55 protein-coding genes (2 of these 55 running past the window's edge) are annotated in these 55,876 nt (G+C 61.4%); 34 read left to right on the top strand and 21 right to left on the bottom strand.

Going from position 1 to position 55,876, the window contains the following annotated elements; all coding sequences use genetic code 11:
- Together glcE and glcF are read left to right on the top strand one after the other, a co-directional pair.
- Positions 1-1,062, top strand: partial view of a glycolate oxidase subunit GlcE gene (gene glcE, locus BUA36_RS13890; protein ID WP_072785411.1) — the 3' portion only. 12 nt of this gene lie to the left of the window's left edge; only the last 1,062 of its 1,074 coding nucleotides appear in the window; the start codon falls outside the window, past its left edge; its stop codon occupies positions 1,060-1,062.
- Positions 1,063-1,065: 3 nt separating this feature from the next.
- The gene (glcF, locus tag BUA36_RS13885; RefSeq protein WP_072785410.1) at positions 1,066-2,298 is read left to right on the top strand and encodes a glycolate oxidase subunit GlcF; all 1,233 of its coding nucleotides are present in this window, start codon (positions 1,066-1,068) and stop codon (positions 2,296-2,298) included.
- On the opposite strand, the gene BUA36_RS13880 is transcribed toward glcF, so the two are convergent.
- The 4 genes from BUA36_RS13880 to BUA36_RS13865 all read right to left on the bottom strand — a co-directional run bounded on the left by BUA36_RS13880 (position 2,290) and on the right by BUA36_RS13865 (position 7,719).
- On the bottom strand, positions 2,290-4,788 hold the full coding sequence (locus BUA36_RS13880) for a putative bifunctional diguanylate cyclase/phosphodiesterase (RefSeq protein ID WP_229255702.1): 2,499 nt from the start codon (positions 4,786-4,788) through the stop codon (positions 2,290-2,292). The genes glcF and BUA36_RS13880 overlap by 9 nt on opposite strands.
- Before the next feature lie 146 nt (positions 4,789-4,934).
- Positions 4,935-5,420 carry a glutathione peroxidase gene (locus BUA36_RS13875; RefSeq protein WP_072785408.1) on the bottom strand — a complete coding sequence of 162 codons (486 nt, stop codon included), beginning with the start codon at positions 5,418-5,420 and terminating at the stop codon, positions 4,935-4,937.
- The gene (locus BUA36_RS13870; RefSeq protein ID WP_072785406.1) at positions 5,420-6,556 is read right to left on the bottom strand and encodes a PilT/PilU family type 4a pilus ATPase; all 1,137 of its coding nucleotides are present in this window, start codon (positions 6,554-6,556) and stop codon (positions 5,420-5,422) included. The genes BUA36_RS13875 and BUA36_RS13870 overlap by 1 nt, the downstream gene beginning before the upstream one ends.
- A gap of 119 nt (positions 6,557-6,675) precedes the next feature.
- Positions 6,676-7,719, bottom strand: coding sequence for a type IV pilus twitching motility protein PilT (locus BUA36_RS13865; protein WP_072785404.1), 1,044 nt, complete (start codon positions 7,717-7,719; stop codon positions 6,676-6,678).
- A 71-nt stretch (positions 7,720-7,790) separates the two neighbouring features.
- On the opposite strand from BUA36_RS13865, the gene BUA36_RS13860 reads away from it, so the two are divergent.
- On the top strand, positions 7,791-8,495 hold the full coding sequence (locus BUA36_RS13860) for a YggS family pyridoxal phosphate-dependent enzyme (protein ID WP_072785402.1): 705 nt from the start codon (positions 7,791-7,793) through the stop codon (positions 8,493-8,495).
- Positions 8,496-8,498: 3 nt separating this feature from the next.
- Positions 8,499-9,323: a pyrroline-5-carboxylate reductase gene (gene proC, locus BUA36_RS13855; RefSeq protein ID WP_072785400.1), complete on the top strand. Its 825-nt coding sequence runs from the start codon at positions 8,499-8,501 to the stop codon at positions 9,321-9,323.
- A 33-nt stretch (positions 9,324-9,356) separates the two neighbouring features.
- Here the strand turns inward: proC and BUA36_RS13850 are convergent, their stop codons facing one another.
- From BUA36_RS13850 to BUA36_RS13830, 5 genes are all read right to left on the bottom strand, one after another.
- Positions 9,357-10,493, bottom strand: a complete 1,137-nt coding sequence (locus BUA36_RS13850; protein ID WP_072785398.1) for an SO2930 family diheme c-type cytochrome — start codon at positions 10,491-10,493, stop codon at positions 9,357-9,359.
- Positions 10,490-11,752, bottom strand: a complete 1,263-nt coding sequence (locus tag BUA36_RS13845; protein WP_072785396.1) for a parallel beta-helix domain-containing protein — start codon at positions 11,750-11,752, stop codon at positions 10,490-10,492. The genes BUA36_RS13850 and BUA36_RS13845 overlap by 4 nt, the downstream gene beginning before the upstream one ends.
- 117 nt (positions 11,753-11,869) lie before the next feature.
- Complete coding sequence (locus tag BUA36_RS13840) at positions 11,870-12,214, bottom strand: ElaB/YgaM/YqjD family protein (RefSeq protein WP_072785394.1); 345 nt, start codon at positions 12,212-12,214, stop codon at positions 11,870-11,872.
- An 86-nt stretch (positions 12,215-12,300) separates the two neighbouring features.
- A complete protein-coding gene (ubiA, locus tag BUA36_RS13835; RefSeq protein WP_072785392.1) occupies positions 12,301-13,155 on the bottom strand; it encodes a 4-hydroxybenzoate octaprenyltransferase in 855 nt (284 codons plus the stop codon).
- Positions 13,156-13,210: 55 nt separating this feature from the next.
- On the bottom strand, positions 13,211-14,146 hold the full coding sequence (locus tag BUA36_RS13830; protein ID WP_072785390.1) for a hydrogen peroxide-inducible genes activator: 936 nt from the start codon (positions 14,144-14,146) through the stop codon (positions 13,211-13,213).
- A 111-nt stretch (positions 14,147-14,257) separates the two neighbouring features.
- Here BUA36_RS13830 and BUA36_RS13825 point away from each other — a divergent pair, with 111 nt between their 5' ends.
- From BUA36_RS13825 to BUA36_RS13805, 5 genes are read left to right on the top strand one after another with little or no spacing between them, the layout of a single operon-like run.
- Entirely contained in the window at positions 14,258-15,439 is a 1,182-nt protein-coding gene (locus BUA36_RS13825; protein WP_072785388.1) for a PilT/PilU family type 4a pilus ATPase, read from the top strand.
- Positions 15,440-15,450: 11 nt separating this feature from the next.
- Complete coding sequence (gene rfaE2, locus BUA36_RS13820) at positions 15,451-15,930, top strand: D-glycero-beta-D-manno-heptose 1-phosphate adenylyltransferase (protein WP_072785386.1); 480 nt, start codon at positions 15,451-15,453, stop codon at positions 15,928-15,930.
- Positions 15,927-16,214 (top strand): hypothetical protein, encoded by a 288-nt coding sequence (locus BUA36_RS13815; protein ID WP_072785384.1) that lies wholly within the window; start codon positions 15,927-15,929, stop codon positions 16,212-16,214. The genes rfaE2 and BUA36_RS13815 overlap by 4 nt, the downstream gene beginning before the upstream one ends.
- 19 nt (positions 16,215-16,233) lie before the next feature.
- The gene (locus BUA36_RS13810; protein ID WP_072785381.1) at positions 16,234-16,971 is read left to right on the top strand and encodes an AraC family transcriptional regulator; all 738 of its coding nucleotides are present in this window, start codon (positions 16,234-16,236) and stop codon (positions 16,969-16,971) included.
- Between the two features lie 59 nt (positions 16,972-17,030).
- Positions 17,031-18,038 carry a DMT family transporter gene (locus BUA36_RS13805; protein WP_072785379.1) on the top strand — a complete coding sequence of 336 codons (1,008 nt, stop codon included), beginning with the start codon at positions 17,031-17,033 and terminating at the stop codon, positions 18,036-18,038.
- Between the two features lie 16 nt (positions 18,039-18,054).
- Here the strand turns inward: BUA36_RS13805 and trmL are convergent, their stop codons facing one another.
- Positions 18,055-18,525, bottom strand: a complete 471-nt coding sequence (trmL, locus tag BUA36_RS13800; protein ID WP_072785376.1) for a tRNA (uridine(34)/cytosine(34)/5-carboxymethylaminomethyluridine(34)-2'-O)-methyltransferase TrmL — start codon at positions 18,523-18,525, stop codon at positions 18,055-18,057.
- Between the two features lie 26 nt (positions 18,526-18,551).
- Positions 18,552-19,334, bottom strand: a complete 783-nt coding sequence (locus BUA36_RS13795; RefSeq protein WP_072785374.1) for a ComF family protein — start codon at positions 19,332-19,334, stop codon at positions 18,552-18,554.
- 96 nt (positions 19,335-19,430) lie between these two features.
- On the opposite strand from BUA36_RS13795, the gene BUA36_RS13790 reads away from it, so the two are divergent.
- From BUA36_RS13790 to BUA36_RS13765, 6 genes are all read left to right on the top strand, one after another.
- Positions 19,431-20,354 (top strand): methyltransferase domain-containing protein, encoded by a 924-nt coding sequence (locus tag BUA36_RS13790; RefSeq protein WP_072785509.1) that lies wholly within the window; start codon positions 19,431-19,433, stop codon positions 20,352-20,354.
- A 341-nt stretch (positions 20,355-20,695) separates the two neighbouring features.
- A complete protein-coding gene (coxB, locus tag BUA36_RS13785) occupies positions 20,696-21,919 on the top strand; it encodes a cytochrome c oxidase subunit II (RefSeq protein ID WP_072785372.1) in 1,224 nt (407 codons plus the stop codon).
- A gap of 16 nt (positions 21,920-21,935) precedes the next feature.
- Entirely contained in the window at positions 21,936-23,531 is a 1,596-nt protein-coding gene (gene ctaD, locus BUA36_RS13780; RefSeq protein ID WP_072785370.1) for a cytochrome c oxidase subunit I, read from the top strand.
- 111 nt (positions 23,532-23,642) lie between these two features.
- Complete coding sequence (locus BUA36_RS13775; RefSeq protein ID WP_072785368.1) at positions 23,643-24,185, top strand: cytochrome c oxidase assembly protein; 543 nt, start codon at positions 23,643-23,645, stop codon at positions 24,183-24,185.
- Positions 24,185-24,379, top strand: coding sequence for a DUF2970 domain-containing protein (locus tag BUA36_RS13770; RefSeq protein ID WP_072785366.1), 195 nt, complete (start codon positions 24,185-24,187; stop codon positions 24,377-24,379). The genes BUA36_RS13775 and BUA36_RS13770 overlap by 1 nt, the downstream gene beginning before the upstream one ends.
- Positions 24,380-24,400: 21 nt before the next feature.
- Positions 24,401-25,270 carry a cytochrome c oxidase subunit 3 gene (locus BUA36_RS13765; RefSeq protein WP_072785364.1) on the top strand — a complete coding sequence of 290 codons (870 nt, stop codon included), beginning with the start codon at positions 24,401-24,403 and terminating at the stop codon, positions 25,268-25,270.
- Positions 25,271-25,392: 122 nt separating this feature from the next.
- On the opposite strand, the gene BUA36_RS13760 is transcribed toward BUA36_RS13765, so the two are convergent.
- Positions 25,393-25,599: a twin transmembrane helix small protein gene (locus BUA36_RS13760; protein ID WP_072785362.1), complete on the bottom strand. Its 207-nt coding sequence runs from the start codon at positions 25,597-25,599 to the stop codon at positions 25,393-25,395.
- Between the two features lie 32 nt (positions 25,600-25,631).
- On the opposite strand from BUA36_RS13760, the gene BUA36_RS13755 reads away from it, so the two are divergent.
- The 8 genes from BUA36_RS13755 (at position 25,632) to BUA36_RS13720 (ending at position 32,241) form a co-directional block, all read left to right on the top strand.
- Positions 25,632-26,369, top strand: a complete 738-nt coding sequence (locus BUA36_RS13755) for an SURF1 family protein (RefSeq protein ID WP_072785360.1) — start codon at positions 25,632-25,634, stop codon at positions 26,367-26,369.
- Positions 26,347-26,961 (top strand): SCO family protein, encoded by a 615-nt coding sequence (locus BUA36_RS13750; RefSeq protein ID WP_072785358.1) that lies wholly within the window; start codon positions 26,347-26,349, stop codon positions 26,959-26,961. Before BUA36_RS13755 ends, BUA36_RS13750 begins: the two co-directional genes overlap by 23 nt.
- A gap of 16 nt (positions 26,962-26,977) precedes the next feature.
- Positions 26,978-28,132 (top strand): COX15/CtaA family protein, encoded by a 1,155-nt coding sequence (locus tag BUA36_RS13745; RefSeq protein ID WP_072785356.1) that lies wholly within the window; start codon positions 26,978-26,980, stop codon positions 28,130-28,132.
- 13 nt (positions 28,133-28,145) lie between these two features.
- Entirely contained in the window at positions 28,146-29,042 is an 897-nt protein-coding gene (gene cyoE, locus BUA36_RS13740; RefSeq protein ID WP_072785354.1) for a heme o synthase, read from the top strand.
- Between the two features lie 73 nt (positions 29,043-29,115).
- Positions 29,116-29,793: a hypothetical protein gene (locus BUA36_RS13735; RefSeq protein WP_139260551.1), complete on the top strand. Its 678-nt coding sequence runs from the start codon at positions 29,116-29,118 to the stop codon at positions 29,791-29,793.
- 358 nt (positions 29,794-30,151) lie between these two features.
- Positions 30,152-30,607 carry an FKBP-type peptidyl-prolyl cis-trans isomerase gene (locus BUA36_RS13730; RefSeq protein WP_084560150.1) on the top strand — a complete coding sequence of 152 codons (456 nt, stop codon included), beginning with the start codon at positions 30,152-30,154 and terminating at the stop codon, positions 30,605-30,607.
- A gap of 3 nt (positions 30,608-30,610) precedes the next feature.
- Positions 30,611-31,192: an SCO family protein gene (locus BUA36_RS13725; RefSeq protein ID WP_072785350.1), complete on the top strand. Its 582-nt coding sequence runs from the start codon at positions 30,611-30,613 to the stop codon at positions 31,190-31,192.
- A gap of 11 nt (positions 31,193-31,203) precedes the next feature.
- Positions 31,204-32,241, top strand: a complete 1,038-nt coding sequence (locus tag BUA36_RS13720; RefSeq protein ID WP_072785504.1) for an AI-2E family transporter — start codon at positions 31,204-31,206, stop codon at positions 32,239-32,241.
- On the opposite strand, the gene BUA36_RS13715 is transcribed toward BUA36_RS13720, so the two are convergent.
- From BUA36_RS13715 to nhaR, 3 genes are all read right to left on the bottom strand, one after another.
- Positions 32,238-33,032: a substrate-binding periplasmic protein gene (locus BUA36_RS13715; protein ID WP_072785347.1), complete on the bottom strand. Its 795-nt coding sequence runs from the start codon at positions 33,030-33,032 to the stop codon at positions 32,238-32,240. The genes BUA36_RS13720 and BUA36_RS13715 overlap by 4 nt on opposite strands.
- Positions 33,033-33,061: 29 nt before the next feature.
- Positions 33,062-34,399 carry a hemolysin family protein gene (locus BUA36_RS13710; RefSeq protein WP_072785345.1) on the bottom strand — a complete coding sequence of 446 codons (1,338 nt, stop codon included), beginning with the start codon at positions 34,397-34,399 and terminating at the stop codon, positions 33,062-33,064.
- 102 nt (positions 34,400-34,501) lie between these two features.
- On the bottom strand, positions 34,502-35,404 hold the full coding sequence (gene nhaR, locus BUA36_RS13705; protein WP_072785343.1) for a transcriptional activator NhaR: 903 nt from the start codon (positions 35,402-35,404) through the stop codon (positions 34,502-34,504).
- Between the two features lie 102 nt (positions 35,405-35,506).
- Here nhaR and BUA36_RS13700 point away from each other — a divergent pair, with 102 nt between their 5' ends.
- From BUA36_RS13700 to BUA36_RS13685, 4 genes are all read left to right on the top strand, one after another.
- The gene (locus BUA36_RS13700; protein ID WP_072785341.1) at positions 35,507-36,562 is read left to right on the top strand and encodes a DUF475 domain-containing protein; all 1,056 of its coding nucleotides are present in this window, start codon (positions 35,507-35,509) and stop codon (positions 36,560-36,562) included.
- A gap of 85 nt (positions 36,563-36,647) precedes the next feature.
- Positions 36,648-37,223, top strand: a complete 576-nt coding sequence (locus BUA36_RS13695; RefSeq protein WP_072785339.1) for a TerD family protein — start codon at positions 36,648-36,650, stop codon at positions 37,221-37,223.
- 24 nt (positions 37,224-37,247) lie between these two features.
- A complete protein-coding gene (locus BUA36_RS13690; RefSeq protein WP_072785337.1) occupies positions 37,248-37,946 on the top strand; it encodes a TIGR00266 family protein in 699 nt (232 codons plus the stop codon).
- A gap of 9 nt (positions 37,947-37,955) precedes the next feature.
- On the top strand, positions 37,956-38,537 hold the full coding sequence (locus BUA36_RS13685; RefSeq protein ID WP_072785335.1) for a TerD family protein: 582 nt from the start codon (positions 37,956-37,958) through the stop codon (positions 38,535-38,537).
- Positions 38,538-38,775: 238 nt separating this feature from the next.
- On the opposite strand, the gene BUA36_RS13680 is transcribed toward BUA36_RS13685, so the two are convergent.
- Positions 38,776-40,065 carry a porin gene (locus tag BUA36_RS13680; RefSeq protein ID WP_229215684.1) on the bottom strand — a complete coding sequence of 430 codons (1,290 nt, stop codon included), beginning with the start codon at positions 40,063-40,065 and terminating at the stop codon, positions 38,776-38,778.
- Between the two features lie 241 nt (positions 40,066-40,306).
- Here BUA36_RS13680 and BUA36_RS13675 point away from each other — a divergent pair, with 241 nt between their 5' ends.
- The 7 genes from BUA36_RS13675 to BUA36_RS13645 all read left to right on the top strand — a co-directional run bounded on the left by BUA36_RS13675 (position 40,307) and on the right by BUA36_RS13645 (position 48,581).
- Entirely contained in the window at positions 40,307-41,725 is a 1,419-nt protein-coding gene (locus BUA36_RS13675) for an MFS transporter (protein WP_072785331.1), read from the top strand.
- A 17-nt stretch (positions 41,726-41,742) separates the two neighbouring features.
- Positions 41,743-42,561, top strand: a complete 819-nt coding sequence (locus BUA36_RS13670) for an HDOD domain-containing protein (protein ID WP_072785329.1) — start codon at positions 41,743-41,745, stop codon at positions 42,559-42,561.
- A gap of 130 nt (positions 42,562-42,691) precedes the next feature.
- Positions 42,692-43,450: a FadR/GntR family transcriptional regulator gene (locus BUA36_RS13665; RefSeq protein WP_072785327.1), complete on the top strand. Its 759-nt coding sequence runs from the start codon at positions 42,692-42,694 to the stop codon at positions 43,448-43,450.
- Between the two features lie 141 nt (positions 43,451-43,591).
- Positions 43,592-44,503, top strand: coding sequence for a 5-dehydro-4-deoxyglucarate dehydratase (kdgD, locus tag BUA36_RS13660; protein ID WP_072785324.1), 912 nt, complete (start codon positions 43,592-43,594; stop codon positions 44,501-44,503).
- 71 nt (positions 44,504-44,574) lie between these two features.
- Positions 44,575-46,152: an aldehyde dehydrogenase (NADP(+)) gene (locus BUA36_RS13655; protein ID WP_072785322.1), complete on the top strand. Its 1,578-nt coding sequence runs from the start codon at positions 44,575-44,577 to the stop codon at positions 46,150-46,152.
- Complete coding sequence (locus BUA36_RS13650) at positions 46,140-47,018, top strand: SMP-30/gluconolactonase/LRE family protein (RefSeq protein ID WP_072785319.1); 879 nt, start codon at positions 46,140-46,142, stop codon at positions 47,016-47,018. The genes BUA36_RS13655 and BUA36_RS13650 overlap by 13 nt, the downstream gene beginning before the upstream one ends.
- A 96-nt stretch (positions 47,019-47,114) precedes the next feature.
- On the top strand, positions 47,115-48,581 hold the full coding sequence (locus BUA36_RS13645) for a glycoside hydrolase family 43 protein (RefSeq protein WP_229255701.1): 1,467 nt from the start codon (positions 47,115-47,117) through the stop codon (positions 48,579-48,581).
- Here BUA36_RS13645 and BUA36_RS13640 read toward each other — a convergent pair.
- From BUA36_RS13640 to BUA36_RS13620, 5 genes are all read right to left on the bottom strand, one after another.
- Positions 48,571-49,017 carry a hypothetical protein gene (locus BUA36_RS13640; RefSeq protein WP_072785317.1) on the bottom strand — a complete coding sequence of 149 codons (447 nt, stop codon included), beginning with the start codon at positions 49,015-49,017 and terminating at the stop codon, positions 48,571-48,573. The two genes, BUA36_RS13645 and BUA36_RS13640, sit on opposite strands and share 11 nt — an antisense overlap.
- 76 nt (positions 49,018-49,093) lie before the next feature.
- Positions 49,094-50,932 (bottom strand): glycoside hydrolase family 28 protein, encoded by a 1,839-nt coding sequence (locus tag BUA36_RS13635; protein ID WP_139260549.1) that lies wholly within the window; start codon positions 50,930-50,932, stop codon positions 49,094-49,096.
- A gap of 10 nt (positions 50,933-50,942) precedes the next feature.
- Positions 50,943-53,558 carry a pectinesterase family protein gene (locus tag BUA36_RS13630; RefSeq protein ID WP_072785313.1) on the bottom strand — a complete coding sequence of 872 codons (2,616 nt, stop codon included), beginning with the start codon at positions 53,556-53,558 and terminating at the stop codon, positions 50,943-50,945.
- Entirely contained in the window at positions 53,555-54,331 is a 777-nt protein-coding gene (locus tag BUA36_RS13625) for a rhamnogalacturonan acetylesterase (protein WP_072785311.1), read from the bottom strand. The genes BUA36_RS13630 and BUA36_RS13625 overlap by 4 nt, the downstream gene beginning before the upstream one ends.
- Positions 54,332-54,424: 93 nt before the next feature.
- On the bottom strand, positions 54,425-55,876 hold the 3' portion of the coding sequence (locus tag BUA36_RS13620) for a TonB-dependent receptor plug domain-containing protein (RefSeq protein ID WP_072785309.1). Its footprint extends 1,272 nt past the window's final position; the window shows 1,452 of its 2,724 coding nt (coding positions 1,273-2,724); its start codon lies beyond the right edge, outside the window; it ends in the stop codon at positions 54,425-54,427.

Below are 55,876 nucleotides of genomic sequence, written 5' to 3'. Positions count from 1 at the left end.
GACGATTTCGCCGCCCGCATACGCAACGCCAGCGCGCCCTTGCGCATCCGGGGCGGCGGCACCAAGGACTGGTATGGCCAGGCGCTGCACGGCGAGATACTTGACACGCGCGGCTACAGCGGCGTGGTGTCTTACGAGCCGACGGAACTGGTCATCACCGCGCGCTGCGGCACACCGCTGGCGGAGATTGAAGCGCTGCTGGCGCAGCACAACCAGATGCTGGCATTTGAACCGCCGCGCCATGAAGGCTCAACGATAGGCGGCGTGGTGGCCAGCGCGCTTTCCGGCCCGCGCCGTGCCAGTGCTGGCGCGGTGCGCGACTTCGTACTCGGCGCGGTGCTGATGGATGGCCGTGGCGAAGTGCTGCGCTTTGGCGGCCAGGTGATGAAGAATGTGGCCGGCTACGACGTATCGCGCTTGCTGGCTGGTTCGCTGGGTACGCTGGGACTGATACTGGAAGTGTCGCTGAAGGTGCTGCCGATGCCGCTGCGCGAGGCCAGCCTGCGCTTCGAGATGAGCGAAATCGACGCATTGAGGCGCTTGAATGAATGGGCCGGCCAGCCATTGCCGATATCGGCCAGCTGCTGGCATCAGGACGTGCTGTCGCTGCGGCTGTCTGGCGCCGATGCAGCGGTGGAAGCGGCGCAGCGCAAGCTGGGCGGGCAGGCGCTGGATGGTGCGGATGCCTTCTGGTCGTCGTTGCGCGACCAGACGCACCCGTACTTCAAGGCCGCCAGCTTGTGGCGCATGTCCGTGCCCTCGCACGCCAGCGCCATCATCCTGCGCGGCGAACAGTTGATTGAATGGGGCGGGGCGCAGCGCTGGCTGGCGATCGATGCCAATGAAGCCATAGGCAGCGATGCAGGCGGCTGTGTCGAGGAGCGCGCGGGCATAATACGCCGCAGCGTCGCTGCAGCCGGTGGGCACGCCACGCTGTTCCGCTGCGCTGACAAACGCGTGGGTGTATTTCATCCGCTGGCGCCGGCCGTGGCGAAAATCCATGAACGCCTGAAGCAGTCGTTTGACCCTGCTGGTATCTTCAACCCTGGCCGCATGTACTGAATTATGCAAACCAATCTTGCCGATTTCATCAAGCACACGCGCGAGGGCGAAGAAGCCGATGCCATCTTGCGCGCTTGCGTGCACTGCGGTTTTTGCACGGCCACCTGCCCGACCTACCAGCTGCTGGGCGATGAACTGGATGGGCCGCGCGGCCGGATTTACCTGATCAAGCAGGTGCTGGAAGGCGCCCCTGTCACTGCGAGTACGCAGACGCACCTGGACCGCTGCCTCACCTGCCGCAACTGCGAAACCACCTGCCCGTCGGGCGTGAAATATGGCCGCCTGGTCGATATCGGCCGTCAGGTGGTGGAGCAGCGCGTGCAGCGTCCGCTGGGCGAACGTATCAAACGCAAGGTGCTGATCGAAGGGCTGACGCGCAAGCCGGTGTTCAGTGCCGCGCTGCGGGCCGGCCAGATCTTCCGTCCCCTTTTATCACCCGCGTTGCAGGACAAGATCCCGCAGCGCCAGAACGCCGGCGTGTGGCCGGCGCGCGAGCATGCGCGCAAGATGCTGGTGCTGGATGGCTGCGCGCAGCCTGCCATGGCGCCCAACATCAACGCCGCCACCGCGCGCGTGCTGGATGCGCTGGACGTGCAGTTGATGGTCGCCCCCAGGGCCGGATGCTGCGGCGCGCTGCGGCACCATATGAATGAGCAGGAAGCCGCGCTGGATGACATGCGCCGCAATATCGATGCCTGGTGGCCGTATGTCGATACCGTCGAAGCCATTGTCATGACGGCGTCCGGCTGCGGCGTCACGGTCAAGGAATATGGGCATCTGCTGGCGCACGATCCAGCCTACGCGGAAAAAGCCGCGCGCATTTCAGCGCTGACGCGCGATCTCAGTGAAGTGATGCCGCAGTTTGAAGAAGCGCTGACGCGTCGTGTCCGCAGCAGTGTCCGCAGCAGTTCAGCGGGGCGCGTGGCCTACCATCCGCCGTGCACGCTGCAGCACGGCCAACAGATCCGGGGCAAAGTGGAGAGTGTGCTGCGTGCGGCCGGTGTGGATGTGGTACTGTGCGCCGACAGCCATCTGTGCTGCGGCTCGGCGGGCAGCTACTCGCTGCTGCAACCGGAGCTGTCGCTGCAACTGCGTGACCGCAAGCTGGCCAGCCTGGCGGAGACGGGCGCGCAGACCATTGTTTCCGCCAATGTCGGTTGCACGGCGCATCTGCAATCCGGCACTGAAACGCCGGTGATGCACTGGATAGAGCTGATCGACCGCGCCTTAAATTAAGGCCATCTGCGAGGTGCCGCCGGCGGCGCTGTTGTCGTGCAGGCTCATAATCGGTGGCAGGCTGGCGGCAGCTTGCCATACAGTGGCGGTGTCGAAGCTGGCCACCCATGCCAGTACATCGTCTGCCGGCATCGGACGTGCGATGCCGTAGCCCTGCACCAGATCGCAACCGAGGCGCATCAGCATGGCGCCGTGTTCGATGGTTTCCACGCCTTCCGCAATCACGCCCAGACCAAACGAACGCGCCAGGCCAATCACAGCGCTGACCAGATGCAGGTCATCGCGGTCCACCAGCATATTGCGCACGAAGCTCTGGTCGATCTTCAGCACATCGGCGGGCAAGCGCTTGAGGTAGGACATGGACGAGTAGCCGGTGCCAAAATCATCCAGCGCAAAGCTGATGCCCAGCGCCTGGCAATCCAGCATGATGCTACGCACGTGGCTGATGTCGCTGAGCGCCGACGATTCCAGTATCTCCAGCTCCAGCATATGCGGCGGCACGTCCGGGAATTCGGCCAGGATGCCTTTCAGGCGCTCGACAAAATCATGGCGCTGGAAATGGCGGGCGGCGATATTCACGCTGATCACCCAGTCCGCATCGAACGCGCGCCACGACTCCAGCTGGCGCAGGGCTTCGCGCAGCACCCATTCGCCGATGTCCACAATCACATCGCTGTGCTCGACGATGGGCAGGAAGTCGCCAGGCGAGATGGTGCCGCGCAGCGGATGCTCCCAGCGCAGCAGCGCCTCCATGCCGATGATGCGGCCTTTGCGCATGTCCAGCTTGGGCTGGTAGTACAGCGCCAGTTCATTGGCGCGCACTGCCGCGCGTACCTCGGTGCGGCGGTTGTGGTGCGTGCGTACCTGTTCATCCAGGTCGGCGTCAAAGAAGTGATGGCGGTTGCGGCCGGTGATCTTGGCCTGGTACAGCGCCTGGTCGGCGTGACGCAGCAGGCTGTCGGCGCTGATGTCGTTGCCCGTGTAGACCGCAATGCCGACGCTGGCCGACATGCTGACCGCTTCGCCGTCGCAGATATAATCGCGCGCCAGCGCCGCCATCAGTTTGCCCATGGCGTATTCGATGGCGGCGCGGTCGTTCAGTTCCGGCAGCAGCAGCACGAATTCATCGCCGCCCAGCCGCGCGACATAATGGCGCTGGCCGGCGAAATCGTGCAGGCGGCTGGCGGCCTGCTTGAGGATCTCATCACCCACGGCCTGGCCCAGCGACTGGTTCACGTGCTGGAAGTGGTCGAGGTCAAACAGGCAGACTGCAAGCAGATGGCCATGTTCCCGCGCGCGCTCCACCTCCTGCTCGAAACGCTGGGCCAGCGCGGTGCGGTTGGGCAGGCCGGTGAGGATGTCGTGATTGCTCTGCCAGGAAATCTGCTGCATCAGCTGGCGGCGCTCGGTGACGTCGCGGAACACCAGCACCGAGCCTTGCACCTCGCCTTGCGGCGTGCGGATGGCGTTGGCCGTGTACTCCACGGTGCTGGTCTGGCCCATGCGGTTACGCAGGCTCTGGTTGCCGACCTTGACCATCTCACCGCCCGCATAAATCGCCTTCATCGACTTGAGCAGCGAATGCTGGCCGAAGTTATTCGCCAGGATAAACACCTGGTGCAGCTGCATGCCGCGTGCGCGCGCTTCGGACCATCCCGTCAGCTGTTGCGCTACTTCGTTGATGGTTTCGATGCCGCCGGTGAGATCAGTCGTGATGACGGCATCGCCGATCGATGCCAGCGTGACTTCGATGCGGTCTTTTTCCACCTGTAGCTGCTGCTGCGCCAGCAGGGTGCGCGTGAGCTGTGCGCTCAGATCGTTCTGGCTTTGCTGCAGCTTGTGCACCAGCGCCTGCACGCGCTGCGCCATGTTGTTGAAGGTACTGGCCAGCATGCGTGCTTCCAGCGTGCCGCTGATTGGCAGGCGGACATCGTGGTCGCCGCTCTGGAAGCGGTTGGTGGCGTCGGCCAGGCGGCGCAGCATGCGCTTGTTGGCGAAGATGATGAGGCCCAGCAGCGTGTAGATGACGGTGACGTTGACCACTGAAATAATGGCTTGCTGGTAGATGGTGCGCCAGACCTGCATCAGCGGCAGTGTCGGCTCAAAGCTCAGCGCCAGCGTGGCGTTACCGAGATGGATGGTGCGGTTGAACGGCGTGATGGTGCTGAAACGGGTGAACCAGCCGGGATAGTCCGGCACGGCGGGCACACTGCGCAGCGCCTCCAGGTGACCGCCGGCGAAATCGAGCCGTGCGGCGGACAGGTCGGGATTCAGCAGCAGCGCGGTGGACAGCGTGGTATCCAGGCTGCCGCGATCAGGCGTGGCCAGCGCGGGCGCCAGGGTCTTGCGCAAATGCGCCACCAGCTCGCCGGCGTCTTTTTGATAGCGGGCGTTGGCATAGCCGGTTTCGGACGCCAGCATGAGGTGGTAGCGCACACCGACCACCACCGCAATAATCGCGAAAATCGGCACGAACAGCCGGGAGTACATTCCCATCCGCAGCCACGGCGACAGTATTTTTCCCAACAAGGACATAGGCAACTGATTTGATAGGAAAGGACCAAATCGCATTATTACTTAAAAGTTAACCTGTGGCACGCTTTTTGGTAAACGTTTTTCACTTTTGTTGCCTTAAGTCACTCCGCGAGCAGCTTTTCGATGTCGGCGATGAGTTCTTCCGGCTTGGTGGCGGGCGCGTAGCGGTTGTAGACCGTACCGTCCTTGCGGATCAGGAATTTGGTGAAGTTCCACTTGATGCCTTCCGTGCCCAGGATGCCGGGCGCGTCCTTCTTCAGCTTCTGGAACAGCGGATGGGCGTGATCGCCGTTGACGTCCACCTTGGCAAACATGGGGAAGGAAACGCCATAGTTCTTCTCGCAGAAGGCGCCGATTTCCTCGGCCGAGCCGGGTTCCTGCTTGCCGAACTGGTTGCACGGGAAGCCCAGCACTTCCACGCCCCTGTCCCGGAACTGCTGGTAAACCGCCTCCAGGCCCTTGTACTGGGGCGTGAAGCCACAGGCGCTGGCGGTGTTGACGATCAGCAGGACCTTGCCCTGGTACTGGCTCAGATTGACTGGCGTGCCCGACAGGCTGTCGGCGGTGAGATCGAAAATAGTGGTCATCAGAGTATGCTTAAATGTTCGGTGCCGGCGGACAGGTCGCGGTTCTTGGCGGCCTTGCTCTCCAGCTTGATGGTGAGGCGCAGGTCGTTGACAGAGTCGGCGTTGCGCAGCGCGTCCTCGTAGGTGATGAGGTCGGCCTCATACAAATCGAATAGCGACTGGTCGAAAGTCTGCATGCCCAGTTCGCGCGATTTCTTCATGAGCTCCTTGATCTCGTGGACTTCGCCCTTGAAGATGAGGTCCGAAATCAGCGGCGAGTTGAGCATGATTTCAATTGCCACGGCGCGGCCTTTGCTCTCCTTGCGCGGGATCAGGCGCTGCGAAATCATGCCTTTCAGGTTCAGCGACAAATCCATGAGCAGCTGCTGGCGGCGCTCTTCCGGGAAGAAATTGATGATGCGGTCCAGTGCCTGATTGGCGCTGTTGGCGTGCAGCGTGGCCAGGCACAGGTGGCCGGTTTCAGCGAAGGCGATAGCGTGGTCCATGGTCTGGCGGTCGCGGATCTCGCCAATCTGGATCACATCGGGCGCCTGGCGCAGCGTGTTCTTGAGCGCGACTTCCCAGTCATCGGTATCCACGCCCACTTCGCGCTGGGTGATGATGCAGTTCTTGTGCGGGTGGACGAACTCGACCGGATCTTCAATCGTGATGATGTGGCCGTAGCTATTTTCATTGCGGTAGCCGACCATGGCCGCCAGCGTGGTCGACTTGCCGGACCCGGTCGCGCCCACCATGATGACCAGACCGCGCTTGGCCATGACGACTTCCCTGAGTACCTCGGGCAGGCCGAGCTCCTCCAGCTTGGGGATATCGCTGTTAATCACGCGCAGCACCATGCCGACCGAACCCATCTGCACAAACGCGGACACGCGGAAGCGGCCGATGTCAGCCGGGCTGATGGCGAAATTGGCCTCCTTGGTCAGCTCAAAGCCGGCGGCCTGCTTGTCGTTCATGATGGAACGGGCGAGATCGATGGTGTGGGCGGGCGACAGCACCTGCGCGGACACCGGCGTCATCTTGCCATCGATCTTGACGGCGGGCGGGAAGCCAGCCGTGATGAACAAATCCGATCCCTTCTTCGCCTGCATCAGACGCAGCAGATCGAACATGAATTTAGAGGCCTGATCGCGTTCCATAATCGTTCCTTCAAAAGAGCCTAAGTTCGGGGTCAGTGCCGACATTCGGACACGGGCTCAGCCGCGCGCGGCTGAGCCCGTGTCCGAATGTCGGCACTGACCCCGAACTGCTGACCGTGTTAGCCGGGGAAGTTTTCCGGGGTTTTGGCGGCGCTGCGGGCGGCGGCGGCGCTGATGATGTTGCGGCGGACCAGGTCGGTCAGGTTCTGGTCCAGTGTCTGCATGCCGACGCCGCTGCCGGTCTGGATCGCGGAGTACATCTGGGCGACCTTGGCTTCGCGGATCAGGTTGCGGATTGCCGGTGTGGCCACCATGATTTCGTGCGCGGCCACGCGGCCGTTGCCGTCCTTGGTTTTGAGCAGGGTTTGCGAAATCACGGCTTGCAGCGATTCGGACAGCATGGCGCGCACCATTTCTTTTTCGTCTGCCGGGAATACGTCGACGATACGGTCGATGGTCTTGGCGGCCGAGGAGGTGTGCAAGGTGCCAAACACCAGGTGGCCGGTCTCCGCCGCCGACAGGGCCAGGCGGATGGTTTCGAGGTCGCGCAGCTCGCCGACCAGGATGGCGTCCGGGTCTTCGCGCAGCGCCGAGCGCAGGGCGTTGTTGAAGGACAGCGTGTGCGGCCCCACTTCGCGCTGGTTGATCAGGCATTTCTTCGATTCGTGGACGAATTCGATCGGGTCCTCGATCGTCAGGATGTGGCCGTATTCGTTTTCGTTGAGGTGGTTGACCATGGCCGCCAGCGTGGTCGATTTACCGGAGCCGGTCGGTCCGGTCACCAGCACCAGTCCGCGCGGTTTCAACGCAAATTCGGCAAAGATCTTGGGCGCGTTGAGCTCTTCCAGGCTCAGGATCTTGGACGGAATCGTGCGCAGTACGGCCGAGGCGCCGCGCTCCTGGTTGTAGGCGTTGACGCGGAACCGCGCCAGCCCCGGTATCGCGAACGAGAAGTCGACTTCCAGCATTTCCTCGTAGGCTTTGCGCTGGCCGTCGTTCATGATGTCATAGATCATGCCGTGCACGTCTTTGTGCTCGAGCGGCGGCAGGTTGATGCGGCGTACGTCGCCGTGCACCCGTATCATCGGTGGCAGGCCGGCTGACAGGTGCAAGTCCGAGGCCTTGTTCTTGACGGAGAATGCGAGTAGTTCGGAGATGTCCATTTATAATCCCTGTGCCCAGACGTTGCGGGGTGCACCATGTGTGCCGTTTTAACGCTTTTTACTCGATGATTATGTCCCTGATCCGCCAGAACTTGCAAGCCATCACCGCGACAATTGTTGCCGCAACCCAAGAATCAGGCCGCCAGCCGGGATCGGTGGAGTTGCTGGCCGTGTCCAAGACGTTCGGCCCGGAGGCGGTGCTGGAGGCCGTGGAGGCGGGCCAGCGTGCGTTTGGCGAGAATTATCTGCAAGAGGGGCTGGACAAGATCCGTGCCGTGCAGGAAGCCGGTGCGCCCGCGCTGGCGTGGCATTTTATCGGTCCCATCCAGAGCAACAAGACGCGGCCGATCGCCGAGCATTTCGCCTGGGTGCATACGGTGGAGCGTGAGAAGATTGCGCAACGTTTGTCCGAGCAGCGCCCCGTGGATTTGCCGCCGTTGCAGATTTGTCTGCAGGTGAATATCAGCGGTGAAGCCAGCAAGAGCGGCGTCGCCCCGGAAGACGTGGCGGCGCTGGCCCACCAGGTCGCGGCGTTGCCGAACCTGACCTTGCGCGGTTTGATGGCCATTCCTGAGCCCGCTGTGGAATTTGCCAAGCAGCGCGCGGCCTTTGCCCAGTTGCGCGTTTTATACGAGCAGCTGCGGGCCGATGGGCTGGCGCTGGATACGCTGTCGATGGGCATGTCGGCCGATATGCGGGCGGCGATTTTTGAGGGCGCCACGATGGTGCGCGTCGGCAGCGCGATTTTTGGCGCGCGAAACTATAACAAGGCTTGAGACATGAAAATTGCATTTATCGGCGGCGGCAATATGGCTGCGGCCCTGATCGCGGGACTGGCAGGCAAGCTCACTGAAGGCGCCAACATCCATGTGGCGGATCCCAGCGCGGAGGCATTGGCGCGCTTGCATAAGCTGTACGGCGTGACCACGGCGCCCGCTGCCGATGCGGCGGTGTCGGCGGCCGATGTGATCGTGCTGGCGGTCAAGCCGCAAAGCATGCGCGAGGTGGCCGCGCAGCTGCTGCCGCTCATCGATCCGTCTCGTCAGCCGCTGGTGATTTCGATTGCGGCCGGTATCCGCAGTGCTGACCTGTCGCGCTGGCTCGGCGGCTATGGCGCCATCGTGCGCTGCATGCCGAATACGCCGGCGCTGATCGGCATGGGCATTACTGGCATGGTGGCAATGGCGGGCGTGAGCGAAGCGCAAGTCAAGGCGGCAGACGATATCCTGCGCGCGGTCGGCCCGACCGTGTGGCTGGACGATGAAAACAAGATCGATGCGGTGACGGCGGTGTCGGGCAGCGGTCCGGCCTATGTGTTCTACTTCCTCGAAGCGATGCAGCAGGCGGCCGAGGAAATGGGCCTGAGCGCGGAGCAGGGCAAGCAGCTGGCGCTGGCGACCTTTACCGGCGCAGCGCAGCTGGCGCAGCAATCGAGCGAGCCGGTGTCGCTGCTGCGCGAGCGCGTCACGTCCAAGGGCGGCACCACGTACGCGGCGTTGACCAGCATGGAGAGCGGCGGCGTCAAGGCGGCCATCATCACCGCCATGAAAGCCGCCGCCGCGCGCGGCAAGGAATTAGGCGAAGAGCTGGGTTCCGCCAGCTAAACCACCGCCAAGGGCTGCAACAATCGAAGGCCACTACCTGCTGTCGCAGCCTTCCTGCATGGCGGCGATCCATTCGCGGATCAGGGCCACACCTTCCTGATGGACTGAGCTGCGCCCCAGTTCCGGCATCATGACGCCGGGTTCGGCCGAGTTCAACCGGTACAGCATGATGGAATCGTCCGGCTTGCCGGGCGCGATGTCATGGCTGCGGCCGCCTGTGCCGGCGCCTGCGGCGACGGGCGGCTTGCACAAGCCCAGATGCAGGTCGGCCGGTGCGCCCATGTTCAGGTGCAGCGCCGTGGTGTTGGCTGCACCTTTGTCGTTGTGGCAGTGGGCGCAGTTGATGTCCAGGTAGGCGCGGGCACGCGCGTCAATCGGCTGTTGGGCGTCATGCCAGTTGGCGTTGCGCGGTGCGGCTTTGGCGCCCTCGGCTGGCAGCCCAGTCAGGTAGCCCACTTTCGCCAGGTATTGCAGCTGGTTGGTGCTGATGCCTTCATATGTGTAGTCGCGGTTCAGGTGGCGCGCTTTCGGGCCGATGGGCTGGAACTGGCGCGATTTCACGTCGGCCACGTGGCAGGACGCGCACTGGTTGACGTTCGGGACCACGTAGGTGATCCTGTCGCTGCGCTTGTCTTGGTGGACCACGTCCAGCGGGATCTGGTCGCCCGTGCGTGACAGCACGGCGTCGGTCTGCTCCGCATTCCACACATAGGGCAGGGCGATCCAGCCGCTGGCACGGCGCACCAGCAAGCGGGTTTCGATGAGGCGTACTTTGGTGGTGTCGAGCTGGTCGCCATCGCTGGCGTAGTTGGCCAGCACGGCTTTGCCATCGGCCGCTTTCGGGTAGTAGAAGGTTTTGCTGATGATGGTGCCGACCGGGAAGTCAAACGTGGTCTCGGCGTTGTAGGCAGCGCTCTGGCCCTTGGGCATCCAGACCGTGCGCAGCTTGTGTGCATAGTCGGTGAACAATGGCGTGTTGAGGTCGTACGGCACCACTTGCTTGTTCAGGTTCAGTTTGCTGCTGGAGACGGCCATCAGATGCCAGTCGCTGAGCTTTTCGGGATTGCCCTCGGCGATGAAGCTGACGGGCGCCTGCTGCTGCGAGCAGGCGGTGAGCGCGAGCGCGCACGCCGCCGCCAGCAGCGGACGAATGACATGGGTAGACATCATGACTGTGCGGCGAGTTGGACGATGGTGACAGGTGGCAGTTTGGCCAGTTCGCAGCGGAATGGCGCGGCGTCCTTGCTCGGGTTCTTGTACTTGTTGGGGCCGTCGGCGTTGAGCACCTCGGCGTCGTTCTGCACGCAGATGCGCTGCTCGGCCGGCAGCACGCCTTTGACCAGCAGCTTGTTGTCGACGTAGCCGTCCCACAGCACATCAGGCAGATGACCGCTCAGGCCGTACATGGCGATCTTCAGCGCTTTCAGGTCCAGGCCATCCGGCGAATCGCCGCCGCCCTTGAAGCGGTTGCCGTAGACGTAGATGGCTTTGGGATACGGGTCGTAATTGGCGGACACGCCTTTTTCGGTGTAGTAGCCAGTCGAGTGGTAGCTGGAGATGATGACGTTGGCGGTCTGGTTGTCGGTCACGTCGTTATCGAAAATCTCCACCTTGGAATTGGAGTTGATGACGATGCCCGAACCGGCCGGTACGCTGGCCACGGCCGTGCCGCGCGCAGCGAAGTTGCCGAGATTGTTTTTATCAACCTTGTTCTTGTACACGCGCGTGCTGTGGCCCGGCTGGGACAGGTTGGGCATGTTGAACACCAGGATGCCGCCCGTGTTGTTGGTGGCGACGTTGTCGTAGACGTCGGCATTGACGGTGTTCTCGATTTCGATGCCGGCCACATTGCCTTCCGCGCGCGAGCGGCGCACGATGACGCCGTTCGACTGGCCGACGTAGATGCCGGCATCGGAAGCGCCAATGGCTACGCTGTCCTCGATCAGCACGTTTCTGGTCTTGACCGGGTAGATGCCATAGGCGCCGTTGGTGACTTTGGGGCCGCCGGTCCATTGCACTTTGACCTTGCGGACCGTGATGGTGTCGCCGTCATTGATCTTCAGGCCATCGCCCTTGGAATCCTGGATGGTGAGGTTTTCAATCGTGAAGCCGTTGCCATAGACCAGCAAGCCTTCCGGGCCGGTGACCTGGCCTTTGAACGAGAGGATGGTTTTTTCCATGCCGGCGCCACGGATGGTGACGCCATCGCCACGCAGCGTGAGGCCGGAGGTCAGGTGATAGCTGCCGGCCGGGATCTCGATGACGGTGCCAGGCTTGGCGTCCAGCAGCTGCTCCTGCAGCTTCTTCTGGAACGCCGCATCGGCCGACGCCTTTTCCGCCGGCACGGCCGGGCCGTCCGTTTTGCTGCAGGCGCTCAACAGCACGCCGATGGAACCACATACTGCTAACGCACGTAATGCTCTGTTCATCTGCTATCTCCCCAATATTTTTTGTTATATGTAGAGTGCTTGGCAAGATGAGTATAACAGCATGTTTTCCGTAAATTAGTTAAACCAGATTCGTTCTGTTGCGTTTGCGGTCCAGCGTTATTTTTTGGAGATCAGCACACCGACGAGAACGCCAAGCGCGGCGCCCAGGCCGACGGCTTTCCAGGGATTTTCCTGGACGTAGGCATTGGTGCATTCTGCAGCGTTGCGGCCGTGGGCCAGCAGGCTGTCTTCGAGTTTGCGCAGGTCGTCCCTGGCGGTGTGCAGCGCGTCGTCGAAACGGGCGCGGGTGGCGGAAGCGGCCGCGCTGACTTCTTCGGCGTGTTCGCTTAGCCACTTCTCCGCTTCGCTGATGGTGTGGGTAAGCTCGTCCATGAGCTTGCCGCGTGCATTGCTGGCGGCGTTCTGGCTGGTGGAGATGGCGTCGTGTTCGGTGGATTCCATGGTGACCTCGTCTGTATTCACTGGTGGGAAGGGATGACCAGTGTAAGTATCGACGATGTCACCATTTTGTGCCCGCTCAATTGGGCTTAGCGCAGTGCGTAGTCCAGCACCACGCCGGCAAACACGGCAAAGCCCAGCCAGTTGTTGTGGCGGAAGGCGTAGAAGCAGCCGTCACGGTCGCGGTTGCGGATCAGCGTGTAATGGTAGGCGGCAATGCCTGCCGCAACCAGCAGCCCGGCCACGAACCAGAAGCGCAGGCCCTGCTGCCAGCCGCACAGCAGCAACAGCACCAGGTGCAGCGCGTAGCAGACCATCACGATGGCGACGTCGTAGCGGCCGAAGGTAATGGCGGAGGTCTTGATGCCGATTTTCAAATCGTCGTCGCGGTCGACCATGGCGTATTCGGTGTCGTAGGCCAGGGTCCAGAAGATATTCCCGACCAGCAGTACCCAGGCGGTCAGCGGCACCTGGTTTTGCACGGCCGCATACGCCATCGGAATGCCAAAGCCGAACGCAATGCCGAGGTAAGCCTGCGGTATCGCGAAGAAGCGTTTGAAGTAGGGGTAGGTGCCGGCAATGATGACGGCGGCAACCGACATCTGCTTGGTCAGCGTATTGAGCGGCAGGATCAGGCAGAACGCCACAATGGACAGCAGCGCGGCAATCGCCAGCGCTTCCTTGCCGCCGATGCGGCCGCTGGTGATGGGGCGTTGCGCCGTACGTTTGACGTGTTTGTCAAAATCCTGGTCGGCATAGTCGTTGATGGCGCAGCCGGCCGAGCGCATCAGGAAGGTGCCCAGCGTGAAGATGAGGATGAGTTTCCAGTCCGGCACGCCGTCCGCTGCCAGCCACATCGCGTACAGCGTGGGCCACAGCAGCAGAACGGTGCCAATCGGTTTGTCCAGCCTGATCAGGCGAAAGTAGAGCGCCAGCTTGTTCATATGCGACTTCGGGTAACAGGAAAGCAATGATTATCGCAAATCCTGGGACAGGACGTCATTCGTCGGCGCAGAGCGTGGTGATGCCGGGCAGGTTGCAGGAGGCCACCACTTCGCACACGGCATCGATGGCGGCCTTGCGCGTGAAGCTTTTGCGCCACACGATGACCACGCGGCGCGAGGGCGCCGGATCGTCAAACGGGCGGAATTGCAGCATGCCATCCTTGGCGTCCATGTCCGGCACCGAGGCGCGCGGCAGCACGGTCAGGCCGATGCCGCTGGCCACCATGTGACGGATGGTTTCAAGCGACGAGCCTTCAAACGTGCGCTGCATGCCATTGCCTGGCGCAGAAAAACGGGCCATTTCGGGACATACTTCCAGTACCTGGTCGCGGAAGCAGTGGCCGTTGCCCAGCAATAGCATGTTCTCGGTCTTGAGGTCGTCGGCGGGGATGGTCTTGCGTTTGGTCCACGGGTGCTGGGCCGGCATGGCCACCACGAATGGTTCGTCATACAACACTTGCATGGCCATACCGTGTTCCGGCAGCGGCAGCGCCATGATGGCGGCGTCCAGGTCGCCCTGGCGCAGCATTTCCAGCAGCTTGACGGTGAAGTTTTCCTGCAGGATCAGCGGCATCTGCGGCACTTTGTCGATCATGCCCTTGACCAGCGGCGGCAGCAGGTACGGGCCGATGGTGTAGATCACGCCCAGGCGCAACGGGCCGGCCAGCGGATCCTTGTTCTGTTTGGCGAGTTCCTTGATGGCGGCCGTTTGCTCCAGCACGCGTTCCGCTTGCGCAACGATTTGCGCGCCCAGCGGTGTGACGGAAATCTCTGCGCCGCCCCGTTCAAACAGGACCACGCCCAATTCGTCTTCCAGCTTTTTGATGGCAACCGAAAGCGTCGGCTGAGCGACGTAACAGGCCTCGGCCGCGTGTCCGAAGTGCTTCGCCCTTGCAACGGCGACTATATATTTCAGTTCGGTCAGTGTCATGAATATATTTGAACACAGGCGATGCTGAGATGCAATGAATGAACGCCAAGTTGCGCTATTGTAGCGGAATGGTGTCGATATAATGCAGCGTATTCCTGAAAGGCGCGATGTATGGCTTCCACATTTGGTCCTGAAGAAGCGCAGGCTTACCTGCACAAGCTGCTCAAGGTCATGCACCATACGGGCGGCTCCGATCTGTTCATCTCGGCCGACTTCCCGCCGAGCATGAAATCGCAAGGCGCCATGAAACCGCTGAGCCAGCAGAAGCTGACCGGCAGCGTGACCCGCGCCCTGGCGCTGTCCATCATGAACGAGAAGCAGCAGCGCGAATTCGAGGCTGAACTGGAGTGCAACTTTGCCATCTCGCTACCGGAAGTATGCCGCTTCCGCGTCAACGTTTTCGTGCAGCAGCAGAATGTGGCGATGGTGATACGCACCATCGCCTCGGAAATTCCGACGCTGGAAAAGCTTGACCTGCCCGAGGTGCTCAAGGACATCATCATGACCAAGCGCGGCCTGGTGCTGGTGGTGGGCGGCACCGGTTCCGGCAAGTCGACCACGCTGGCGGCCATGATCGATTACCGCAACGCCAACTCGGCCGGCCACATCATCACGGTGGAAGACCCGGTGGAATATGTGCATAAAAATAAAGGCTGCCTGATTACGCACCGCGAAGTGGGCGTGGACACGCTGTCCTGGCACAATGCACTCAAGAACACACTGCGGCAGGCGCCGGACGTGATCCTGATTGGCGAAATCCGCGATACGGAAACCATGGAGCACGCGATCGCGTTTGCCGAAACCGGCCACCTGTGCCTGGGCACGCTGCATGCGAACAACGCCAACCAGACCATGGACCGCATCATCAACTTCTTCCCGGAAGAGCGCCGCAATCAGCTGTTGATGGATCTGTCCTCCAATCTGCGCGCCATCGTCTCGCAGCGGCTGATCCGTACCGAGGACGGCAAGGGGCGCAAGGCGGCGATTGAAATTCTGCTCAACACGCCGACGATTGCCGAGATGATCTTCAAGGGTAACTTCCAGTCGATCAAGGAAATCATGCACAAGTCGCGCGAGCTGGGGATGTGCACGTTCGACCAGGCGCTGTATGAACTTTATAATAAGGGCTATATCGCCTACGAGGAGGCGCTGCGCAATGCCGATTCGGCCAACGGCCTGCGCCTGCAGATCAAGCTGCATGGCGGCCGGCCTGAACCGGGCGAGGGCGGCGGCGCCTTTGGCGCGCTGAGTATCGAGGAAGACCAGCCGGAAGATGAAGAACCCAAGACTTAACGAAAGAACCGATGCCTCAATTTGAAGACAAGATCTGCACCCGCGAACAACTGGCCGCCCGCGTGGCGGCGCTGCCCAAGCCGGTGGTGCTGACCAACGGTGTATTCGACATCCTGCACCGTGGCCACGTGACCTATCTGGCGCAGGCGCGCGCACTGGGCGCCTCGCTGGTGGTGGCCGCCAATACCGACGCGTCCGTCAAGCGCCTGGGCAAGGGCGATGATCGTCCGCTCAACACCTGCGGCGACCGCATGGCGGTGCTGGCGTCGCTGGAGTCGGTGAGCCTGGTGGTGGACTTTGACGAAGACACGGCGCTGGAAGTGGTGCAGCAGGCGCGTCCGGAAATCTATGCCAAGGGCGGCGATTACCAGATGGATGCCATCCCCGAAGGCAAGGCCGTGATTGCATATGGCGGCGAAGCGGTGGCCATCGATTTTGAGCATGACCGCTCGACCACCAAGCTGCTGGCCAAGGTCCGTTCGTTCAAATGAGGATCGTCCTGATCCTGGTGGCGGTGCTGGCGTTCCTGATCGCATTATGGGGACCGCCGCTCATGGTGGCGCGCAAGTTCTGGCTGCGCGAGAATCCATGGGCTTTCCGCAACCTGCGTTTCGTGCTGCCGGCGCAGCTGATTACGGCCGTGGTGCTGGCGTTTGCTGCCGAGTTCTCCGGCCTGCGCAACCCGGCGGCCATCATGGCTGGCACCACGGTGATGGTCGGCCTGCTGGGCGCGGGCTTGCTGGCGCTGCTGGCGGTCTGGGGCGCACGCCGCTGAATGGTTTACACTGGGCGGCATGAGCTCTACCGAAATCGATCTGCGCAGCTATGACGTTCCGTTCTCGGACGCGCATGATTTCGCCCAGATGGTGCTGCCGCTCAGCGGCCGGCTGACGCTGGACATCAACGGCCAGGGCGCGGTGCTGCATCCGCTGCGCGCGGCCTTCATTGCACCGGGCCTGGTGCACACGCAGTTTTCCCACGAACCGAATGCCTCGCTGATACTGGACTTCGACCTGGCGTCGGTGCCGGCGGAAACCGCGGGCCTGCTGGCGGAACGGCCATTCGCGCCGGTCAGCGCGGCCACCGCCAAGCTGGTCGATTTCATGGGCATGCTGCAGGAGCAGGGCGCTGCCAGCACCGGTGTCCTGGCCAACTGGACGCCCTTGCTGCTGGAGTCGCTGACCGCGCAGCCGATCCGCCCCGCCTCGCGCCTGCAGGCGGCATTGACGCGCTTTGAAGCGCAGCCCGCCCAGCCGTGGGATACCGGCAGCATGGCCAAGGTGGCCTGCCTGAGCGTGAGCAGCCTGCACCGCGTATTCCGCGAGGAGCTGGACACCACGCCGCTGGCCTGGCTCAACGCGATGCGCCTGCGCTTTGTGTGCCGCCAGCTGGTGGCGTCGTCCTTGCCGATTGCACAACTGGCGACGCTGGCCGGTTACGCCGACCAGAGCGCGCTGACCCACGCCATGCGCCGCGCCATGGACATCACCCCGCTGGCCTACCGTAAGCAGAATCAGACAAAAATCCGCTAGTCCCGCACAATCCTTGTGGTCCGCGCCGGGCCAGAATGCGTGTCTCAAAGGAGGCAAGTATGTGGTATGGCGTTTTATGCGGCCTGGCGGCCGGAGCGTTCTGGGGCATGATTTTCGTGATGCCGCGCTGGCTGGCGGAGTTCTCGCCGATGGAGCTGGCGCTGGGGCGCTATCTGGCCTACGGGCTGATTACCTTGCTGTTGCTGCTGCCGCGTCTGAACGGCCTGCTGCGCCGGCTGACGCGTGCCGATGGCTGGATGCTGCTGCGCCATGCGCTGGCCGGAAATATCGTCTACTACCTGCTGCTGTCGAACGGCGTGCAACTGGCCGGCGTGGCGGCGGCGTCGCTGATTATCGGCCTGCTGCCGTTGAGCGTGACGCTGCTGGGCCGGCGCGACCACGGCGCGCTGCCCTTGCGGCAGCTGGCGTGGCCGTTGGCGCTGGTGGTGGCCGGTATCGTCTGCATCAACGTCGATGTATTCCTGCACGCGGCTGCGCAAAGCAAGCCGTGGCCACTGGTCGCGCTGGGCATGCTGTGCGCGTTTGGCGCGCTGCTGTGCTGGACCTGGTACGCGGTCGATAATGCGCGTTTCCTGAAAAGTAATCCGCGCTACAGCGGCGCCGAATGGGCCGGCTTGTATGGCCTCAGCACGGGTGTGGTGGCGCTGGTGATGGGTGTGGTGGTGCTGGCGCTGGGCGGCGCAGGCGTTCTGGACGCGCATGGCGTGGCACGCGACTGGCTGCGTTTCTGGAGCGTGGTGTCGGTGGTGGCGCTGGGCGCTTCGGTGATCGGCAACCAGTTATGGAATATCGCCAGCCGCCGCGTGCCGGTGATCTTGTCCGGCCAGCTGCTGTTGTTTGAAACCCTGTTTGGACTGCTGTATGGCTACATCTACCAGCAGCAGGCGCCACGCCCGCTGGAGCGGGCGGCGATTGTATTGCTGATCGCTGGCGTCGCAAGCTCGGTGTGGCGACATGCAGTGGCGGACCAGCCGCCAGCCCCATGCGAGCTCGATTCCCAGGGCCCTGCGCCAGCCAGAACAGCCAGGCAGACGCAGTTGGGATGAGCATGATGCTGGTCGCTCAGGCGCCGCCGGCGTAGCCGTTCTGGCGCCAGGCTTCAAACACCACCACGGCAACGGTATTGGACAAATTCATGCTGCGGTTATCCGGGCGCATTGGCAGGCGGATGCGCTGGGCGGTGGGGAAGCTTTCGCGCAGCGCGACCGGCAGGCCGGCGGTTTCCGAGCCGAACACGAACACGTCGCCGGGCTGGAACTGGCATTGGGCGAATGGCGCGCTGCCGTGGGTGGTCATGGCGTACATGCGCGCCGGGTCGGGCCGGGTTTCGGCCAGGAAGGCTTCCCAGTTCTTGTGCACCTTCATGCGCGCGTACTCGTGGTAGTCGAGACCGGCGCGTTTGAGTTTGGCATCTTCCAGCGGGAAGCCGAGCGGCTCGATCAGGTGCAGCTGGGCGCCGGTATTGGCGCACAGGCGGATGACGTTGCCGGTGTTGGGCGGGATTTCTGGGTGGACCAGGACGACGTGGAACATGCTGTTTCCTCTTTTTTCAATCTTTTTCAATGGGGCGGCGTGCGGGCAAACACGAAGTTGCTTACGCGCGCGGCGCCGTGGCGTTTCAAGGTGGCCGCCAGCTCGTTCAGCGTGCGGCCGCTGGTCATCACATCATCCACCACGCCGATGTGGCGGCCGGCGACCAGGGCGGCATCGGGCACGGCAAACGCGCCGGCGATGTTATGTGCGCGCTGGTCCGGGCTGACGCTGCTCTGGGCCGCTGTCTCGCGCACCCGCGCGGCCAGGCGGGGATGCAGCGCGACACCCAGGCTGCGGGCCAGTGGCCGGGCGATTTCCAGCGCCTGGTTGTAGCCGCGCTCGGCCAGCCGGTGCGCGCTGAGCGGCACCGGACAGAGCAAGGCAGGCAGCGCACAATCCGGCGGCACGGCATCGCGCAGCAGACGGGCGCATAACGGCGCCAGCGCCAGGCGATGGCCGAATTTTAGCTGCAATACCAGCTGGTCTACCGGTAAAGCGTAATCGGCAGCGACCACCGTGCGGTCAAACGCAGGCGGATCGGCCAGGCAAACGCCGCATAGCGTACCGCCGAGGCCGTGTAGAAATGACGGACCTGACCCCGGAATGGGGTTGGCGCAGCGCGGGCAGCGGGCGATGGCGGCGGCGGGGCCGAAGAACTGGGCGGCGCAGCCGGGGCACAGGGCGTCGTCGCTGTCGCTGTCGCTGCCACATAGGGCGCAGGCGCTGGGCAGTACGCTGCGCAGCAGGGCGCCGCGCCAGCGGTGCAGCAGTATGCGCAGCGGCGCGGTTTTGCCAATCTTGTGATTCATGCCACGCTCCTGCCCGGAAAACCGGGCCGGTGGTCGTCGCAATGGCGTTCTACCATGTACACTGCCGACATTATCGCATTACAACGACTCTTCATCATGCAAGTCCCCGCTAATCCCCCCAAACTCAGCGCACCGATCGATCTGGAGCGCGTCCGCCAGCTGTTTTCCCGTCCTGAACGGGTGCAGGCCGCCGATTTCCTGCGCCGGGAGATATCTTCCCGCATGTTTGATCGCCTGGAATTGATTAAAATAGCGCCCTTGCGCGTTCTGGACGCCGGTTGTGGCACCGGCGCCGATCTGCCGCTGTTGCAAAAAATGTATCCTGCGGCCCATATTCTGGGCCTGGATGCCGCCGAAGCCATGCTGCGCGCTGCCCAGGGGCCGGGCGCCAAATCCTCGTCGCTGAACCAGTTGCTGAGCAAGTTGCTGCCGTCCAAAAGCGGCGTCGATCTGCTGTGCGGTGATTTTGCCGAGCTGCCACTGGGGCCGAATGCGCTGGATCTGGTCTGGTCGAATCTGGCCCTGCACTGGCATCCGCAGCCGGACCGCGTGTTTGCCGAGTGGCGCCGGGTGTTGCGCGTGAACAGCCTGCTGATGTTTTCCTGCTTCGGCCCGGATACGCTGCGCGAGGTGCGCAATGCGTTTGCGGAAGCGGACCTGTCACCCCATGCGCTGCCCTTCGTGGATATGCACGATTTCGGCGATCAGCTCGTGGAAGCGGGCTTTTCGACGCCGGTGCTGGACATGGAAACCATCACGGTGACCTATGAAACACCACAAGCGTTGTTAGCTGACGTGCGTGCGCTGGGCGGAAATCCGCTCACGACGTTGCGTCGCAGCATGATGGGCAAACAGGCCTGGCAACGTATGCTGGATACGCTCGAGCGTGGTCGTCGTTCCGATGGGAAACTCGGCCTGAGCTTTGAAGTTATCTACGGTCACGCGTTCCGGCCGGCGCCCAAGGTCACTTCCAAGGGCGAAGCAATTATCCGTTTTGACCCGCCGCGCAAGCCGCGTTAAGAGGGGAAGGTATGTTGCCCTGCGGCGTAACGCCCGTGGCAACAGCATAGTTGTGAAATCGATTATTTCTTGATGTGCTTCGTTTTTGTTCTATATAATCATTCACTAATTTTGCCAGCGTGTCACGTCGCCAGCTATAAATCCGCGACCCCAGGCGAAATCAGGTTATATCGAGCACGAACGAGCAGTTGAATTAAGCAGAATCGAGCGTCGGCGTTGTTCCGCAGAAGGTTGTGGGCAGGCAGGCGTCAGTTGTTTAAGGAGCGTCGCCGGTTCAGTTCACCGATCAGCCGGTAAGACGTTAAAAAAATATTTTAATTTCTTGGGCAGTTGGGGAAAACATGAAATATGCGAAGCGACTTCAAGCGTTGATGCTCGGGCTGTCGATGTTGGCAGCGGGTATGCCAGCGTGGGCAGCTGAAACCGCAGCAAGCACGGGCACCTATGCCGCAGCCACCGGCGGCACCGGCGGACCTATCGCCGGGGAACTGAATCTACAGCCTCCCGCCACCCAAATCGCCACCGAAGTCTACAGCCTGCACAACTGGATGATGGGCGTCTGCCTGGTCATCTTCGTCGCTGTGTTTGGCGTGATGTTCTATTCGATCATCAAGCACCGCAAGTCGCTGGGCCACAAGCCGGCCACCTTCCACGAATCCACTGCGGTTGAAATAGCCTGGACCATCGTGCCGTTCCTGATCGTGATCGGCATGGCGCTGCCTGCCACGCGCACGGTGGTGGGCATGAAGGACACCTCCAATGCCGACATCACCATCAAGGTCACCGGCATGCAGTGGAAGTGGGGCTACGATTACCTCAAGGGCGAGGGCGAGGGGATTTCCTTCCTGTCCAACCTGTCCACGCCGCGCGCACAAGTCGGCGCACCGGGCTTTGAGCCGACCGAGAAGCGCGGCGACAACTACCTGATGGAAGTCGATAACGAGGTGGTGGTGCCGGTGCACCGCAAGATCCGCATGGTGACCACCGCCAATGATGTGATCCACTCGTGGTCGATTCCGGCGTTTGCGGTGAAGCAGGATGCGATTCCTGGCTTCGTGCGCGATACCTGGTTCAAGGCTGAACACACGGGTGTTTTCCGCGGCTACTGCTCGGAGCTGTGCGGCAAGGAGCACGCGTTCATGCCGATCGTGGTGCGCGTGGTCACGGATGCCGAGTACAAGACCTGGGTCGACGGCAAGAAAAAAGAAATGGCCGCGCTGGCTGATGATCCCAACAAAACCTGGACGATCGATGAGCTGAAAACCAAGGGCGAAAAAGTCTACAACACCAACTGCGTGGTCTGCCACCAGGCCAACGGCAAGGGTGTTGCAGGCGCGTTCGCACCGCTGGATGGCTCGGAAGTGGTCAACGGTCCCAAGGCGGAACAGATCAACGTTCTGCTGCACGGTAAGAAGAGCGGAAAATATTCCGCCGAAATGCCCGCTTGGAAGCAACTGTCGGATACGGATATCGCGGCTGTGATTACTTACACCCGCAATAGCTGGTCGAACAAGGCCGCCGAGAACATCGTTCAACCAGCCGAAGTCGTGGCTGCACGTAAGTAATCAGGAGCGTTACAACATGAGCACTAGCACTTTGGATCACGCACACGACCACGGGCACGATCACGCACATGACCATCCGCACGGTCTGTCGCGCTGGCTGTTCGCTACCAACCACAAGGACATCGGCACCTTGTACCTGTGGTTCTCCTTCATCATGCTGCTGTCCGGCGGCGTGCTGGCGCTGGCCATCCGTACCGAGCTGTTCAAACCTGGCCTGCAATTCTTCCAGCCGGAGTTCTTTAACCAGCTGACCACCATGCACGGCCTGGTGATGGTGTTTGGCGCCATCATGCCGGCCTTCGTCGGCTTCGCCAACTGGATGATCCCGCTGCAGATCGGCGCCTCGGACATGGCGTTTGCGCGCATGAACAACTTCTCGTTCTGGCTGCTGCCACCGGCAGCGCTGCTGCTGGCGACCTCGTTCCTGGTGCCAGGCGGCGCCACGGCGGCCGGCTGGACGCTGTATGCGCCACTGTCGACCCAGATGGGCATGGGCATGGACATGGGTATTTTCGCGATGCACCTGATGGGCGCGTCGTCGATCATGGGGTCGATCAACATCATCGTCACCATCCTGAACATGCGCGCACCGGGCATGACCTTGATGAAGATGCCGATGTTCTGCTGGACCTGGCTGATTACCGCCTACCTGCTGATCGCCGTGATGCCGGTGCTGGCTGGCGCGATTACCATGACGCTGACCGACCGCCACTTCGGCACCTCCTTCTTCAACGCTGCCGCTGGCGGCGACCCGGTCATGTACCAGCACATCTTCTGGTTCTTCGGCCACCCGGAGGTGTACATCATGATTCTGCCGGCGTTCGGCATCGTCTCGCAGATCCTGCCGGCGTTCGCCCGCAAGCAGCTGTTCGGCTACGCATCGATGGTCTACGCCACCGCGTCGATCGCAATTCTGTCCTTCATCGTCTGGGCGCACCACATGTTCACCACCGGCATGCCGGTGACCTCGCAGCTGTTCTTCATGTACGCGACCATGCTGATCGCGGTGCCGACCGGCGTCAAAGTGTTCAACTGGATCGCTACCATGTGGCGCGGTTCGATGACGTTTGAAACCCCGATGCTGTTTGCGGTGGGCTTCATCTTCGTGTTCACGATCGGCGGCTTCACCGGCCTGATCCTGGCCGTGACCCCGATCGACATCCAGCTGCAGGATACCTACTATGTGGTGGCGCACTTCCACTACGTGCTGGTGGCCGGTTCGCTGTTCGCGCTGTTTGCCGGTTTCTACTACTGGTCGCCGAAATGGACCGGCCATATGTACAACGAAACCATGGGCAAGATCCACTTCTGGCTGTCGCTGATCACCTTCAACGTGACCTTCTTCCCGATGCACTTCCTGGGCCTGGCCGGCATGCCGCGCCGCTACGCCGACTACTCGGCGCAGTTCACCGACTTCAATATGATCGCCACCATCGGCGCGTTTGGTTTCGGTCTGTCGCAGGCGTTCTTCCTGTTTGGCGTGATCATCCCGACTATCCGTGGCGGCAAGAAGGCGGAAGCCAAGCCATGGGATGGTGCGGAAGGTCTGGAGTGGACTGTGCCGTCGCCGGCGCCGTTCCACACCTTTGAAACCCCACCGCAGTTCAAATAATCATGAACGGCCAAAAGAAGCCGAACAACCTGCGCACCGCCCTGTTCCTGGGCGGGGCAGCGCTGTTCTTCTTTGTCATGGTGTTCGTCAAGCGCATCTGGCTGAGCTGACATGACGCCCGCCAACCGCACCCTGCTGGGCAAGCTGATCGTCATTGCAGTCGCGATGTTCGGCTTTGCCTATGCGCTCAATCCGTTCTACCGCCAGATCTGCGAAGCGCTGGGGCTGAACGTGTTGACGCAGAAGGACGGCACCGTGGAATTCGACAAGAACACGCAGGTCGACAAGACCCGTAACGTGACCATCGAATTCGACGGCAATGCGCAAGGCCCGTGGCGTTTCCGCCCGACGCAAGCCAGCATGACGGTGCATCCGGGCGAGTTGAACACGGTGATGTATGAAGTGGTCAACATGCAGCCGCGCGAGATGAATGCGCAGGCGATACCAAGCTATGCGCCGCAAAACGCGACGCCGTATTTCAAAAAAGTTGAGTGCTTCTGCTTCAAGCAGCAAACCTTGAAGGCCAGTGAAGCGCGGCAGATGCCGGTGGTGTTCTACATCGATCCGAAACTGCCCAGGGACGTTAAAACGATCACGCTGTCGTACACCTTCTTTGAGGTGGGCGGCGGCCTGGTCAAGACGGCGGCCAACTGATGAGTAAAAAGCCCGGCTTCCTGTATTCGATGAAGGCTGTGCTGTGGTCGTTTGTCGGCCTGCGCCGCAAGCGTGATTTTGATGAGGACCAGCAGGGCTTGAACCCGTTCCACATCATCCTCGCGGCCTTGCTGGCCGTGGCTGTGTTCATAGGATTACTGATATCAATCGTCAAACTCGTAGTAGCTAAATAAAAGTTGATTAGGGAGATGAAGATGAGTTCCACAAGTTCACATGGCGCCGCAGCACCGTATTACTTCGTGCCCGGCCCATCGCGCTGGCCGCTGCTGGCAGGCCTGTGCCTGCTGGTGACCATGGCAGGCGCATCTGCCTGGGTCAATGACGTGTCGTGGGGGCCGGTGGCCAACCTGCTGGGCATCGTTGGTACGCTGATCGTGCTGTATTTCTGGTTTGGCGACGCCATCAAGGAGTCGGAAGGTGGCTTGTACAGCCAGCGCATAGACCATTCCTATCGCTGGTCGATGGGCTGGTTCATTTTCTCCGAGGTGATGTTCTTCGGCGCGTTCTTCGGTGCGCTGTTCTATGCGCGGACGATTTCCATGCCGTGGCTGTCGGACCTGGACCATAAATTCATCTGGCCGGATTTTGCACCGCACTGGGGTAATGTCGGCCCGGCCGGCACGGTGGAAGAGTTCCGGACCATGGGGCCGTTCCCGATCCCGACCATCAACACCGCGCTGCTGCTGACCTCGGGCGTGACGCTGACTATTTCCCACCACGCGCTGCGTGCTGGCCACCGCGCGCAGACGGCGTTTTGGCTGTTTGCTACCATCCTGCTGGGTGCCGTGTTCATGGGCTTCCAGGCGTATGAGTATCACCATGCGTACACTGAGCTGAACCTGAAGCTGACTTCGGGCATCTACGGTTCGACCTTCTTCATGCTGACTGGCTTCCACGGCTTCCACGTGACGATGGGCGCGATCATGCTGTCGGTGGTGCTGTACCGGGTGCTGCGTGGCCACTTCACGCCGGATCACCACTTCGCGTTTGAAGGCGCGGCGTGGTACTGGCACTTTGTGGACGTGGTCTGGCTGGGGCTGTACGTCGTGGTCTACTGGTTATAAAATCCAGATAGACAAAAGCCGCACTCCGGTGCGGCTTTTTTTATGCGTCAGACCCAAAGCGCAACGCCAGCCGCGGGGTCTGACCCCGTACGGGGTCAGACCCCTGCAGGCCGCAGTGCGGGTTAGGCGGTGCGGATGCCTGTCGGATGGATATAGCCCAGGCGATAGGCCAGCAGGATCAGCAGGAACAGGGTTATCGACAGCGCCACGCGCACTGCCAGCGCGCGCACGGTGTTGTTGCTGCGGCCCTTGTCGCGCATGAGGAAAAAGAACGCCGCCCCCAGGCTGCCGAGTATCAGGATGAACGCGATGGCAACAGCAATTTTCATAGCATGAGGAGTGACGGTTTGATCGAGGTTCCATTGTAATGGCGTTCCGCTTTAAATTGATTCCTTTCGTGGCCACGGTGCTGGTGGTGGTCGTCGGCGTACAGCTCGGCAATTGGCAGCAGCGCCGCGCCGAGCAGAAAATAGCGCTTCAGGAAAAACTGGCGCAGGGCGCCCATGCCGCGCCTGTCATGCTGGACGGCGCGCCCGTCGCGGCCGATGCCGTGGACTGGCACCGCGTCACCGTCAGCGGTGAATTCGTGCGCAGCTGGCCGGTGTATCTGGACAACCGGCCATATCAGGGCAGGGCAGGCTTCTATCTGCTGATGCCATTCAAAATTGCCGGATCGAATATGCACGTGCTGGTGGAGCGTGGCTGGCTGCCGCGCGATCCGGCCGTGCGCGACAAGCTGCCTGCCTATGCCACGCCGGAAGGCATGGTCACACTGCAAGGTGTGGCTCGCCTGAATGCCGGCCATGTGCTGGAACTGGGCAGCGCGCCGCCATTGACGCCCAACGCCATCGTACAGAACGCCGATCCGCTGCAACTGGCCAGGGACAGCGGCCTGACCATGCAGCCTTTCGTGATTGAGCAAGGCGCGCCAGCCCAGCCGTCCGGCGACGATGCGCAGATGGTGCGCGACTGGCCGGCGCCGTCGCTGGGCGTGGAAAAACATCAGGGCTACGCCTTTCAGTGGTACGCACTGTCGGCGATGGCGGTTATCTTTTTTGTCGTGAACGGATTCAGACGTGGAAAAACCAAACAACCCTAAACGCGGCCGCTGGAAGCTGATTGCAGTACTGGCCGTGTGCGCGGCGCCGCTGATTGCGTCATACTTCACCTATTACGTGATCAAACCCAAAGGCGGAGCAACCAATTACGGCGCGCTCATCGATCCGCGCAACTATCCGATTCCCGCCATGGCCAGCGCCACACTGGACGGCAAGCCGGCCAAGCTGGAGGATTTCAAGGGTAAATGGATTATGCTGAAGGTAGGCCCATCCGATTGCCAGCAGGACTGCCAGGACCAGCTGTTTGCCATGCGCCAGTTGCGTACCATGCAGGGCAAGGAGATGGAGCGTATCGAGCGCGTGTGGCTGATTACCGACGAGCAGCCGCTGGAAACCATGCTGTTGCGCGTGAACGACGGCACCCACATGCTGCGCGCACCGGCCGATGTGGTGGCCAAGTGGCTGCCGCTGGAGGGCAGTGGGGACCGTTTGTCCGACCATGTATATTTGATCGACCCGCTGGGCAACCTGATGATGCGCTTCCCGAAAGGGGCGGTGTCCAGCGATGTCGAGAAGGTCAAGCGGGTCCACAAGGACATCGCAAAATTGTTGAAGGCTTCGGCCATCGGTTAAAGAATAGGTAACGCAGATGCACCTCACCCTTGCTCAAATGGCTATCACGGCGCTGCTGATTGCGTTGCTGCCGGCCGCCATCGTCTGGACTTCATCGGACGCCAGTAAGTACCGCAAGCTGGTGTGGGTCTGCGTGTTCCTGACGTTCGACCTGATCGTGTTTGGCGCTTTTACGCGGCTGACCGATTCCGGCCTTGGCTGCCCGGATTGGCCGGGCTGCTATGGCGCCGCCAACCCGTTCCTGGCGCATGAGCAGATCGTGGCCGCCGAGGCGCTGATGCCGACCGGCCCGGTCACGGTGGTGAAGGCGTGGATCGAGATGATCCACCGCTACCTGGCCATGACCATCGGCGTGCTGATCGTCGCGATGATGGCGCAGTCCTGGTACCAATGGCGCAAGACGCGGCGTATCGAATACGCGCCTTGGCTGCCGACGGCCCTGTTTTTCTTCGTCTGCCTGCAGGGCGCGTTTGGCGCATGGACCGTGACGCTGAAGCTGCAGCCGGTGATCGTCACCATCCACCTGCTGCTAGGCATGGGCTTGCTGTCCATGCTGGTGTGGTACGGCGGCCGTCAGAACCATCTGATCGCGCCGCGCACCGTGGTCAGCGCCTCGCCACCGGCCATGCGCAACATCCGCATCCTGGCGGGCGTGACGGCCGCGCTGCTGCTGGTGCAGCTGGCGCTGGGCGGCTGGACCAGCACCAATTACGCGACGCTGGCGTGTACCGATTTCCCGCTGTGCGGCGGCCAGGTGATCCCGGACATGGACTTCGAACACGGCTTCACATTGTGGCGCGAGCTGGGCAAGACGGCCGCCGGCCACTACCTGCCATTCCAGGCGCTGACCGCGATCCACTGGGTGCACCGCAATTTCGGCATCATCGTGGCGCTGGTGGCCGGTTATACGGCGTGGCGTGCGTGGGGGCATGATGTGCTGCATAAAACCGCCCGCAACATCGCGCTGGCGCTGGCGGCGCAGATCCTGACGGGCATCGCCACCATCTACCTGAGCTTCCCGCTGACGATCGCCGTCTTGCACAACGCCGGGGCGGCGCTGCTGGTACTTTTGCTGACCATGTTAAACTACAAGGCTAAGTACCAGTACGACATTGCAAAAAAGGCAGCATTCGGCGCCTCGCATCCCTCCACGTCGACGGTACGGCATTGATTAAGTATCGCTCATGACCACGCAAACCGTAAGCAGCAAACAGCAGAACCGCGCCTCGCAATTTTGGGCGTTGACCAAACCGCGCGTCACCATGATGGCCGTGTTCTGTGCCGTCATCGGCATGTTCCTTGGCACCTCGGATGGGCTGCCGTCGCTGTCGCTGGTGCTGTACGCAACCGTCGGCATCTGGCTGCTCACGGGCGCGGCGTTTGCCGTCAACTGCCTGGCCGAGCGCGAGATCGATGCGCGCATGGCGCGCACTGCGCGCCGTCCCATGGCGCTGGGGAATATCTCGGTGTCGCAGACCGTGGTGTTTGCGCTGGTGATTGGCGGCGCGGGCATGTGGGTGCTGTACTCGCTGGTCAATCCGCTGACCATGTGGCTGACCTTTGTGACCTTCCTCGGTTACGCCATCATCTACACCATGATTCTGAAGCCGTCGACGCCGCAAAATATTGTGATCGGCGGGCTGTCGGGCGCGATGCCGCCGGCACTGGGGTGGGCGGCCGTGGCCAATGATGTGCCGATGGAAGCATGGCTGCTGGTGCTGATCATCTTCGTCTGGACGCCGCCGCATTTCTGGGCGCTGGCCCTGTACCGCCGCGATGACTATGCGAAGTCCGGCCTGCCGATGCTGCCGGTCACGCACGGCATGAAGTTCACCCAGTTCCACGTCTGGCTGTATTCGATCGCACTGGCGGCAACCACGCTGCTGCCGTTTGCGGTGCAGATGAGCGGCCTGATCTATCTGGTCAGCGCGGTCATCCTGAATGCCGTCTTCCTGCGCCATGCGTGGAAGATCTACCGCCACTACACTGACCTGATCGCACGTAAGGCGTTCACCTGGTCGATTGTCTACCTGGGCCTGCTGTTCCTGGCACTGCTGGTGGATCACTACATCAAGCTCTAAGGCGTGACAAAGCGCGTATTTCTGTTTTGAACAAGATGTTATGCTGCGCGGCTGGTAACTATTTACTAGCCACATGCTTGTTCATCCACGCCGGAACTTTGCTGGTTTAACCGCGGTCGCCCTGTTGCATGTGGCGCTGCTGTGGTTTGCCACGCGTCCTGTGCCCAATCGCCAGACACAAGACGAGCGCGTGTGGATACAGCTGTTTCAAGCTGCGCCACCACTACCGAAAGCGGTGCCAGTCCAGACCATGCAGGTGCCAGCCGCGCCGACATCACCGAAACGGTTAGCAGAGGACGCGCCAGCGCCCGCTGTGCCAGTCACGCAATCACCGCCGGCACCGGCACCGTCAGACACGCCTGAAGAACTTGCCCTGCTGGCCGATCCGCAGGCTGCGCTGCCAGCAGACGTCAAACAGCAGATGTTGAAGATCGCTGGCGCCATTGACCGTGAACTGCGCGCCCAACAGCGGCAAGGCTTTAGCGCGCCCGTGGATACGCCAGCCACGCGGCTGGCCAAAGGCGTGGCCGCAGCCCATGCGGCGGTCAAACCGAAATGGTATGAAGCCGCCCGCGTCGAACTGTTCAGCGCGCCCAACGACCCCAAGCGTATCTACCGCGTCATTACCGCCACTGGCGAGTACTGCCTGTTTTACCCCGACAAAGGCAGCATTTCGGCCAACAGCAATCCCAAGTCAGGCTGGGCCAGTTTCGGTCAGCCGACCGCGTCGACGTGCCCGATTCCGTTTTAATATGCATTGCAGCCGACAAAAAATGGCGTTCTCTTGTTGAGACTCATGAACATTACTAGAAGAACAGGAACAGGTCTTCGGATTACGTGCCAACCTCGTTATCGACGCAGCCGTTCCGCTAAAGAAAAACGGCAAAGTGCGCACTTCTCATTTGGGAACGGTGGTCGCACGCATGATTGGAACCGCGCTCGGTAAGTAACTTCCCTGGTAACTCGCCTGGCCTGATTGCAGCCGCCCTGGTGGGCTGGCTGGCCTCAACTTCATTGATGTTTGCCTCTTTTTGGCAATCGTTGATAATGGCGACATATTGCTTAGATTGTCTCAAGCAAAAACAAGTTCACCTGAAAGACACACACTGATGAAAAAAGTTCTCGCCCTGGCATTGATTTCGGTTTCCCTACTGGCTGGCTGTGAGCGCGCGAAGACGCCGCAGCAGGCCTCGGCCTCGGCCTCAGCCTCAGCCTCAGCCTCGGTGGCGGTCCTGCAGAAGACCGATACGGTAGTGGGTACCGGCAAGGAAGCCGTGGCAGGGACGGAGGCGGTGGTGAACTACACGGGCTGGCTGTATGTGCCAGATGCGCCGCAGCAGCATGGCGCGCAGTTCGATTCTTCGATTGGCCGTGCGCCGTTCAGCTTCCCGCTTGGCGGCGGTCAGGTCATCAAGGGCTGGGACGATGGCGTGCAGGGCATGAAAGTCGGCGGCAAGCGTACCCTGATCGTACCGCCAAGCCTGGGCTACGGCGATAATGGCATCGGTCCGATCCCGCCCAACGCCACGCTGATCTTTGACGTTGAACTGCTGGACGTACGCTAAGCCATGAAAAAACTCTTTGCTTTTGCCTTGATCGCATTGGCGCTGCTGGCAGGCTGTAGCGAGAAACCGGCGCCGGCGTTCAAGAGCACCGATCTCACCGGTGCATCGTTCGGCAAGGACTTCGCGCTGACCGACCATAACGGCAAGCCGCGCACCATGGCCGACTTCAAAGGCAAGGTGGTCATCATGTTCTTCGGCTATACCCAATGCCCGGATGTGTGCCCGACGACCATGGCCGAGATGTCGGAAATCATGAAGACGCTCGGTCCGCAGGCCGACCAGGTGCAAGTGCTGTTTGTGACGGTCGATCCTGAGCGCGATACGCAACAGCTGCTGGCGGAGTATGTGCCGGTGTTCGACAAGCGCTTCCTGGGGCTGTATGGCACGCCGGAACAGACTGCTGCCGTGGGCAAAGAGTTCAAGGTCATGTACAGCAAGGTGCCAGGCAAGGATCCGCGCAGCTATTCGATGGACCACACCGCCGCCAGCTATGTGTTCGACAAGCAGGGCAAGATACGCCTGCTGATCCGTCCAGGCCAGCCAGTGTCTATCACGGTTCAGGATCTTAAACTGCTGCTCTCATGATCGGACAACGCATGCAACAGCGCTTCCAGCCTTTTACCCGCCTTGCCGCCGTGATCCTGCTGGTGATCGGCTGCCTGATTGTGCTGCGGCCGTTCCTGGCGGCGATCTTGTTTGCCGCAGCCATTACGATTTCCAGCTGGCCGCTGTACCTGCGCCTGCTCGGCAAACTCAGGCAGCGCCGCACGCTTGCCGCGCTGGTGATGAGCGTGGGCCTGACCTTGCTCATCATCGTGCCGCTGGCGCTGGTGACGTGGAATATCGCCGGCAACGCTTCCGACTTCTATGACCAGATCAAGGACGGCCTGGGCAGCGGCACGCTCGATCCACCGGCCTGGCTGAAGGATATTCCGGTAGTGGGGGAGGCGGCTTACACTTATCTGGGCAAGCTGCTGCACAGCCGCGAAGAGCTCATGAACGTGGCCAAGAATTTGCTGGAACCGGCGCGCCGTTTGTTGCTGGGCGGCGGCATGGTGCTGGGCAGTGGCGTGGCGCAGGTCAGCTTGGCGGTGTTTGTCAGCTTCTTCCTGTACCGCGACGGCCAGGCCATGTTGCAGGCACTGGCCACCGGCATGAACAAGCTGATTGGCGAACAAAGCGTGACCGTGGCCGATACCGTCAGCCGCACTGTGCGCGGCGTGATGTATGGCTTGCTGGGCACCGCGCTGGCGCAGGCGGTGGTGGCGGCGATTGGTTTCCTGATTGCCGGCGTGCCGGCCGTGGCGCTGCTGTCGGTGGCCACTTTCCTGTTCTCGCTGATACCGGTTGGTCCACCACTGATCTGGGGCGGTGCGACCATCTGGCTGTTCAACCAGGGCAGCACCGGTTGGGCTATCTTCATGTTTGTGTGGGGAATGTTTGTCATCAGCGGCGTCGACAACGTGGTCAAGCCGGTGCTGATTTCGCGCGGCTCCAGCTTGCCATTCATCCTGGTGCTGCTGGGCGTGATGGGCGGCGTGCTGGCGTTTGGTTTCGTCGGCCTGTTCATTGGCCCGACCCTGCTGGCAGTGGGCCTTGGCCTGCTGCGCAACTGGACTGGCAACGCGCTTTAAAAGTTGATGAGTCTGGCCGCCAGTTCGGGATCGAGGTGACGTTCAAAGATGCGCTTCAGCGTGCCGTCTTCGCGCATGGCGCGGATGGTCTGGCTGAAGCGCGCGGCCATCGCTGCATCCACGCGCTGACGTGACAGGATCAGTCCACCCACCAGCGCTTCCTTCTGCGGCGACCAGTCCATGACACGGTAGCTGCCCGCCACCTGCTGATGCTTGACCAGCGGATACCAGCCGACGCTGAGCGCCATCATGGCCTGTACCCGTCCCACTTTGAACAGGCGCAGCAGGGCAGGGTAGTCCGGCGCTTCGTAAACGCGTCCTTGCGCGCGCAAGCGGTCCAGCCAGGCGTCGTAGACTTTGCCGTGGCGGAAGGACTTGATGACGCCGATTTTGATACTGGGATCGGCCAGGAAATCGTCCATGCTGCGGACGCTGTCACTGACGTCCTTGTGCAGCAGCACGTAATTGTGTTCGGCGATGTAGGGGACCACGCGCGCGAATTTTTCCCGGTCCGGTGTCGCCATGGCGGATACCGACATGTCGAGACTGCCCGCGACCAGGCCAGCCCAGATGCGGACGCGGGAATCGGTAGACGCTTCGATGACGCAGCCCATGCGGCGCGCCACCTCATCGACGACATCCTTGTCGATGCCGGTCCAGCTGCCGTCGGCAGCCTTGTAGTAGAACGCGCCGTATTCGTAGAAGGCGCTGCGCAGGTGGCCGCAGTTTTCCGCGGCGGCGGCACCGCCCAGGCCGAGCAGGGCGCTGCACAGGATAAGCCGGACTAGCATAACTCCTCCCTGGCGCCCCAGGGCGCCGGTCAGTCCTGGTCGGCGTTATCCTCGGTATCGTCTTTCGGGATCACCTTGACCAGCAGAATGCGCGGACCGTTCATTTTCTTGGCGACGATATCAAAACCGCGGAAGCTGATGCGTTGCCCCTGTTTCGGGATATCGCCCAGTTTCAGCATAATCAGGCCGCCTACCGATTCTACCTCTTCCAGGCCCAGTTCTTCATTTTCTATATCGATGCCCAACGTGCGTTCCAGCGAGAAGATCGGCAGGCTGGCTTTGCCGATCAGCGTGCCGTCCGGCTGCTTGAGCCAGTCGTTCTCGTTGAGGCGGAACTCGTCGTGGATCTCGCCGACCATGGCGCCCAGCAGATTGTCCAGCGTGACGAAGCCCAGCGGGCGCTTGCCTTTTTCGCCAATCATCGCAAAGTGCGGCGCGCCGTCGCGGAAGCGGCGGAACTGCTCCAGCGCCGGGGTGCGCGCGGAAATCGTTTCCACCGGCCGCAGGAACGGAATCAGGTCGGTGATTGGTTTGCCGGACTGCATGGCAAAGAATAAATCTTTCAAGTGCACCACGCCCAGCACGGTGTCGCCATCCTTGTCGTAATACGGGTAGCGGCTGAAGCGGTTGCGCAGCATCGCGTCCAGGTTGTCCTTGAGCGAGCGGCTGGCACTCAGGCTGATAACCTCATTAATCGGACGCATCAGGTCGGAGACGGACAGATCGCTGAAATCGAGCGAATGGGCCAGGATGTTGCGTTCGTCCTGGTTGAACTTCTCGCCAGGCTGGCTGGTACGCAGTATCAGCTTGAGTTCTTCGACGGAGTAATGGCTGTCGTGGCTGCCCTTGCCCGCCAGGCCAGCCAGGCCGAGCACCATATTGGCGCTGGCGTTGAGCAGATAGATGAACGGGTACATGGCCCAGTAGAAACCATACAGCGGCAGCGCGGACCACAGGCCGATCACTTCCGGCATACGGATCGCCAGCGACTTGGGCGCCAGTTCGCCGACCACGATGTGCAGGAACGAGATGACACCAAATGCAAACACGAAAGCGATGCCGTGCACCAGCTCGGGCGACGTGATGCCAACCAGCGTCAGCAGTGGTTCCAGCAGGCCGGCAAAGGCCGGTTCACCGACCCAGCCCAGGCCCAGCGAGGCCAGCGTAATACCCAGCTGGCAAGCGGACAGATAAGCGTCCAGCTCGCCGTGCACCTTGCCGAGGATGCGCCCCTTGAGTCCCTGTGTCTTGGCGATGGCGCGCACGCGCGTTTTTCGCAGAGTGACGATGCCAAATTCGGCAGCGACGAAGAAACCATTCAACGCCACCAGAAAGATGGCGAGAACGACAAGCAGGAAGTTTTGCATAGGGGCCGAGCGGCGGTTTTCCGTAATTGAAACCCGCATCTTAAACGACTCAGCACGAATACAGCGCAAATTCGACTATTTTTCCTGCGAGAAACCAGCGAGTTAGGCGAAGAGGCCGGAGTGGACTGCGTTGAGGATGGCTTCAATTGCCGGGTGAGTGATTTTGCGGGCGTTGGAGATGGCGTAGAAGTGCTCGCGCAATTCGGGCGCATCGCCGACCAGAACGGCGCCGAACTGGTCTTCGATGTCCTGCGCCAGTGCGGAGGGTGCGAAGAACAAGCCCAGGCCGTTGCGTCCGAAGGTGTTGAGCATGGCGTTGTCTTCAAACTCGGCAACGATTTCGGGCCGTACTTTACGCTCGACCAGCCAGGCGTCGATGCGGCCGCGCAGAGCGTTGTTGCGGGTCGGGAGCAGCAGTGGCGCACCGTGCAGGCTCTCTGGAAAGTTGCGGCGGTATTTGCGCGCCAGGCGCGGTACGCCAAACAATTTCATGTCGCTTTCACCCAGCAGGTGGCTGAATACCTTGAGGCTGCCGCCTGCGCGCACGGTGCGGTCGGTCAGTACGACGTCCAGCTTGCCCAGCGCCAGGTCGGCCAGCAGGTTTTCAAATTCGTCTTCCATGCAGACCAGGCGCACCTGCGTGTCCATGATCTGGGTGGCTTGCAGCAGGCGGTAGGCGATCAGCTTGGGCAGCGAGTCGGAGATGCCGACAGTGAGGCGCATCTTGCCGTTATCCGCTTCTTCCAGTGCGTCCTGCAACTGTTCGCCCAGCAGGAAGATCTGGTCGCAATAGCTCAGCGCCTTTCTGCCCGCTTCAGTGGGGACGAGGCGGCGCCCTTGCGGTTCCAGCAGCTGTTTTCCAATCGATTGCTCCAGCGATGCCAGCTGCATGCTGATGGTTTGCACGGCCAGGCCGAGACGCTCGGCAGCACGTGTGACGCCGCCTTCCTTGGCCACCATCCAGAAGAAGTACAGGTGACGAAAGTTCAGTGTGCTGTTTTTCATGGTTCGTTTTTTACGAAGTAATACTTCAATTATCTTCTATTTTTCAAAATGTCGGATTTCTTTACACTGCGTTGCATCGATTAATAACTACGAGAGAAAACGATGAAGCATTTCAGAATTTCTTTCCTCGTCAGCTTTATCTGCCTTGCGGTGGCTGGCTGGTGGGGCTATGCACTGGCAGGGTGGGGTGGGGCGCTGTCCGCCTTTGGTATCGCGCTGATCCTGGCGGCGATGGAGGTCTCGCTGTCCTTCGATAACGCGGTGGTCAACGCCTCGGTATTGAAGAACTGGGACGAGTACTGGCAGAAGCTGTTCCTTGGCGTCGGCATCATCATCGCGGTGTTCGGTATGCGGCTGATCTTCCCGCTGGTGATTGTGGCGGTGGCCGCTGACATCAGCATCATGGATGTGTGGACGCTGGCCTTGAATGATCCGAAAACGTATTCGATGCACCTGACGAATCACCACGCTGAAGTGGCGGCATTCGGCGGCATGTTCCTGCTGCTGGTGTTCCTGAACTTCCTGCTGGACCACGAGAAGGAAACCCACTGGCTGGGTAACTTCGAGAAGAAACTGGGCTCGCTGGGCAAGATGTCCTCGATCTCCGTGATGATCGCGCTGGGCGTGCTGCTGGGCTGTATGGGTCTGGTCAGCGAAGGCCAGAAGCTGGTGGTGCTGATCTCGGGTCTGTGGGGCATTCTGATCTACGTCGGTGTTGACGGTATCAGCAGCCTGCTGGAGAAGGAAGAAGAAGGCGGCGGCAACGTCGGCGACATGGTCAAGAAGGGTGGTATTGGCGGCTTCCTGTACCTGGAAGTGCTGGATGCCTCGTTCAGTTTCGATGGTGTGATTGGCGCGTTTGCGATTACCACGGACGTTGTGATCATCATGCTGGGCCTGGCGATTGGCGCGATGTTTGTCCGCTCGATGACGATTTATCTGGTGAAGAAGGGCACGCTCGACCAGTTCCTGTACCTGGAACACGGCGCCCACTACGCGATCGGTATTCTGGCCGCGATCATGTTGGCAAGCATGAAGTTTCATGTGCCTGAGATCTTCACTGGCTTGATTGGTGTGGCGTTTATCGGAGCGTCGGTGTGGTCGTCCATACGTCACCGCCGCAAGCAGGAAGCCACGGCTGCTATCGCAGCAGCGTAAAGAATCCGGCGGGCCGTTTTATACGGACAACGGCTCGCCGCCTGGTAGTACCCAAAGTCCGGTTTTCATTTAAGGAGTATCAAAAATGGCAATCAGTCTGCAAAAAGGCGGCAACGTCAATCTGAGCAAAGAAGCACCTGGCCTGACCAAGATCGTGGTCGGCCTGGGTTGGGATGTGCGTGCAACCGACGGTAACGCTTTCGACCTGGATGGCTCGGCCTTCCTGTTGAAAGTGGACGGCAAGGTCCGCACCGACAGTGACTTCATCTTCTACAACAACCTTAAATCGACCGACCAGTCGGTGGCTCACTCGGGTGACAACCGTACCGGCGACGGCGATGGCGACGACGAAACCGTCACCATTGACCTGACCAAGGTGCCGGCCGATGTGGAGCGTATCGCGATCTGCGCCACCATCCACGAAGGCGATGCACGCCGCCAGAACTTCGGCATGGTGCAGAAGGCTTTCATCCGCACGGTGAATGCTGGCAGCAATGCGGAAATCGCCCGCTACGACCTGTCGGAAGACAGCTCGACCGAGTCGGCCATGATCTTTGGCGAGGTATATCGCAACGGTGGCGATTGGAAGTTCAAGGCGGTTGGTCAGGGCTTTAAAGGCGGTCTCGGTCCTCTGGCTGGTTCGTTCGGCGTAGGCGTTTAATCATTCAGGAAAGGACTCGCAATCATGCCTGTATTTACGATCACTGGTGACGTCGATCCATTCCTGCATGTGTCGATGCGCCAGGGAGAAAAAATCTACTGCGAATCGGACGCGATGGTGATGATGGAATCGGCGCTCGACTTGAAGGGCAAGATCACTGGTGGCATCGGCGCAGCGATCATGCGCCGCTTCGCCAACGGCGAGTCCTTCTTCCAGCAGCATATCGAGGCGGTGCGTGGCGGTGGCGATTGTCTGCTGGCGCCGACCCTGCCGGGTGCAATGCAGGTGCTGGATGTCGGCAACCAGCAGTACATGCTCAGTGACGGCGCGTTTGTCGCCGCCACTTCCGGCGTGGAACTCAAGGTGCGTACGCAAAGCCTGGGCAATGCCCTGTTCGCGCAAAGCGGCGGCTTTTTCATCACCGAGACCAGCGGCGTCGGTCAGGTGGCGGTGTCCGGCTTCGGCGGCATCTCGCAGCTCGAGGTGGAGCCGGGGCGTGACATCATTATCGATAACTCGCATGTGGTGGCTTGGGATAGCGCTTTGCGCTACGAGATCTCGGTCACCACCGGCGGCAATAGCGGATTCCTCAGCAATCTGGTGAACAGCCAGACCAGCGGCGAGGGCATGGTGCTGCGATTTTCGGGCAAAGGCAAGGCGCTGATTTGCTCGCGTAACAGCACTTCGTTCCAGGCCTGGCTGCTGCGTCAATCCGCGCAATAAGGAGTAACTATGTCAGTCAATTTGAGCAAGGGCCAGAAGATCTCTCTGGAGAAGGAAGCTGGCGGCGCATTGGGCCGCGTGACGATGGGCCTGGGCTGGGATGCCATCAAGTCCAAGGGTTTCCTGGGTTTTGGCGCCAAGACCGAAGCGGTCGATCTGGATGCGTCCTGTGTGATGTTTGATGAAGGCCATCGTCCGGTGGACGTGATCTTCTTCCGTCAGCTGAAGAGCAAGGATGGCAGCATTGTGCACACGGGCGACAACCGCACCGGCGCTGGCGATGGCGACGATGAGCAGATCAATGTCGATCTGAACGCCGTGCCTTCGAGCGTCAAGAGCCTGGTGTTCACGGTGAACAGCTTTACCGGCCAGACGTTTGCGCAGGTAGAGAACGCGTACTGCCGTCTGCTGGACGCGGCGAATGGCCGCGAAGTGGCGCGTTTCAATCTGTCGGTGCAAGGTCCGCACTCGGCGCAGATCATGGCCAAGGTCTACCGCCACAACGGCGAATGGAAGATGCACGCCATCGGCGAGAACGGCAATGGCCGCACCTTTGATGATCTGCTGCCGCAGATTGCGACCCACTTATAAGATTTTCAGCTGTGTGTCTTTAACGGAGTACTGTACCGGCAGTGCTCCGTTTTTTTTTCGCCCGATAAACTCGCATTGACGCATGCTTTTCGTGCTTTCATGCGTTTCTTTTTTACGGCCTAGACAAAGAAATCGACTGGTCGGCGCAGCCAAGCTTCTGCGACAAAGAGTTGGCTGGAGTGATGCGCTGCCAGCGGCGCAATCGTTGAAGCGCCTGCTGGGCAGCGGTTGAAGTGCTTTAGAACGAGTGGCGGATACCGAGACTCAGCATCGTGGTGCGTGCGTCGATGTTTTGGCCGGCGCCAGAGAACAGCGGCACTTCCTGCGTCCCGAGCGGGATCAGGATCGCTGCCGGACCACCCGCCAGCGGCAGCGGCGTTGCGCTGCTCACCACCACGTTACCGCGTTTATCCTTGATGCCGCCGAAGCGCGTATAGATCGCCGTGCGTTTGGAGAAGTTATAGTCCACGCCCAGCATCACGCCGCGATCCTTGCCCCGGGTGTAGTTGGTGAATTTGGAATCGAGGAAGATCGCCGTCAGGTCAAACGCGCCAACCGGATGTTTGACGGTGGCCGACCAGGTACGCACTTCAGGATCGGTATTCCCGCGCAGGGTGAACTGGGCATTGTGGCCAGCGACAGCCACCGTGGTGCCGGCGCCCGGGAAGGTGTATTTGGCCGAGACCATGTAGGACGTGAAGTGTTCACCGTAGAACAGCGGCACCAGCGTGGAGCCGGACACCACGCCAATCGGCACGTTGTCGAAGTTGTTGCGATGGTAGGAACCCAGTGCTGTCAGGTTCTCGGTGCGGTAGGCCAGCATGGCGCCGGTGGTTTTACCGCGGCCGCTCGGCGTTTCGCTGCCGGCGGTCGCACCGCCGACAATCTGGCCGGTACCCGGCGTTGCCACTGGCGTCGACGATGTCGCGATCGAGCGCGCGGCGCTGATGCCGGTGCCGATACCCGAGTTGGTGGCATACGACAGGATCGCCGTCCATGGTCCCTGTTTAAGCGCATAGCTGATCTGGTTATCCTGCCAGGTCTGCACGGTGTTGACCACCAGGCCTGCGCCGAAGAAGTCCGTGCTGCCCAGCGCTTCTGGCGTCACCAGATAGTAGGCGATCAGCATTGGGCTGGCCTGGCGGCCGATTTTGATTTCGCCGCCTGGCGTGGTCAGGCCGACATACGCCTGGCGGCCGAACAGCCGGCCATCGTTGGCGGTACTGCCGTTATCGATGGTGACGCCGCCTTCCAGCACGAACAGGCCGCGGTAGCCGCCTCCCAGATCTTCCACGCCTTTAAAGCCGATATTGCTCTGGCGCGTATGCGATGGACTGATGCGCGTGGCGACACTGGCGGGAGCGGCGATGCTGTTGGGGACTGGGGTAGAACCACTGACGCCGAATACGGTGCCCTGGACATTGCCTTGGCCTTTATCGATACGGTCCCAGCCCACATCAAGGGTGCCGTACATGGTGACTGAGGATTGCGCGGCGGCTTGGCCGGCAAACAGGGCGAGTGCGGACATGCATGCTGCGTAAGCGGCATTTCTCTTCATGAGTGGTTCTCCTGTCGTTGTTTATGCTTGTAGTACGACTCTATAGCAGAGTTGAGGAATTGGCACGTGTGTTCTTCTTTTAACGTGCATTGATCGTGGCATTAAAAACACACTAAACGATATGAACGATTACTTCGCGTTTGCAAGCGAGCGTGCGGAAAAAATTGTGCAGCGCGGCTAAAATGGCGCATTCACGCAAGCAGGATGCGATATGCAGAGCAGCACGCAGTCGCCGGTGAACCGCAGGTGGATCGCCTTGCTGGTCGCTGGCGCATTCTTTATGGAGAATCTGGACGGCACGGTCATCACAACCGCCGTGCCGGACATCGCCCACGCGTTTGGCGTGGCGCCGCTGGCCTTGAATGTCGGCGTCAGCGCATACCTGCTGACGCTGGGTGTATTCATTCCGATCAGCGGCTGGGTGGCGGAGCGCTTGGGCGCGCGCCGCGTATTCGCTGCGGCGCTGGCGATCTTCACACTGGCTTCAGTGCTGTGCGGGATGGCGGACACGCTCACGGAATTCGTCTGGCTGCGCGTGCTGCAAGGCGCCGGTGGTGCGATGATGGTGCCGGTCGGCCGCCTGGTGGTGCTGAATAACACGCCCAAGGAAAAGCTCATCGCGGTCATCGCCACGCTCACCTGGCCGGCGCTGGTGGCGCCGGTGCTGGGGCCACCGGTGGGGGGCTTCATCACCAGCTACGCAAGCTGGCGCTGGATCTTTTATCTGAACCTGCCGCTGGGCGTGCTGGCACTGGCGGCAGCGTGGTGGCTGATCCCGGACACCCGCGCTGCCGGCAAGCGGCCGTTTGACTGGCCGGGTTTTCTGCTGAGCGGCAGCGCGTTGTTCCTGCTGACCTGGGGCGCGGAAGTGATCGGCGGCCAGCATCCCGACTCGCGCGAGGCAGGCGGCTGCCTGCTGATGGGGGCATTGCTGCTCATCGCGCTGGGCTGGCACTTGAAACGTGCCGCACATCCGCTCATCGACTTGTCTTCGTTTGCGATTCCGACGTTCTCCATCACGATCATCGGCGGCTCGCTGTTCCGCATGGCGATAGGCGCCGTGCCTTTCCTGCTGCCGCTGATGTTCCAGCTGGGTTTTGGCCTGGACGCCTTCCATTCCGGCCTGCTGGTGATTGCCGTCTTTGCCGGCAATCTGATGATGAAGCCCGCCACCACGCCGATCCTGCGCCGCTTCGGCTTCAAGCCGGTGATCCTGGTGAACGGCCTGACCAATGTGAGCGCGCTGGCCGCTTGCGCATGGCTGACGCCAGCCACGCCGGTGTGGCTGATCGCGGCCGTGCTGTTTGTCGGCGGCCTGACGCGGTCGATGCAATTCAGCGCGCTCAATACGATCGCGTTTGCCGATGTGCCGCAGGCGCGCATGGCAGCGGCCAATACCTTGTTCAGTACCGCCTTCCAGGTCGCGCTGGGATTGGGTGTGGCGCTGGGGGCGACGAGTGTGCGGGTCGGGCATTGGAGCGCGCAGCAGCTGGGTATTGCCGACTGGCCTGCCATCGATTACCGGCTGGCTTTTCTGCTGGTGGCGCTGGTCAGTTTGCTGGGCCTGGCGGATGCGCTGCGGCTGGCGCCGGACGCCGGCGAGCAAGTTGCAAGGGGTGCCGGCCGGTAAAGCGTTATAATGTTTCCATGGAAAAACTAAGAGACTTCTCGCAGATCGTCGCGCAGGCTGCGCGTGGCGAGCTGGTCTTCCCGACCAGTGTGAATGCGGCCTTGCGCCTGCAGCTGGCGTTGGCCGATCCTGATTGCGAGATGGACGACGTGATCCGCAAGGTGCTGGGCGAGCCCTTGCTGGCCGCGCGCACCGTGGCGCTGGCCAATGCAGCCGTGTTCAACCGCAGCGGCACGCCGGTCACCAGCGTGCGCGCGGCAGTGCAGCGCGTGGGATATCGCAATCTGTACACCATGGCTGCGGCGATGGTGGTGCGCCAGTTCGGCGCCCGCATCCGCGACGACAGGCTGCGCGCGCAGGCGGATCTGCTGTGGCGCCACACGGCCCACGTGGCGGCGCTGGCGCATGTGGTAGGCCGCAAGCTGACCGCCACCGATCCCGATACGGCGCTGTTTGCCGGCATTGTGCACGAGGCCGGCGGTTTCTACCTGCTGTCGCGCGCCGACGAGATTCCCGGCCTGCTGGACGATCCGGCCGAGTGGATGGGCGCAGCGCAGGAAATCATCTCGCGCGAGATCATGAAAAAGATGGCGATACCGGAGCCGGTCGCCCAGGCCATCGTGTCGCTGCGCGGCGCCACGCTGACGCCGCCGCCGCTGGGCCTGCGCGATACGCTGCTGATTGCCAAGCGCCTGGCGCCGGTACGTTCACCGTTCACGGCGGGCCAGGACAGTCCATCGCTGGCGGGCTTTGTCGACGACAACGCCTTGCTCGACCAGATCCTGCTGGAATCCTCCGACGAAGCCGCCTCCATGAGCGCAGCGCTACTAGTTTAAGTTTTCGCCTCTAAATTGTGGCGAAAATGATGTTGAAGATACAATTTGGTCCGAAACTCTGGCAATATGCGCAGCGCGGTACACATCAATGCGTGTATCCTAATAGTCGTCATACAACAGTAAAACAGCCATGAATCAGACCGTATCAGTATCCGCCGCGCCTGCCGCGCCAGCCCTTGTGCCTAAAAAGAAGCATCGCAACCTCGCCCAGGGCGTGGTGGAGAGCTTCACTTCCAGCATCCAGGCCGGCACGCTGAAGCCGGGCGAAAAGCTGCCGACCGAGTCCGTCATCATGGAAATGCACGGCGTCAGCCGCACCGTGGTGCGCGAGGCGATCTCGCATCTGCAGGCCGCCGGCCTGGTGCAGACCCGCCACGGCATCGGCACCTTTGTGCTGGAGCCGCAGCCGGCCAACCTGTTCTCGTCCGATACCATCCGCACCATCGGCGATGTGCTGGCCATCCTGGAGCTGCGTATCAGCCTGGAAACGGAAGCCGCCTGGCTGGCCGCCACGCGCCGCACGGAAGAGCAGGTGCAGCAGATGGAAGCGGCCTTGAAACGGATCGTCACGTCGCAAAACCGGGCCGGGGCAGTGGAGTCGGATAAGGCCTTTCACCTGCTGATCGCGCAGGCCACCGGCAACCGTTATTTTGTCGATATCCTGAGCGATCTTGGCAACACCATCATTCCGCGTGCCCGTCTGGACTCGGCACAGCTGACGCATGACGATCCGGTGGCCTACCAGGAGCGCGTCAACCGCGAGCACGACGACATCTACAACGCCATCCTGCGCAAGGATGCGGAAGCGGCGCGCGCCGCCATGCGTACCCACCTGAGCAACAGCCGCGAGCGCCTGCGTCGCGCCCAGCAGGAAGCCGGCAACGCCTGATCCCTCCCATTTGCTGAGGTAGCGGTTTGACGGTTTTCGTTAAATCGCTTGCATCCTTACAGATCTAGTTGTACGATGTCATACAACGCGACACGGAATGGGTCGCCTTCATCCTCACCAGACGTCAATATGGAGACTGTAATGCAACCGAATGACCTGAAAAAAATCCTTTCCTCCGGCCTGCTGTCGTTCCCGGTCACTGACTTTGACGCCGAAGGCAACTTCCGCAAGTCGACCTACATTGAGCGTCTGGAATGGCTGGCTCCCTACGGCGCCAGCGCGCTGTTCGCCGCCGGCGGTACCGGCGAGTTCTTCTCGCTGACCCCGCAGGAATTCCCGGAAATCATCAAGACCGCAGTGGACACCTGCCGTGGCCAGGTGCCGATTCTGGCTGGCGTTGGCGGCCCGACCCGTGTCGCTGCCGCGTACGCCAAGGAAGCCGAGAAGGCCGGCGCACAAGGCCTGCTGCTGCTGCCGCACTACCTGACCGAAGCCTCGCAGGACGGCCTGATCGAACACGTGGCGGAAGTCTGCAAGGCCACCAGCCTGGGCGTGGTGGTGTACAACCGCGCCAACTGCCGCCTGAGCCCAACCTCGCTGGCGATTCTGGCCGACCGTTGCCCGAACCTCATCGGCTTCAAGGACGGCATCGGTGACATCGAACTGATGGTGTCGATCTGGCGCAAGATGGGCGACCGCTTCAGCTACCTGGGCGGCCTGCCAACTGCGGAAGTGTATGCCGCTGCCTACAAGGCGCTGGGCACGCCGGTGTACTCGTCGGCCGTGTTCAACTTCATGCCGAAACTGGCGATGGATTTTTACCACGCTGTGGCGTCGGACAACAAAGCCGAGCAGAACCGCATGCTGGACGAATTCTTCCTGCCGTACCTGGAAATCCGCAATCGCAAGGCCGGTTATGCCGTTTCCATCGTAAAAGCTGGTGCAAAACTCGCAGGCCACGATGCAGGCCCGGTCCGTGCGCCGCTGACCGATCTGAACGGCGAAGAAATCGAGATGCTGCATAAGCTGATGCTGAAGCAAGGCGCCCAGTAATCCGCTAAGCTTACGGAAAAATCAAATCAAAGCGCGGCTACGACCGCGCTTTTCATACATAAGGAGTCAACATGCAAGTAGTAGGCGAAATGATCATCGGCCGCAATGCGGTCCTGGGTAAGGAAGGCACGATGAAAGCCATCGACCCATCGCGTAACGCGGAAATCGAACCGGCGTTCGGCCTGGCCAGTGCCGCCGACCTGCAACGCGCCTGCGAACTGGCAGATGCCGCTTTCGATGCGTACCGCGCCACCGGTCTGGAAGCGCGCGCAAAATTCCTGGAAACCATCGCTGACCGCATCATGGATCTGGGTCCTGCGCTGATCGAGCGCGCCATGCAGGAAACCGGTCTGCCGCAAGCGCGCCTGGAAGGCGAGCGTGGCCGCACCTGCAACCAGCTGCGCCTGTTCGCCAAGGTGGTGCGCGATGGCCGCTTCCAATCCGCGACGCTGGATAGCGCATTGCCTGACCGCGCACCGGCGCCACGTCCGGACCTGCGCCTGCGTAAAATCGGCCTCGGCCCGGTCGCAGTGTTCGGCGCGTCGAACTTCCCGCTGGCGTTCTCGGTGGCGGGCGGCGATACCGCGTCGGCACTGGCAGCCGGTTGCCCGGTCGTGGTGAAAGCCCACTCGGCGCACCTGGGCACGTCGGAGCTGGTCGGCAAGGCAGTCGCCCAGGCCGCTGCTGAATGCAATATGCCGGAAGGCGTGTTCTCCATGCTGATCGGTTCGGGCCAGACCATCGGCCAGAACCTGGTGGCGCATCCGGCGATCAAGGCCGTGGGCTTCACCGGCTCGCGCGCTGGCGGTATCGCACTCATGAAAACCGCCGCCGCACGTAAGGAACCTATCCCTGTGTACGCAGAAATGAGCTCGATCAATCCGGTGTTCCTGCTGCCAGGCGCACTGGATAACGCCAAGCTGCCGCAGGCGTTTGCCGATTCGCTGACGCTGGGCTCCGGCCAGTTCTGCACCAACCCGGGCCTGCTGATCGGCCTGAAGTCGGACAAGCTGCAAGCTTTCGTGGACGGCGCCGCCGGCACCATCGGCGCCAAGCCTGCGACCACCATGCTGACCCCTGGTATTCACAAGGCGTACACCAGCGGCGTGAAAGGCCTGGCGGGCGTGGACGGCGTGCAGCAGGTTGCGGCCGGTCAGACCAATGATCTGCCATGCGGCGCGCAAGCGTTCCTGTACCAGGTGGAAGCCAAGCGCTTCCTGAGCGACGCTGCGCTGGAAGGCGAAATCTTTGGCCCAGCCTCGCTGCTGGTGGTCGCTGACAACGAGGAAGAGCTGCTGGCGGTGGCGGAACACGTGGAAGGCCAGTTGACCGCCGCCGTGCACGCAACCGCTGACGACAAGGCGCTGGCGGCCAGGCTGCTGCCGGTGCTGGAACGTAAGGTTGGCCGCATCCTGTTCAATGGCTTTGGCACTGGGGTTGAAGTGTCGCACGCCATGGTGCATGGCGGTCCGTTCCCATCGACCTCGGACAGCCGGACGACGTCGGTAGGCGCATCGGCCATCGACCGCTTCCTGCGTCCGGTGTGCTATCAGGACGTGCCTGCGTACCTGCTGCCCGAAGCGCTGGCGGACAATAATCCGCAGCAGATTCCCCGTGTGGTCAACGGCGATCTGGTATGGAACGCGTAAGCGGCGTTAGCTGCACGGTGGGCGAAAGCCCCACCTGGAATGCGGCCGAAGGCGCCTGGTACTGGGTGGATATTCCGGCCAGGCGCGTATGGCGCATGGATGGCGCCAGCGGCGCCGCCCGCTCCTGGGACAACGCCGAGATGGTCGCCTGCGTGTCGGCGAAGGCCGGCGGTGGACTGATTGCGGGCATGGAGACGGGCATCTTCAGCCTGGAGCTGGGCGCAGAGCCTGCCGCCAGGGCGATCAAGCTGGCGACGCCGGTTTCCGGCCTGGGCGAAGGCATGCGCTTCAACGATGGCCGTTGCGATCGTCAAGGTCGCTTCTGGAGCGGCACCATGTTCATGGACATGGGCGCCGCCCGGCCAGTGGGACAGTTGTTCCGCTACGATGCGGCGCGCGGTATTTCGGCGCCGTTTGTGTCGGAGCTGATTACGCAGAACGGCACGGCGTTTTCGCCGGATGGCCGCACCATGTATCTGTCAGACTCGCATCCCACGCGTCGCATGGTGTGGGCGTTCGACTATGACATCGACGACGGCGTGCCAGGCAATCGCCGCGTGTTTGCCGACATGACGTCCTATGCGGGCCGTCCTGACGGCGCGGCGGTGGATGCTGATGGCTGCTACTGGATCTGCGGGAACGATGGCGGCTGTGTGCTACGCTTTACGCCGGACGGCAAGCTGGATCGCCGTATCGATGTGCCGATGCTGAAGCCGTCCATGTGTGCCTTCGGCGGCAAGGATCTGGAGACGCTGCTGGTCACCTCCATCGTCTCCGGCAAGCCGGAAGACGCGGAGTGGGGCGGCGCGGTCGTGATGCTGCGCCCTGGAGTGAAGGGCGTCGCTGAAACCTTGTTTGGTGCATGACGATGGGGCGGATACTGACACGGTGTCTGCCCTTTTTGTTTTGCGGCCTTGCTGGCCGCCTGTAGCACCGCGCCTGTCGCGCAATATCAGAATCCCGTGATACATGCGGACTACTCCGATCCGGATGTGATTCGCGTCGGCGAAAAGTATTACCTGGTTTCTTCAAGCTTCAATAATGCACCTGGACTGCCGCTGCTGGAGTCGCGGGACATGGTCAACTGGACGCTGGTTGGTCACGCATTGCCGCAGTTGATACCAGCGGAAGTCTTCGCCAGGCCGCAGCATGGCAAAGGCGTGTGGGCGCCATGCCTGCGCTATCACGATGGCAAATTCTGGATCTTCTATCCTGATCCGGATTTTGGCATCTATGTGATGACTGCGACCTCGTTCGCCGGACCATGGTCCGCGCCGAATCTGCTGACCGCCGGCAAAGGCCTGATTGATCCGGCACCGCTGTGGGATGAAGACGGTCAGGCCTATCTGCTGCACGCATGGGCCAGAAGCCGCGCAGGTTTTGCCAACGTGCTGACCTTGCGCCGCATGGCGCCGGATGGGAGCCGTCTGCTGGACGACAAGGGCACGGTAATCATCGACGGTAACAAGCTGCCCAAGTACACCACGCTGGAAGGCCCCAAGTTCTATCGGCGTGATGGCTACTACTACGTGTTTGCGCCAGCCGGCGGTGTTGAGCATGGATGGCAGTCGGTGTTCCGCTCGCGTAGCGTGTATGGTCCATACGAGGACCGCATCGTCATGGCACAAGGCAGTTCGCCGGTGAACGGACCGCATCAGGGTGCGTGGGTGCAAACGCCCCAAGGCGAAGACTGGTTCATGCACTTCCAGGACCAGCGCGCGTATGGCCGCGTGGTCCATTTGCAGCCCATGGTCTGGCGCGATGGCTGGCCATTGATCGGGAAAGATGTGGGCGGCAGCGCCGGCCAGCCTGTAGCGCGCTATCGCCTGCCGGTGACCGGGCAGGCGGTCGCCACGCTGCCCACCAGCGATGAGTTCAACGATGCTGCGCTGGGTCTGCAATGGCAGTGGAATGCGAACTGGCAGCAGTCATGGTATGCGCTGGGCGACGGGCATTTGCGTTTGTTTGGTCAGCCGCGTACGACCAATCTGTGGGACGTGCCATCGCTGCTGCTGCAGAAACTGCCGGCGCAGATGTTCACTGTCACAACCAAAGTCGATGCCTCTGGTTTGGTGGAGGGCGGTGTTGGTGGCCTCGTCATGTACGGCGCCGATTACGCGTGGCTCGGCACCCGTCGCACGGATGGTAAGACGCAGCTGGCGCTGGTCAGCTGCTACAAGGCGGACCAGAACTGCCACGAGCAGCAAGAAGCAGGCGCGGAGCTGCCATCGCCGCAGGTCTGGTTGCGCATGCAGGTGCTGGCGAACGGCGTGACGCAGTTTTCGTATAGCGTTGACGGCGACAAGTACATCCCTATCGGCGCCCAGTTCACCGCCAGGATGGGCCGCTGGGTCGGTGCGCAAATGGGCCTGTTCGGCGCCGGTGACGCCGGGCACATCGACATCGACTACTTCCGCGTCAGTCCTTGACGTACATTTCGCTAAAGGCTTCGTAGGAGTCGGTGGTGATGGTCCACTGCCCGCGATAGGGCAGCACCATGGCGCCGTTGATGTATTTCGCCTCGGGGAATTCGAGACCGTTGGCGGATGGTTTCATGGTGCCGTGACTGAAGCCGCCGCCATTTTCAACATACAGATAGGCGACGATCTTGGCCGCTGAGTCGTAGTAGTACAGCGTCTCGCCAACGTAGTCCGGCTTGCCCGGTGTCCGCACGGTGTGGACATCGCGCAGCGCGTGTCCGTCCAGCGCCCACTGGAAGCAATGCTCGTCCGTCTGCTTCCCGTCCGGGAACTCTCCCTTCCAGCAATGACCTGCCAGAAAAGCCATCGGCTTCAATGCCTCGGCAGGCGCCGCCTGGGCGATGGCGGCGGATGAAAGCAACAGCAGCGGGAGCAGTGGACGCATGGCAGGCCTCTTGACGTTATCCGGCCCAAGTATATGCCAATGCCCCCGCGCTGCTTTTGCGGCGATGCGACGCCTGTCAGGCCGACAGGGTGGTGTTATGCACCTTGCCGCCGATGGTCACATTCTTCAACGTCAGGCCTTTGACGTTGTACAGATACCATGGCGCCTCGGTGTTCACCGGTGTACCGAAATCACAATCGGCGATGGTGACGTCAGTGACCGGGAACACCGGCGGCATGGGCTGCGGCCCGTTGTAGTCCGACGCCACCGGCCCCAGAATTACAATCGCCTGGAAGCAGGAAGCGGTCTTGCCATCCTTGGTCACATTGCCGGCCTTGATGTTGGAGATGTGGATATTGCTCACCACCGGCGGCCGAATACGCACGTTGTCGCTGATCGGCGTGTAGTCGCAATCAAAGGTAACGATGGCGCCCGCCGCGGTAGCCACGGTCTTCGATTGAATCGGCGAACCAGGCAGGGAAGCATAGAACGAGGGCGAAATCTGTACGCCGTTCGGCACCGTGCAATCGCGGACGTAGAAGTTGCGCAGATAACCGCCACGGTTCATATTGGTCTTCATGCGAATGGCCGTGTTGAGCGGGTTGGTTTTCCAGTTCGCGTTTTCAAACACCAGCTTCTGTGCGAAGACGTTCTGGATGCCGCCAGCCATCTCGCTACCGAGCGTCACGCCCCCATGACCGCTGTGCATGATGCAGTTCTGGATGACGATGTTCTGCGAAGGGCCATACTGCGTATCCTGGTCCTTGCCCGCTTTGATGGCGATGCAATCGTCGCCGGTATCGAAGGTGCAGCCATCCACCAGCACATGGTCGCATGCTTCAGGATCGAAGCCATCGCTGTTAGGGCCGTGGCTATGGGCGTACACATTCCGGATGACGATGTTACGGCAGTGGACAGGGTGGTGCTGCCAGAACGGCGTGTTCTGTACCTTGTAGCCCTGCAGCAGAACGTTGGTGCAGCTGATGAACTGGATCATTGGCGCGCGCAGGTAATGACCGGCGCCGAATATGCGCTTCGACAGCGGCACGCCTGCTTCGGACAATGCCGGCAAATACTGCGCGTCGGCACGCCACTTATTGCCTTCACCCTGAATCAGCAGGCGCTCTTCTTCCGTCAGTGCTGGCGCCACGCTGGCCAGCGAGGTGGCATTGTTCGGGTTCTCGGTGTTCTCCGACATCTTGCCGGCTTTGAAGTTGGGCGTGGTGCCCTGGCCGATGGAGTTGATGGTTTTCTGTTTGCCTTTCCAGGTCCACCAGCAATCGCCGGCGTCGTTGAACGGCACGCCGCCCTGGCCGTCGAGGATCGCGGTCCAGTCGTCGCCAGTCAAGGCGATGTTGTCCTGGCCGTAGGCGTAGATCATCGGCGAGTAGTTGAGGCAGTCGTTGCTCTGCCAGCGCGAAATCGTCAGCCTGCCGTTCTTGCCGCAATCGATGTCGCCGTACTTTGCGAAGTCGGCGGGGTTGTGGCTGAAGTAGACGTGCGCGCCTTTGGCCAGGTGAACGTTCACGTTCGATAGCAGCACGATAGGGCCGGCGCAGTACCAGTCGCCAGCAGGGATCATTACGCGGCCGCCACCTGCCTTGTGGCAGGCATCGATCGCGGCTTTGATGGCGGCGTAGCAGTCCGGCGAGCCTGGGGCTGGTGTGTTCAGACTGTCCTGATCCTCATGCGAGATCCACGCTGTGACCTTGGTTAGCTTGCACGGCCTGGCGCCGTAGGCAGTGATATTGAAGTCCTGTTTGCGGAAATGCAGCGGCCTGGAGACGTAATCGACAATCGCCTGTGCTTGCAGCCATGGATCGGGCGCGGTAGCCGCAACGGCGGGAAGGCTGAATGACATGCTCGCAGCTGGCAGGGCTTTCATCAGATTGCGGCGCTGGGTGTTGATGGTCATGCTGTAATCCTTATTCATCCGAATTATTGAATTCACCGAGGAAGATGTCGGCTGGTGCCGCTGGTTTGCTGTAGCCCAGATCTTTCACCGGATCGATGCCCGCCTGTATCAGGTTATTCCAGTGATCGTCCGAGTTGTATTGGACCGGACGATAGGAGATCGTGCCTTTTTTGTTCCAGTCGGACCAGGGTTGCTGCTTGTTGATGTGCGCCCCGATACGCGAATTCAGGACCACCATTTTTCCGACCGCTTCCAGCGAGATGCGGGCCACCGTACCTACTGGCGTTTTGTAGCCGTTGCCCGGGCCGTAGGTGCAGCGGTAGCCCTCCACTGGCAACGGTGCGTACGGTGTACAGCGCGAGCTGTGGAACCATTGGCGCAGCAGGTACAAATTGTCGCTGCGTTTGCCTTCATGCGTGAAACGGACGCTGTCGAAGACGAAGCCGTATTTGGTGTTCAGGTGGGTATCTGGAGCGGCCACGTAGGAGACGCCACGGTCGCCCAGCGTACGGATCTCGCTCTGATAGAAATAGGCCGTGCTGTCGCCGAAGATGAAATCGACATCGCCCTCAATGTAGGATTTGTTGAAGAAGCTGCGCACGGTGCTGCCGATTTGCGGCGACTTCAGATAGAGCGTGTCCTGGAAGCCGAGCAGGCGGATGTTTTCGAATTGCGCCTTGTCCGCACCATCCACTTGCAGCGCGAGGGCCTGGTGGTGGATGTTGTTGATGTTCGGGAGCGCTTCAGCGCGGGCATTGCCGGTGTCCTTGTTGTAGCCGTTTTCAAAAGTCAGATTGCGCGCCTGGAAACCGCTGTTCCTGATCCAGGCGGTGGCGGTACCGAAGGTGCCGATCTGCTCGCGGGCTTTGACGCCGGTGTACATGGCTTGAATCTCGGCCGGTGCATTTGCGAACTGTGCGCCATGTGCTGCGTCATATGCGGCGCCGGTCATGGAGGCTTCCAGTCTTGCGGTGATACGGGTAGACGCTGGCTCTTTGCCTTCGCCGTATAGCGTGATGGGAGCGACGGAAGCGGGGATGTAGACCAGTTCCGGATACACGCCTGGCTTCATCAGCACATAGAGGCGCTTGGCCGGCTTCACGGCGCTGTCGATGACCGCACGGTTGATGGCTTCCTGGACGGTGGTGAAACTCCGCTTGCCATCGGCGGTAGCATTCTTATCGACGATGTAGTCGGGCGTGAATGACGCGCCTTTTGCCAGCGGATCGGACAGCGGGTCCCAAGGATCGACAGTTTCTTTGCCGGCGATGCCGACGTACTTCAGCACTTCGCTGTAGGCATACTGCCTGGCTTGTTCCTTCGTCAGCTGTGGGCGCGTGCTGGTCGCGGCCTCGGGGAAGGCGATAAAGCGGCAGGTGCCGCTGCCGTTGCTGCCGATGGCTTCGCCGGACAGACTGGCGAATTCAATCTTGCGTTCTGCCTTGCCAGCGATGCTGACGTTGCGCAGTGTCGCCTGCACCGGGCGTTGTTCATCATACCCTTGCACGATAACGCGGCCAGGCGTGACGCTATGCACATCTTCAAAATGGATGTTGGTGTAGACGGGAACTTGCGCGCCATCGGCTTTCTTGTTGTAGCTGGTGCTGATGTCGATGGGTGCTTTTACATCGCGCAGACAGATGTTGCGGTAGTTGACCTGATCGACCACACCGCCGCGCGAGACGTCGCTCTTGATGCGCAGGCCGGAGGTGGTGCCATCCATGGTCAGGTCTTCCACCAGCACGCGCCGCACGCCGCCATTGGTTTCGCTGCCGATGGACATGCCATGGCCGCTGTAGAAGTGGTTGTGCAAGACCGAGATATTTTCCGTGCCGCCGTTGTTGCCTGCTTTGATGGCGACGTTGTCGTCGCCAGTGCGGATATGGCTGTGGGCGATGGTGACATTACGCGACGAGATGGGATCGATGCCGTCGGTGTTGCGCGCCGTGGCTGGTGTATCAATGCGTACGCCCCAAGCCGTGAAACCGTCCACTTTGTTCAGCGTTACGTGAAAGTTGGGTGAATTGCGTAGCGCGATGTTGTGCAGGGTGATGTCCTGCGAATTGGTCACTTCGATCAGTCGTGGAACGTTCTGGCGGGCGTCCTCTTTCTGCGCGCGGCGGGCAAGCTGCCACCAGGATTCTGAGCCGCCATCAACCACGCGGCCACCTTGGCCATCAATGGCGCCCGGGCCGTAGATGCCGCTGGAGCTGGCGTTGTCGATGGTGATGAATGGCTTGCAACCGCGGCCTTGCTGGTCGATGGTGCCGCAGGTATTGGCGCCGCGGTCATACAGTTTTGGATTGGCGCTGGCTTGCAGGATGGCGTTGGCGTCAATGATGAGACTTACGCCGCTGCGCAGTTTCAACGGGCCGGCAGTGAAGACGCCGGCCAGACGCACGGCGCGGCCGGCGGGGCACTGGTCAATCGCGGACTGGATGCGCGCGGTATCATCGCCGCCTGGCGCGGTGTCGGTCAGCAGGAAGCACGACGGTGGCGCGACCGGCTCCGTGACCTTGCGTGTGTCCTGCGCGCAGGCTGGCGCGGTGCATAGCGCGGCAAGCAGCGCGGCGGCAATAGCCTTCGTCGCATGGCGCCGGGTGGCCGACGTTGAGCGCCTCGTCACTGTTCGCTCTCCGGTTTGAACTGATTGGACGTTTCCGGTATGGCGCGCTTGACCTCTTCCATCACCATGCGCGAGAAATAGGCTGCACCTTTGACGCCGAGGTGAGTGCGGTCGAAGGCTGTCCTGGCAGCGCCTGCAACCTCCACTTTACCGGCGGCTGGGGTATCGTAATCGGCTGGGCGCGGCGCCATGGCCAGCGTGTCCGCTTCATCCTGCCCCATGGACTGAACGGCCGCGTAGCTTTCCGCATTCAGATCCAGCAGCGGCGTTTTTTGCGCATTGGCGGTGGCGCGAATTACGTCGGCCCACGGCGCCAGGTTGTTTTCCAAAACACCGTCCTTGAAGGTGCGGCGGGTCAATGGCGTCAACAGCACTGGTATGCCGCCGAGTGCTTTCACTTCCTGCGCATAGCGCGCCATGTTAACGGGGAATTCAGTTTTCAGATCGGTAGAGCGGCCTGGCTTGCCCGGTTGGTCGTTATGGCCGAACTGGATCAGCACATAGGTTGTACGGTAGGCGGCTGCACCGCGCAGCAGTCCTTCGACTTCGTCCCAGCGGCCTTCGGCGCGGAAGCTGCCGGAACTGCGGCCACCCTTGGCCAGGTTGATGCAGGTATTGGCGCGGTTCACACGCGCGCAGAATGCGTCACCGTAGCCGCTGCTGCTGGCCATGGTGGAATCGCCTACCAGAATGAAACGTACTGGCTTGTCGGCTGCGTGGGCCGCGCTGGCGAGCAGGGTGGCAGCGGCGAGGGAAGTGATGAGGTGTTTCATGTATTGTCCGGATAAAAAAGGGCGCCGGCCGTGATTGCGGTCCGGCGCCCAATGCTCAGGCGGAGAGGTTCAATTTATGCGACCAGGTTTCCATCAGAAGTTGTAGGTTGCACGGACGTTGTAGGCGCGGCCGATAGGGCTGGCTGCGCTGCTCAGATAACCGTAGGTGTACAAGCTGCTGTTGGTGGCTGGCGGCGGCACGTTGAACAGATTGGTGATACCGCCGGTCAGCTGAATGTTCTTGAAGCCATTGTACGTGGTCGTGAAGTTCCACACCTTGTACGAGTTGATGTTACGCCAGTACGGCTTGGCCACCAGATTCTGGTCGGTGTACTTCGAGTTGTAGTTCTGGGTCAGTTGCGTGTTCCAGTTGCCGGCCGCCCAATTCAGCTTCAGCGTGTGCTTCCAGCGATAGGTGATGATCGGGAAGCTGGAGGTGGTGCCGTTGCTGGCCAGGCCAAACTGGCCGATGTTCGACGCGAACGGGCTGCCGTCATACAGCTGGTTGTCGAACTGGGTCAGGTAGGTGCCATCCAGCGCAACCTTGAATTCACCGTATGGCGTTTTCGGGAAGGTGTACGAACCCGAAACGTCCACACCTGCTGCACGCTGGCCGCCCAGGTTCATCGTGGTGTTGTTGATGTAGTTGATGGTGCCATCGGCATTGCGCACGAAGTATGATGCATACTTCACCGGGTCCAGGAAGTAGACCTGTTCTGGCAGGTTGGCCAGCATATTGGTCATCTTGATGTTCCAGTAGTCGAACGACACCATCGCATTCTTCACCGGTTCCATTACCACACCCAGCGTGTAGCCTTTCGACTTCTCTGGGACCAGGCTGGCGTTGGAGCCGGTCTGTTTAGGCAAGGTGGTGTTGCAGACGGTTGACGCGACAAGGCCAGGCAGCGCGGTGCCGGTGCCAGCCACGCCCGGCGTACCGCCAGGGCACAGTACTGGATCATCCCACTTCGCTGCCGTGGTGGTGGTGGCGCCTGGCAGACGGTAGCCGTAGCGGTCGAACAGGGTCGGTGCACGGAAGCCGGTATTGGCCGAGCCACGGAACATCAAGGTCTTGGATGGCTCCCAGCGGAAACTGAGCTTGGGATTGACGGTGGTGCCGAAGTCGCTGAATTTGTCGGCACGCACGGCGCCGTTCAGTTCCAGCGTTTTGGTGACAGGCGCGTTCACCTCGGCAAACAGCGCAGCGACATTGCGCGCGCCTTCACCATGCGCCGGCGAGGCGTTGGCGTAAGTGACCTCGCCGCCGATTGGCAGTTTGGTGTCTTCGGTGGTGTCGCGATGGAAGTCGGCGCCCAGTGCCAGTGCCAGCGAACCGCCTTGCAGGTCCATCAGCGCGCGGCTGGCGGTAACGTCAACACCGGTGAAAGTCGATTTGGAGGTGCGGTTTTTGGCGCCGTCGACGCTGATGGTAGCCAGGTAGGCTTTGCCGTCCGCATCCTGCAGGCCGAATGGATTCAGCTTGCCGTTCTTCAGGCCGTCCAGCAGGCCCTGGCCTTTGACGTAGCCCGAGTAGTAGTAATTGTC

It is taken from the genome of Duganella sacchari, assembly GCF_900143065.1.
GTDB lineage: Bacteria > Pseudomonadota > Gammaproteobacteria > Burkholderiales > Burkholderiaceae_D > Rugamonas > Rugamonas sacchari.
Note: the sequence above shows the minus strand (reverse complement) of the source record. Positions and strands in the feature narration are given on the sequence as shown.

What these genes read in the sequence shown, in the direction of transcription:
- glcF (WP_072785410.1), top strand. Translation starts at nt 1,066, where the DNA reads ATGCAAACCAATCTTGCCGATTTCATCAAGCACACGCGCGAGGGCGAA.
- BUA36_RS13880 (WP_229255702.1), bottom strand. Translation starts at nt 4,788, where the DNA reads ATGTACTCCCGGCTGTTCGTGCCGATTTTCGCGATTATTGCGGTGGTG.
- BUA36_RS13875 (WP_072785408.1), bottom strand. Translation starts at nt 5,420, where the DNA reads ATGACCACTATTTTCGATCTCACCGCCGACAGCCTGTCGGGCACGCCA.
- BUA36_RS13870 (WP_072785406.1), bottom strand. Translation starts at nt 6,556, where the DNA reads ATGGAACGCGATCAGGCCTCTAAATTCATGTTCGATCTGCTGCGTCTG.
- BUA36_RS13865 (WP_072785404.1), bottom strand. Translation starts at nt 7,719, where the DNA reads ATGGACATCTCCGAACTACTCGCATTCTCCGTCAAGAACAAGGCCTCG.
- BUA36_RS13860 (WP_072785402.1), top strand. Translation starts at nt 7,791, where the DNA reads ATGTCCCTGATCCGCCAGAACTTGCAAGCCATCACCGCGACAATTGTT.
- proC (WP_072785400.1), top strand. Translation starts at nt 8,499, where the DNA reads ATGAAAATTGCATTTATCGGCGGCGGCAATATGGCTGCGGCCCTGATC.
- BUA36_RS13850 (WP_072785398.1), bottom strand. Translation starts at nt 10,493, where the DNA reads ATGATGTCTACCCATGTCATTCGTCCGCTGCTGGCGGCGGCGTGCGCG.
- BUA36_RS13845 (WP_072785396.1), bottom strand. Translation starts at nt 11,752, where the DNA reads ATGAACAGAGCATTACGTGCGTTAGCAGTATGTGGTTCCATCGGCGTG.
- BUA36_RS13840 (WP_072785394.1), bottom strand. Translation starts at nt 12,214, where the DNA reads ATGGAATCCACCGAACACGACGCCATCTCCACCAGCCAGAACGCCGCC.
- ubiA (WP_072785392.1), bottom strand. Translation starts at nt 13,155, where the DNA reads ATGAACAAGCTGGCGCTCTACTTTCGCCTGATCAGGCTGGACAAACCG.
- BUA36_RS13830 (WP_072785390.1), bottom strand. Translation starts at nt 14,146, where the DNA reads ATGACACTGACCGAACTGAAATATATAGTCGCCGTTGCAAGGGCGAAG.
- BUA36_RS13825 (WP_072785388.1), top strand. Translation starts at nt 14,258, where the DNA reads ATGGCTTCCACATTTGGTCCTGAAGAAGCGCAGGCTTACCTGCACAAG.
- rfaE2 (WP_072785386.1), top strand. Translation starts at nt 15,451, where the DNA reads ATGCCTCAATTTGAAGACAAGATCTGCACCCGCGAACAACTGGCCGCC.
- BUA36_RS13815 (WP_072785384.1), top strand. Translation starts at nt 15,927, where the DNA reads ATGAGGATCGTCCTGATCCTGGTGGCGGTGCTGGCGTTCCTGATCGCA.
- BUA36_RS13810 (WP_072785381.1), top strand. Translation starts at nt 16,234, where the DNA reads ATGAGCTCTACCGAAATCGATCTGCGCAGCTATGACGTTCCGTTCTCG.
- BUA36_RS13805 (WP_072785379.1), top strand. Translation starts at nt 17,031, where the DNA reads ATGTGGTATGGCGTTTTATGCGGCCTGGCGGCCGGAGCGTTCTGGGGC.
- trmL (WP_072785376.1), bottom strand. Translation starts at nt 18,525, where the DNA reads ATGTTCCACGTCGTCCTGGTCCACCCAGAAATCCCGCCCAACACCGGC.
- BUA36_RS13795 (WP_072785374.1), bottom strand. Translation starts at nt 19,334, where the DNA reads ATGAATCACAAGATTGGCAAAACCGCGCCGCTGCGCATACTGCTGCAC.
- BUA36_RS13790 (WP_072785509.1), top strand. Translation starts at nt 19,431, where the DNA reads ATGCAAGTCCCCGCTAATCCCCCCAAACTCAGCGCACCGATCGATCTG.
- coxB (WP_072785372.1), top strand. Translation starts at nt 20,696, where the DNA reads ATGAAATATGCGAAGCGACTTCAAGCGTTGATGCTCGGGCTGTCGATG.
- ctaD (WP_072785370.1), top strand. Translation starts at nt 21,936, where the DNA reads ATGAGCACTAGCACTTTGGATCACGCACACGACCACGGGCACGATCAC.
- BUA36_RS13775 (WP_072785368.1), top strand. Translation starts at nt 23,643, where the DNA reads ATGACGCCCGCCAACCGCACCCTGCTGGGCAAGCTGATCGTCATTGCA.
- BUA36_RS13770 (WP_072785366.1), top strand. Translation starts at nt 24,185, where the DNA reads ATGAGTAAAAAGCCCGGCTTCCTGTATTCGATGAAGGCTGTGCTGTGG.
- BUA36_RS13765 (WP_072785364.1), top strand. Translation starts at nt 24,401, where the DNA reads ATGAGTTCCACAAGTTCACATGGCGCCGCAGCACCGTATTACTTCGTG.
- BUA36_RS13760 (WP_072785362.1), bottom strand. Translation starts at nt 25,599, where the DNA reads ATGAAAATTGCTGTTGCCATCGCGTTCATCCTGATACTCGGCAGCCTG.
- BUA36_RS13745 (WP_072785356.1), top strand. Translation starts at nt 26,978, where the DNA reads ATGCACCTCACCCTTGCTCAAATGGCTATCACGGCGCTGCTGATTGCG.
- cyoE (WP_072785354.1), top strand. Translation starts at nt 28,146, where the DNA reads ATGACCACGCAAACCGTAAGCAGCAAACAGCAGAACCGCGCCTCGCAA.
- BUA36_RS13735 (WP_139260551.1), top strand. Translation starts at nt 29,116, where the DNA reads ATGCTTGTTCATCCACGCCGGAACTTTGCTGGTTTAACCGCGGTCGCC.
- BUA36_RS13730 (WP_084560150.1), top strand. Translation starts at nt 30,152, where the DNA reads ATGAAAAAAGTTCTCGCCCTGGCATTGATTTCGGTTTCCCTACTGGCT.
- BUA36_RS13725 (WP_072785350.1), top strand. Translation starts at nt 30,611, where the DNA reads ATGAAAAAACTCTTTGCTTTTGCCTTGATCGCATTGGCGCTGCTGGCA.
- BUA36_RS13720 (WP_072785504.1), top strand. Translation starts at nt 31,204, where the DNA reads ATGCAACAGCGCTTCCAGCCTTTTACCCGCCTTGCCGCCGTGATCCTG.
- BUA36_RS13715 (WP_072785347.1), bottom strand. Translation starts at nt 33,032, where the DNA reads ATGCTAGTCCGGCTTATCCTGTGCAGCGCCCTGCTCGGCCTGGGCGGT.
- BUA36_RS13710 (WP_072785345.1), bottom strand. Translation starts at nt 34,399, where the DNA reads ATGCAAAACTTCCTGCTTGTCGTTCTCGCCATCTTTCTGGTGGCGTTG.
- nhaR (WP_072785343.1), bottom strand. Translation starts at nt 35,404, where the DNA reads ATGAAAAACAGCACACTGAACTTTCGTCACCTGTACTTCTTCTGGATG.
- BUA36_RS13700 (WP_072785341.1), top strand. Translation starts at nt 35,507, where the DNA reads ATGAAGCATTTCAGAATTTCTTTCCTCGTCAGCTTTATCTGCCTTGCG.
- BUA36_RS13695 (WP_072785339.1), top strand. Translation starts at nt 36,648, where the DNA reads ATGGCAATCAGTCTGCAAAAAGGCGGCAACGTCAATCTGAGCAAAGAA.
- BUA36_RS13690 (WP_072785337.1), top strand. Translation starts at nt 37,248, where the DNA reads ATGCCTGTATTTACGATCACTGGTGACGTCGATCCATTCCTGCATGTG.
- BUA36_RS13685 (WP_072785335.1), top strand. Translation starts at nt 37,956, where the DNA reads ATGTCAGTCAATTTGAGCAAGGGCCAGAAGATCTCTCTGGAGAAGGAA.
- BUA36_RS13680 (WP_229215684.1), bottom strand. Translation starts at nt 40,065, where the DNA reads ATGTCCGCACTCGCCCTGTTTGCCGGCCAAGCCGCCGCGCAATCCTCA.
- BUA36_RS13675 (WP_072785331.1), top strand. Translation starts at nt 40,307, where the DNA reads ATGCAGAGCAGCACGCAGTCGCCGGTGAACCGCAGGTGGATCGCCTTG.
- BUA36_RS13670 (WP_072785329.1), top strand. Translation starts at nt 41,743, where the DNA reads ATGGAAAAACTAAGAGACTTCTCGCAGATCGTCGCGCAGGCTGCGCGT.
- BUA36_RS13665 (WP_072785327.1), top strand. Translation starts at nt 42,692, where the DNA reads ATGAATCAGACCGTATCAGTATCCGCCGCGCCTGCCGCGCCAGCCCTT.
- kdgD (WP_072785324.1), top strand. Translation starts at nt 43,592, where the DNA reads ATGCAACCGAATGACCTGAAAAAAATCCTTTCCTCCGGCCTGCTGTCG.
- BUA36_RS13655 (WP_072785322.1), top strand. Translation starts at nt 44,575, where the DNA reads ATGCAAGTAGTAGGCGAAATGATCATCGGCCGCAATGCGGTCCTGGGT.
- BUA36_RS13650 (WP_072785319.1), top strand. Translation starts at nt 46,140, where the DNA reads ATGGAACGCGTAAGCGGCGTTAGCTGCACGGTGGGCGAAAGCCCCACC.
- BUA36_RS13640 (WP_072785317.1), bottom strand. Translation starts at nt 49,017, where the DNA reads ATGCGTCCACTGCTCCCGCTGCTGTTGCTTTCATCCGCCGCCATCGCC.
- BUA36_RS13635 (WP_139260549.1), bottom strand. Translation starts at nt 50,932, where the DNA reads ATGACCATCAACACCCAGCGCCGCAATCTGATGAAAGCCCTGCCAGCT.
- BUA36_RS13625 (WP_072785311.1), bottom strand. Translation starts at nt 54,331, where the DNA reads ATGAAACACCTCATCACTTCCCTCGCCGCTGCCACCCTGCTCGCCAGC.